Source organism: Tsukamurella ocularis (genome assembly GCF_965138335.1).
Lineage (GTDB): Bacteria > Actinomycetota > Actinomycetes > Mycobacteriales > Mycobacteriaceae > Tsukamurella > Tsukamurella ocularis_A.
Genome location: NZ_CBCSDV010000018.1, coordinates 1 through 53,797, shown reverse-complemented (window position 1 = coordinate 53,797; position 53,797 = coordinate 1). Strand labels below are relative to the sequence as shown.

Sequence of the window (53,797 nt, the reverse complement as noted above, 5' to 3'; positions counted from 1 at the left end):
ACCCGAGCCCCGTCCCGCACGCCGACGTGGTGTCGAGCACCGTGCACAAGACCCTCGGCGGCCCCCGCTCCGGCATCATCCTGGCGAAGCAGGAGTGGGCCAAGAAGCTCAACTCCGCGGTCTTCCCCGGCCAGCAGGGCGGCCCGCTCATGCACGTGATCGCGGCCAAGGCCGTCGCGCTCAAGGTCGCGGGCACGGAGGAGTTCCGTGAGAAGCAGCAGCGCACGCTCGACGGTGCCAAGATCCTCGCCGAGCGCCTGAACGGCAAGGACGTGGCCGACGCCGGCGTCACCGTGCTCACCGGCGGCACCGACGTGCACCTCGTGCTCGTCGACCTGCGCAACAGCGACCTCGACGGCCAGCAGGCCGAGGACCTCCTCCACGAGGTCGGCATCACCGTCAACCGCAACGCCGTGCCCTTCGACCCGCGCCCGCCGATGGTCACCTCGGGCCTGCGGATCGGCACCGCCGCCCTGGCCAGCCGCGGCTTCGGCGAGAAGGAGTTCACCGAGGTCGCCGACATCATCGGCACCGCCCTCGCGCAGGGCAAGGCCGCCGACACCGCCGCGCTGCGCGCCCGCGTCTCCGCGCTGGCGCTCGAGGTCCCGCTGTACGAGGGCCTCGAGGACTGGGGCCTGCTCTCGCGCTGACCGACCGCGACGTCGGACTGACGGCGATCGCGCCCGGCGTGGTCGAGGTCGCCAGGGGTCGTCGTGACCGTGGTTTGAAGGCCGGGTGGGCGCTGCCTTACAGTGTCCGGGTGACTTCCAGCACTTCAGAGGACGACCTGACGCTCGCCATCGACAAGGCGCTGCCGGACATCCGCGCGGCTTACGTCGAGGCCGGCGACGCCTGGCAGCCGCACGACTACATCCCGTGGGACGACGGCCGCAACTACGCCTTCCTCGGCGGCGAGGACTTCGTTCCGGCCGACGTCAAGGTCGACGCCGTGGTCAGCAACGGCCTGGTCCTCGGCCTGCTGACCAAGGACCACCTGCCGTCCTTCCACCGCCTGCTGGCGCAGCACCACCTCATCGAGTCGGACTGGGGCAAGTTCGTCGGCCACTGGACCGCCGAGGAGAACCGCCACGGCATCGCGCTGCGCGACCACGTCGTGGTCAGCCGCACCTGCGACGTCCAGCAGCTGGAGATGTGGCGCCTGGAGGCCGTGACCCGCGGCTACCGCCAGTACGAGGGCACCCGGGACGAGATCCACATCGCCGAGCAGATCGCCATGGTGATCGTCCACGAGGCGCTCTCCGCCGACTACTTCGACCGCCTCGCCGACTACGCCGAGAACGCCGAGGGCACGCCGGCCGGCCTGGTCACCACCCTTCGCAAGGTCGCGAACGACGACCGCGTGCAGCAGCAGTACTGGACCGAGCTGCTCACCGTCGCGCTCGACGTCAACGAGGGCCATGTCAAGGAGGCCCTGCTCGGCCAGGCGCGGCTCGCGTCGCCGATCGGCGCCGAGACCGCCGACGGCCTCGACGAGGCCCGCCGCGTCGTCACCGAGGCCGGCATCAGCTCGCCCGAGCGGGACCGCGAGATCCTCAACGGGCTCCTCGCGACGTGGGGCCTCGCGCTCTAACTCGTCACGAACTGTTAACGAACGCGCCGCCCCGGGTCCCGTCCGGGCGGCGCGTTCGGCGTTAGTTTGGCGGTGACGGATTGCGGGGAAGCAGTTCGTCCCGGGAGGTTCCAACCGTGACTCGACTCATCGTCGCGAGAGGGCCGGCCCCGGTCCTCGTCGTCGGGGCGTAGACCGCGCACCGAGACGTTTGGACCGGCCGGCCGCAGCTACACGCTTGCGTGGGCGCCGCGCAGGCTAGGAGCGTCACCGTGTCTTTCCGTGAGACCCCCCGCACGTACGTGCTCGACACCTCCGTCCTGCTGTCCGATCCCTGGGCCATCACCCGCTTCGCCGAGCACGACGTCGTGCTCCCGCTCGTGGTGATCAGCGAACTCGAGGGCAAGCGTCACCACGCCGAGCTCGGCTGGTTCGCCCGCGAGTCCCTGCGCATGCTCGACGACATGCGGCTCGAGCACGGCCGCCTCGACCAGCCGATTCCCACGCCGGGCGGAGGCACGGTGCAGGTGGAGCTCAACCACATCGATCCGACGGTGCTGCCGGTCGGCTTCCGCACGGAGACCAACGACTCCCGCATCCTCGCGTGCGCGCTGAACCTGCGCGCTGAGGGCCGCGACGTGGTGCTGGTCTCGAAGGACATCCCGCTGCGGGTCAAGGCCGGCGCCGTGGGCCTGCCCGCCGACGAGTACCGGGCGCAGGACGTGGTGACGTCCGGCTGGACCGGCATGGAGGAGCTGGAGGTCTCCCGCGAGGTGATCGATGCGCTGTTCGCGGGCGGCGTCGTCGATCACGACGCGGCGCGGGAGCTGCCGTGCAACACCGGCGTTCGGCTGCTGGGCGGCACGTCGAGCGCGCTGGGCCGGGTGACCGCGGAGAAGCAGCTGCAGCTGGTGCGCGGCGACCGCGAGGCGTTCGGGCTGCACGGCCGCAGCGCCGAGCAGCGCGTCGCGCTGGATCTGCTTCTCGACGAGTCGGTGGGCATCGTCTCCCTCGGCGGCAAGGCCGGCACCGGAAAGTCGGCGCTGGCCCTGTGCGCGGGCCTCGAGGCGGTGCTGGAGAAGCGCACGCAGCGCAAGGTCGTCGTCTTCCGACCGCTGTACGCCGTGGGCGGCCAGGACCTGGGCTACCTGCCCGGTTCCGAGAACGAGAAGATGGGGCCGTGGGCGCAGGCGGTCTACGACACCCTCGACGGGCTCGCCTCGCCCGAGGTGATGGACGAGGTGATGTCGCGCGGGATGCTCGAAGTGCTGCCGCTCACGCACATCCGCGGCCGCTCGCTGCACGACTCGTTCGTCATCGTCGACGAGGCGCAATCCCTGGAGCGCAACGTGCTGCTCACGGTCCTCTCGCGCCTCGGCTCAGGCTCGCGGGTGGTGCTCACACACGACGTCGCGCAGCGCGACAACCTGCGCGTCGGCCGCCACGACGGTGTCGCCGCCGTGATCGAGAAGCTCAAGGGGCACCCGCTGTTCGCGCACGTCACGCTCACCCGGTCCGAGCGCTCGCCCATCGCCGCGCTGGTCACCGAGATGCTGGAGGAGTTCGCCCCCGGCGCGTGAGCCGGTTCCGAAACCGGCCTCCTGCGCGACCACGATGGACATGCTTCGCCGTGCGCTCCCGGGAGGTCGGTTTCGAAACGGACCCCGTTGCCATACCTAGGACCGCAAGGTATATCTATACCTAATGGTTCTAGGTATGGAGGCCGGATGCACATCGACAAGGACCTGGTCGCCGCGTCGGCGACCCCGCTGGTGCTGAGCATCCTCAGCCGCGGCGACAGCTACGGGTACGCGATCCTCACGCGCATCCGCGAGCTCTCGGGCGGGCGTCTCGACTGGTCGGACGGGATGCTCTATCCGCTCCTGCACCGGCTCGAACGCTTCGGGCAGGTGGAATCGCGGTGGGAGGTCGCCGATACGGGGCGTAAGCGCAAGCACTACGCCATCACGCCGGCGGGGCGGGAGGCGCTCGCCGACCGTCGGGACCAGTGGCGCGTCGTCAGCGCCGCCCTCGACGGCCTGTGGGCCGACGGCGCACCGCAGCCGGGACTCGCATGACCGGCCCGGTCGACACGCAGATCCGGCAGTGGCGCGGCTACCTGGAGGGCCGGCGTCGGATGCGCGCCGAGGAGGTCGACGAGCTGGAGTCGCACCTGCGCGAGTCGATCGCCGATCTCGAGGCGCGCGGCCTCGACGGCGACGAGTCCTTCCTCGTGGCGGTCAAGCGGATGGGCGCGGCCGACGCGGTGGCCCACGAGTTCGCCCGCGAACACTCCGATCGGCTGTGGAAGCAGCTCGTGCTCGGCGGCGGCCAGAACGAGACCGGGCGGCGCGGTGAGTTGCCCGTGGTGCTCGCGTTGGGCGCCGGAGCGGGACTGGCGCTGCTGGCGGTGCTGCACCTGCTGGGCGACGCGTCGCCGCGGTTCGTCGGCTTCGCGGTCGCGCCGTTCCTCGTCGCCTACTTCGCGTGGAAGCGGGCGATGCCGGTGCGGGCCGCGGCTGCGGTGCTCGGTGGGTTCGCGGTGATGGCGGGGGTGCTCGCGGCGTACCCGTTCGCGTCGGGCGGCTCCACCGAGGTGCTGGCCGTGGTCGCGGCGCCGGTGGTGCTGTGGTTCGGCGTCGGCGTCGCCTACACGGGCGGCGCGTGGCGCTCGGCGCCCCGGCGCATGGACTTCGTCCGATTCACGGGCGAGTTCGTCATCTACTTCCTGCTCATCGCCCTCGGCGGCGGCGCGATCACGGGGCTGACCATCGCCGCACTCGGCGCCGTCGGGCTGGACGCGGAGTCGCCGGTCACCGAGTGGGCGCTGCCGGTGTGCGTCGGCGGCGCCGTGCTGGTCGCCGCGTGGCTGGTGGAGGCCAAGCAGGAGGTGATCGAGAACATCGCGCCGGTCCTGACCAGGATCTTCACTCCCATCACGCTGGTCATGCTCGTCGTGGTGCTGGGCGCCTTCGCCTCCCGGCCCGGCCTGATCGGCGCCGACCGTGACCTGCTGGTGCTCATGACGGTGGTGCTCGTGCTCGTCGTCGGACTGCTGTTGTACGCGGTCTCCGCCCGCGATCCGCGCCGCCGCCCCGACGTCTTCGACCGGCTGCAGGTGGCGCTCGTGGTCGCGGCGATCGCCGTGGACCTCGTGGTGCTCGTCGCGATGATCACCCGGACCGCGGAGTTCGGCACGTCGCCGAACAAGGCCGCCGTGCTGGGGCTGAATCTGATCCTGCTGGTGATCCTCGCGGGCGCGGCGTGGCGCGGGCTCGGATTCGTCCGGGGGAGCAGGGACTTCGCCGCGATCGAGCGTTGGCAGACGAGCACGCTGCCCGCCTACGCGGCGTGGGCCGCGGTCGTCGCCCTCGCCCTCCCGCCGCTCTTCGGCTTCCGCTGACGGATTCGGCCGCCCCGCTCCCGACTTAACAGCGTTAGCCCGGAGATCCACCTGCGGATTCTTCTGGGCTAACGCTGCTAAGTCACGGAGTGGGGGTCTGACGGTGCCGCGGGCGGGAATGCTGGGGGCATGACGATCCCCGCGCTCCTCGGCGCCGCCGCCCTGCTCAACGCGATCCTGGCAGGCTTCTACTTCGCCTACGCCACGGTGATCACCGGGCAGCGCGCCGCCGCCGGCGCCGAGGCGATGATCCGGATGAACGCGGCGGTGGAGCGGCCGCCGTTCATCGCGCTGTTCCTCCTGGCGCCCGTGGTGGCGGTGGTCTCCGCCGGCTGGCTGCTGGTGGCCGACGGTGCGCGTGCGGCCGGGGTCGCCGCGCTGGTGGCGGCGGTCTGTGCCGTCGCCGCGTGCGTCTCGACGATGGCGGTGAACGTGCCGCTCAACCAGCGGCTCGGGGCCGGCGCCGTCGACTGGGCGGAGTACGCGCGCACCTGGGGCGCTTGGAATGTGGGCCGCGCGTGGCTGTGCGCGGCCGCCGCGGCGGGGCTGGGCGCGGCGGCGCTGGCGTGAGGCGCACCGTCGGGCATGGTTCCCGCAGGTAGGGCAACCTAACCCGGACCGGCCGAACCGGGAGGAATACCCTCGATACGTGACTTCGAACAGCCCCGAATTCATCTATTCCGACCTGCTGCCCATCGGTCCCGACTCGACGCCGTACCGGCTCGTGACGGCCGAGGGCGTCGAGACCTTGGAGGTCGACGGGCAGAAGTTCCTCAAGGTCGCGCCCGAGGCGCTGCAGCAGCTGACCGCGGAGGCGATGCACGACATCAGCCACTACCTGCGGCCCGCGCACCTGCAGCAGCTGCGGAAGATCATCGACGATCCCGAGGCGTCGGGCAACGACCGCTTCGTGGCGCTCGACCTGCTCAAGAACGTCAACATCTCCGCCGGCGGCGTGCTGCCGATGTGCCAGGACACCGGCACCGCCATCGTCATGGGCAAGAAGTCCGAGGGCGTGCTCACGGGCGTCGACGACGGCGAGTGGGTCTCCCGCGGCGTCTACGACGCGTACACCAAGCTCAACCTGCGGTACTCGCAGAACGCGCCGATCACCATGTACGAGGAGAAGAACACCGGCACCAACCTGCCGGCGCAGGTGGAGATCTACGCCACCGAGCAGGGGCCGAAGGGGCCGGAGTACAAGTTCCTGTTCATGGCCAAGGGCGGCGGCTCGGCCAACAAGTCCTTCCTGTTCCAGGAGACGAAGGCGATCCTCAACCCGGACCGCATCCTGACGTTCCTCGACGAGAAGATCCGCTCGCTCGGCACCGCGGCCTGCCCGCCGTACCACCTCGCGATCGTCATCGGCGGCACGTCGGCCGAGTTCGCGCTCAAGACTGCCAAGTACGCCTCGGCGCACTACCTCGACGAGCTGCCCGAGACCGGTTCCATCGCGGCACACGGGTTCCGGGACAAGGAACTGGAGGAGAAGGTCTTCGAGCTGACCCAGTCCTTCGGCATCGGCGCGCAGTTCGGCGGCAAGTACTTCTGCCACGACGTGCGCGTGGTGCGCCTGCCGCGGCACGGCGCCTCGCTGCCCGTCGCGATCGCCGTCTCCTGCTCCGCGGATCGCCAGGCGCTCGGCAAGATCACGGCCGACGGTGTCTTCCTGGAGCAGTTGGAGACCGACCCCGCGCAGTACATGCCGGATGCCGGTGTCGCCGAGGACATCGAGGGCGGCGCCGTCGTGGAGATCGACCTGAACCGGCCGATGCCCGAGGTCCTCGCCGAGCTGTCGAAGTATCCGGTCAAGACCCGGCTGTCGCTGACCGGCCCGCTGGTGGTGGCCCGCGACATCGCGCACGCCAAGATCAAGGAGCTGCTGGACTCGGGGCAGCCCATGCCGCAGTACCTCAAGGATCACCCGGTCTACTACGCCGGCCCGGCGAAGACGCCGGAGGGCATGGCGTCCGGCTCCTTCGGCCCCACGACGGCGGGCCGCATGGACAGCTACGTCGACCAGTTCCAGGCGGCCGGCGGCTCGATGATCATGTTGGCCAAGGGCAATCGGTCCAAGCAGGTCACCCAGGCCTGCAACGAGCACGGCGGCTTCTACCTGGGCTCCATCGGCGGCCCCGCCGCGCGCCTCGCCCTCGACTGCATCAAGTCGCAGGAGGTCATCGAGTACCCCGAGCTCGGCATGGAGGCGGTGTGGAAGATCGACGTCGAGAACTTCCCCGCCTTCATCGTGGTCGACGACAAGGGCAACGACTTCTTCACCGACCCGTCGGGTGAGGTGGCCCTGCCGCTCAGCGGGATCCGGGTGCGCTCGAAGGAGCGGTAGCCCTTCCCACTGTTGCCTGTGGACAACGCACTTGGGTGAGCGGTCCGCGCGGCCTACACTCGCGACATGACTGCCGCAGCTCGTCGTCGCGATCTCATGTCGCTCGACGATTGGCGTGCCTTGGGGGAGGACGCGTCGCAGCGGTACGAGGTTCAGGAGGGGGTCCTGATCGTGTCACCGCGACCGCGCCAGCGGCACCAGAACGTGATGCTCGCACTCGGTAGCCGATTGCTGCAGCAACGGCCCGCGGGCGTGCGCGTGACGCCTGAACCCGACGTGATCATCGACGCGCGCACTCCGGTCACCGTGCGTGTCCCTGACCTCGTGATCTGTCGCGGCGACGAGGAGGAGATCCTCACTGCTCAGGACGTTCTCGTCGCCATCGAGATCCTGTCGCCCGGTACGCGCCGTGTCGATCTCGTGATGAAGCGCAGCGAGTACGCGGACGCGGGGATCGAGCACTACTGGATCCTCGACGTCGATGAGAAGCGCATGGAGGTACTGACGCTCGTCGACGGTGCCTACTCCGGCGAATGGGTCGGGGGCGTGTTCTCGACCTCGACGCCGTTCGACGTCACGATCGATCTGGACACTCTCAGCTGAGGGGGTGCCCGCTGGTCCCGGCTCAGGCGGGGCGGAGAACGGTGACGGCGAAGTCGGCGCCGTCGTGCCAGGGCTTGACGTCCCACGTCGCCAGGCGCAGATCGGTGCGCAGGCCGGCCTCGGCGGCGTGGGCGTCCAACCGGTCGGGGCTCAGGCCGCGGTTGGTGTGGAAGCCGACGATCGCGAAGCCGTCGTCCTTGAGGTGCCGACGGAAGTTCCGCAGCACCGTCGTCTCCGTGCCCTCGGCCACGAAGACCAGCACGTTCCCCGCGCACACGATGGCGTCGAAGGTGCCGTCGAGGTCCAGCTGAGCGAGGTCCTGCACCAGCCACCGCGGCCCGGGGTGATCCTGTTCCGCGGCCGCGATCAGGACCGGGTCGACGTCCACACCGGTCACGTCGTGGCCGACCGAGTGCAGGTAGCCGCCGAGCCTGCCCGGCCCGCAGCCCGCGTCGAGGATCCGGGAGTTCCGCCCCACCATCGCGTCCACGAGTCGCGCCTCACCGGCGAGGTCCGCACCCTCGCGCGCCATCGTGCGGAACCGCTCGACGTACCACTCGCTGTGGCCTTCCTTGGTGTCCGTGAACCAGCGCGGCGTACTCATGGTGTCCAAGTTACCCGCAGGGATTCGTGCTGATCGCGACGCCGTTGCGGAGGGTGCGCACGTAGGTCTGGTTCCTGTGTTGCACCGCGTAACAGGCCGCGCTCACATTCGTTCCGTAGTCGATGTACGGCGTGTAGAACCGCTCGCCGTTCACGTCGACCGAATTGATCGAGTTGCAATTGAGAGTGCCGCTGTAGAAGTACTGCGCGGTGGGCTCAGCGGTGAGTCGTTCGCCGATGAGTGCGCGCAACGACGGGTTCGACTCCTCGATGGAGACGAGCACGAGGATGTACCGGCCGTCGCACGCGGGCGTGCTCACCGGCTTGGCGAGCCCGAGGTCCGACGAAGGTCGCACGGGCGAGGCGGTCACCGTCGCAGTCGGCTGGACTGTCACCGTCGGTGGTGCGGCGGCGGTCGTGGCGACTCCTGCCGCCGGGGACACCGCAGTGCCCGTTGGGGAATCGGTTGCTGCAGCGGGAGTTCCGGACCGATCGGGGCGGGTGAGGACGACCGTTCCGGCGACAGAGGCGCCCACGAGTACCGCCGCCGCGGTGACGGCCGGGAGAACCCAACGTCGGCGTGGTCCACCCGGCGTCGTCGATTCTGCGGCGCTCTGAGCCGGAGGTGTCGGCAGCGGCGTGGGGGAGGGCGCGATCATGGTGGTGTCGTACCGACGATCCGGGGAGGCCGGTCTGATCATCGTGGGGTCACCCGAGCCGGCGGCCGATGCCGACAGTTCGGCGGCGAACTGTCCCGCCGTCGCGGGGCGGTCATGCGGGGCGCGCGCCATCCCCCGTGCGAGGACCGCGTCGATGGTCGGAGGCAGATCGGGACGGGCCGAGAGCGCCGACGGGACCTGGGCCTCGAGTGCGGCGGCGACCACGGCCGCGGGGCTACTGCGGTCGAACGGCCGGAGTCCCGTGAGCAGCGCGTACGTGGTGGCGGCCAGGGAGTAGATGTCGGCCGCGGGGCCGACCGGCTCGCCTCGGAGTTGCTCCGGTGCCGCATAGGCGACGGAGCCGATGGTCGTCCCCGTCGCCGTGAGGTCCGACGTGTCGCCGGCGGCGCGGGCTATCCCGAAATCCGATAGGAGCGCTCGGGACCCGTCGAGAAGTACATTGGCGGGCTTCACGTCGCGGTGGAGCACGCCTCGGCGATGGGCGTAGTCCAGCGCGGACGCCGTATCGCTGATGATGGCCGCGACGTCGGCGAGTGGCAGACCATGTGGACTCGAACGCAGGCGTTCCGCCGCATCGACCCCGTCGATGTACGGCATCGACAGCCACAGCCGCCCGTCGTCGTCGCCGCGGTCGAGTACGCCGACGATGTTCGGGTGATTCAGCCCCGCGGCGAGGTCGGCTTCGCGGAGGAACCTGAGCCGGAATGCCTCGTCGGAAGCGAGATGCGGAGGCAACACCTTGATCGCGTCCTGCCGGGGCAGTCGCGGGTGCTGCGCGAGATAGACCTCGCCCATGCCGCCCGCTCCGAGCCGACGCACGACCGTGTAGCCGGCGAAGACCTCACCCTGTTCCAGTGCCATGCTGACCTCCCCGCGAAGAACCTACCGCGAGCCGACCGCCGTCGGCACGAGGAATCACCTCGAGAACCGTCGGCCTCGGTTGCCAGTGGATTCGGCGGTGCCGACCTGCGATTCGTGCACCGAAACCGCTGGCAATCGCACCGTGCGACGCGAGACACAGGTCTACTACGCGACGTAGTGGGTAGGGTCGGGGCATGACGAACATCATCGACCGGATCGGCACCGCGCCGATCGCTGCGGCGGGACTCGTGGGCGGCTACTACGTGGCGCGCGAGACGGGGATCCGGCCGCTCGGCGGCGTCGTGCTCGCCGCGGCGGGCGCCGCGGCTGCGCAGGGCTGGAACGCGAAGGCGGGCCCGGGCACGGCCGCCGCGCTCGGGGCGGTCTACCTCGGCGGATTCGGCGCCTCGCACCCGCTGGCGAAGAAGATCGGGGCGTGGCCGTCGGTGCTGGGCGTCGCGGCGGTGGCCGCGGGCGCCTCGTACTTCCTCGCCGACCGTCGCTGACTGCGGCCGCCGACGGCCGCCAGGGGCTACCCTTCTCCTGTGAGATGGAGAACAAGTTTCACTTCGGCGATCTGCGCGGTCGCGGGCGCGGTGGCGGTCGCCGGCTGCGGCGGACCGGCGGCATCGTCGAGCGACGACCGCAGCGGTGGGCACAGCGCCGAGGCGAAGCGGGCGTCGGTGGTCGAGGCGACGCCGGTGAGCGCCACGCCGACGGGGACGCCGCTCTACGCGCGCCTGGCCGCCTCCAGCGCCGTCGGCGATACCGGCCAGCCCCTCACCGCGACGCTGGCGGGCGCCACCTACCGCAGTGCGACCGGCGTGTGGATCGGGTGCGAGGGCACCGCCTCGACGGCCGTCTACCGGCTCGGCGGCGAGTTCGCCAAGCTCACCGGCGTGCTGGGCCTCCAGCCCCACACACCGGCGGACCTGCGGGTCCGCGTCTCGGTCATCGTCGACGGGCGGACCGAGCTGGCCGCCACCCTCTCGCGCGACGGCCGGCCGCAGAACCTCGCCATCCCGCTCGACGGGGCCCGGTCGGTGACGGTCTCGGCCCTCGCGACCGACGGTGAGTGCGCGCCCGCCGCGGCGCCCTACGGCGCCATCGGCGCCGCCAGCCTCACCTGATCGGCCGCCCGGCCCGGTCGCCGGCCCGCCCGGCCCGGCCGCCGGCCCGCGTGACGCGAGCGCGCGGCCGCGCGAGCAGGCCTCACCGTTCCCGGTCGACGTTGGCCATGGCCAGCACGTCCAGCCGGCGATCCAGCTCCTCCAGGGTCAGCGACTCGCCGATCAGCCCGCGGTCGATGACCGTCTGCCGGATGGTCTTGCCCTCCCGCAGCGCCTGCTTCGCGACGGCGGCGGCCTCCTCGTAGCCGATCAGCGAGTTGAGCGGCGTCACGATGGACGGCGACGATGCGGCCAGCGTCTGCAGCCGGTCCTCGTGGGCCAGCAGGCCGCGGATGCAGCGGTCCGCGAACAGCCGCGAGACGTTGGACAGCAACATGATCGACTCGAGCACGTTGCGCGCCATCATCGGGATGTAGACGTTGAGTTCGAAGGCGCCGTTGCCGCCGCCCCAGGCCACCGCGGCGTCGTTGCCGATCACCTGCGCGGCCACCTGCGTCACCGCCTCGGGCAGCACCGGGTTCACCTTGCCGGGCATGATGGAGCTGCCGGGCTGCAGGTCCGGCAGGGCGATCTCGCCGAGGCCGGTGAGTGGGCCGGAGCCCATCCAGCGCACGTCGTTGGCGATCTTGGTGAGCGAGATCGCGATCGTGCGCAGCGCGCCCGAGAGCTCGACCAGTCCGTCGCGCGCCGCCTGCGCCTCGAAGTTGTCCTTCGCCAGGCGGATGTCCTCGACCCCGGTGAGCCGCACCAGCTCGGCCACGACGAGCGAGCCGAACCGCTCCGGCGCGTTGAGACCCGTGCCCACGGCGGTGCCGCCGATGGGGACCTCGCCGACGCGGGGGAGCGTCGCCCGGACCCGCTCGACGCCGGCCTCCACCTGGCGCGCGTACCCGCCGAACTCCTGGCCCAGCGTCACGGGCACCGCGTCCATGAGGTGCGTGCGGCCGGACTTCACCACCGAGCGCCACTCCGCGGATTTGCCGGCGAGGGCCGCCTGCAGGTGCTCCAGCGCGGGGATCAGCGTGGTCACGGCCGCCTCGGTGGCCGCGACGTGCGTCGCCGTGGGGAACGTGTCGTTCGACGACTGCGACATGTTCACGTCGTCGTTGGGGTGCACTTGCACACCGGCACGCGCGGCGAGGGAGGCGATCACCTCGTTGGCGTTCATGTTGGAACTGGTGCCCGAACCGGTCTGGAAGACGTCGATGGGGAACTGGTCGTCGTGCCGCCCGTCGGCGATCTCCTGCGCGGCGGCGATGATCGCCGCCGCCTTCTCCGGCGCCAGCAGCCCGAGGTCCTGGTTCACCTGCGCCGCGGCCGCCTTCAGCAGCCCCATGGCGCGGATCTGGGCGCGCTCGAGCGGGCGGAAGCTGATCGGGAAGTTCTCGACGGCGCGCTGGGTCTGCGCCCGCCACAGGGCGTCCACCGGCACCCGGACCTCGCCCATGGTGTCGTGCTCGATGCGGTACTCGGTCTCCGGGGTGTCAGCGTTGTTAGCCATACCTCAGAAACGTACTCGGGCCCCGGAAAACTTCCCAGGGCCCGAGGAGAAGATCACTCTCAGTCGAAGATCTGCGCGTAGGTCTTCAGCTTGGTCAGGCGGTGCGTCGCGTCCACGGTGCGGACGGTGCCCGACTTGCTGCGCATCACGATCGACTGCGTGGTGGCACCGTCGGCGCGGTACTTCACACCGCGCAGCAGGTCGCCGTCGGTCACGCCGGTCGCGGCGAAGTAGACGTGCTCGCCGCGCACCAGGTCGGTGGTGCCGAGGACCTCGGTCGGGTCGATGCCCAGGTCGGCGAGCCGCTGCTTCTCCTCGTCGTTCGACGGTGCCAGGGTGCCCTGGATCTCGCCGCCCATGCAGCGCAGCGCGGCCGCGGCGATGATGCCCTCGGGCGTGCCGCCGATGCCGACCAGGATGTCGGTCTTGGCCTCGGGGCGGGCGGCGGCGATCGCACCGGCCACGTCACCGTCGGAGATCAGGCGCACGATCGCGCCGGTCGCCCGGATGTCGGCGATGAGCTGCTCGTGCCGGGGACGGTCGAGCACCGTCAGCGTGACGTCGGTGACCTTGATGCCCTTGGCCTTGGCGACCTTGGCGATGTTGTCGGCGATGGGGGCCTGGATGTCGATGACGCCGGCGGCCTCGGGGCCCACGGCGATCTTGTTCATGTAGAACACGGCCGAGGGGTCGTACATCGCGCCGCGCTCGGCGACCGCGAGCACCGCGATCGAGCCGGGCATGCCCTTGGCCATCAGGGTCGTGCCGTCGACGGGGTCCACGGCGACGTCGGTCGACGGGCCGAAGCCGTTGCCCACCTCTTCGCCGTTGTAGAGCATGGGCGCCTCGTCCTTCTCGCCCTCGCCGATCACGACCACGCCGCTCATCGAGACCGTCGAGACCAGCTGGCGCATCGCGTCCACGGCCGCACCGTCGCCCGACTCCTTCTGGCCGCGCCCCACCCAGCGGCCCGCGGCGAGCGCGCCGGCCTCGGTCACGCGGACCAGCTCCATCGCCAGATTCCGGTCCGGCGCGATCGGGTTCTTCTCAGCGTGGGTATCGGACATGGATTCCTCCGGATCTCGATGCGCGCGGGTGGGCGCGGCGGGCCTCGCCCGATTCTTCCATGCCCTATCGGTCGGCGACGGGGCCGGTCGGGCCACGGCCCCCGAGCCGCGCGGCCGGACCATGCCCGCCTCCACCGCCGGACGTCGCGCCCGGGATACTGGACGGCGTGGCTGAGAAACCCCGGATCCTGCAGAACCGCCGTGACATGGTGCTCACGATGGTCCCGCTGCTCGCCCTGTGCCTGATCGTCCTGTTCGCGTCGGGCAACTTCAAGCTCGGCTTCGGCGCCGACCCGAAGGACGAGACCGTCGAGGCGATCAACCCGAAGGGCGTGTACCAGGTGTCGGCGGAGACGCTCGGGTTCCCGGTCCGGATGCCCGGCGGCGCGGGCGTGGTCGACGGGGTGCCCGCGGACTGGAAGGCCACCGCCACCCGCGACGACGACGTGGTCGGCGGCAAGGTCTTCTCCGTCAACTACGTGACGCCCGAGAAGAACTCGCTGCAGCTCTCGCAGTCGGGATCCCCACTCGACGTGGTGGTCGAGTCCGTCTACGGCGCGAAGGCCGAGCCCTCCGGCACCGTCCCCGTCGAGGGACGCACCTGGCAGGTCTACGGGCCGAACGACAAGAACCGCAGCGCCTGGGTCCTCCAGGTCGACGGTGCCGTGATCGTCGTCTTCGGCGGTGGCACGGTCCCGCGCTTCACCGAACTGGCGGCCGCGGTGCAGTCGCAGGAGCCGCTGCCGCGGTCCGCCGCGCCCGCGCCCCGGTAACGCCGACCGCAGAGGTCACTCCTCCGCGGCGATCGCCTTCTCGATCCGCTCCCGCGCCCCGGCGAGGTGCTCCTCGCAGCGCTTGGCGAGCGCCTCGCCGCGCTCCCACAGGTTCAGCGACTCGTCCAGGTCGATGCCGCCCTGTTCCAGCAGCTTCACCACCACGGCGAGCTCGTCGCGGGCCTGCTCGTAGCCCAGCTCGGCCACCGGTGTCTCGTCGGTCATCGTTCATCCTCGGTTCGTACGGAGATCCTCGTCACGCCCATCACGGCCGCGGCCGCGGCACCGTCGGGCAGCCGGACCCGCAGTTGCGAGCCGGGCGCGAGCTCGTCGATGCCGCGGACCACGGGGTTCTCGCCGTCCGGCGTCACCTTCTGCACCACGGCGTAGCCGCGGGCCATCGTCGCGGCGGGGCCGAGCGCGGTCAGGCGCGCGGCCAGGTGCGTCGTCCGGTCCGACTCCCGTTCGACGGTGCGCCGCACGTCCCGCCGGGCGTCGCGCAGCAGTCGCTCGACCTCGGCGGCGCGGTCGTCGACGAGGCGCAGCGGGTGCGCGAACACCGGCCGCGAGCGCAGCGACGCCAGCGTGTGGGCCTCGCGCTCGACCCAGCCGCGCAGGGCAGCAGCGGCGCGCCCGCGCAGGTCGGCGATCCGCTCCAGCTCGGCGACCACGTCGGGCACCACGCGCTTGGCGGCGTCCGTCGGCGTCGCGGCGCGCACGTCGGCGGCGAAGTCGCAGAGCGGGTTGTCGGGCTCGTGGCCGATCGCGGAGACGATCGGCGTGCGGGCGGCGTGCACTGCGCGGCACAGCGTCTCGTCGGAGAAGGGCAGCAGGTCCTCCACGCTGCCGCCGCCGCGGGCCATGATGATCACGTCGACCTCGGGGTCGGCGTCCAGCGCGCGCAGGGCGGCCACGAGCTGCGGCACGGCCGTCGGGCCCTGCACCGTGGCGTACTCGGCGCGGATCCGCACGTCGGGCCAGCGGCCCTCTGCGATCGACCGCACGTCGCGCTCGGCGGCGCTGGCCCGCGCGGTCACCAGCCCGACGGTCCGCGGCAGGAAGGGCAGCGGCCGCTTGAGCCGCGGGTCGAACAGGCCCTCGGCGTGCAGGAGCTGCCGCAGTCGTTCGATGCGGGCGAGCAGCTCGCCCACGCCGACCGCGCGGATCTCGGTGATCCGCAGCGAGAGGCTGCCGCGGCCGGTCCAGTAGGTGAACTTGCCGCGGACGATCACCTGGGTGCCCTCGTTGAGCGGCACTTCGGAGCGGTCGAGGACGGCCGGTAGGCAGGTGACCTGCACCGAGACGTTCGCCGACGGGTCGCGCAGCGTGAGGAAGGCGGTGCCCCCGCCGCGGCGGTTGAGCTGGGTGATCTGCCCCTCGACCCACACCTCGCCGAGGCGGTCGATCCACTGCGCGATCTTCATCGAGACCACGCGCACCGGCCAGGGGTGCTCGGCGCTCGACGGGCCGCCCGCGCCGCCCGGCGCGCTGGTCGAAGCCGGTCCGGTCACCGCGTGATGCGGTTCTCGAGCATCGTGAGGAAGGGCGGCCGGGCCCTGTGATCGCGCTCGTAATCGGCGAGCGACTCCACCTCGGGCGTGGTCAGGCCCGGCAGCCGGCCCCGCAGTTGCGCCAGCGTGAGCTCGGGGTAGTCGATGCGGCGCGCCGCGGCGGGCAGGTCGTCGGGCGTCTCCGCCGCGGTCGCCGTACCCGACGACGCCGGGGCGGGCGAGCTGTACAGGGCGTACCGCCCGGCGCCCGACGGGGCCTGCTCGGCGGTCCGCTCCTCGCCCTGCGCGGGCGCGGCGGTGGCGCCCGAGGCCGGCGCGGCACCGTCGGCCCGCGCATCGTCGGCCTGGGCGCCGTCGGCCTGCGCACCGTCGGCCGGGTCGGCCTCGGGGGAGCGCGCCGGCTCGGTGGCGGGGCGCACCTCGCCGTACGCGGGCCTGGGCGCGGGCAGGTCGACGTCGACGTCCTCGTCGTCGTCGAACGTCGCCCACGCGGCCTGCTCCTCCTCCTTGGCGGGGAAGACGGTCTCGAGCGCGCGGTCGCCGCGCACGGCGAGGTCGGCCAGGTCCTGCTGGACGTGGATGAAGGCCTGCGCGGACTTGCTGCCCAGGGTGAGCGGGGCGCTCACGGCGCCCCCGACGATCTCCTGGCCCTTCTCGGCGGCGAGGGCGACGGCCCCGACGGCGACCCGGACCACGAACGGTAAACGGCTCATGTGTCCAGGGTGCCTCATCGCGCCCACCGGCACACCGTCAGGTGCCGTAGCCTGGAGGCATGAGTTCAGGCAAGCGTGTCCTGCTGGCCGAGCCGCGTGGCTACTGCGCGGGCGTCGACCGTGCAGTGGAAACGGTCGAGAAGGCCCTCGAGAAGCACGGCGCCCCGGTGTACGTGCGCAAGGAGATCGTGCACAACCGGCACGTCGTGGAGACGCTGCAGGACAAGGGTGTGGTCTTCGTCGACGAGACCGACGAGGTGCCCGAGGGCTCGCTCCTGGTCTTCTCCGCGCACGGCGTCTCGCCCGCGGTCCACGAGGGCGCGGCGCAGCGCAGCCTCCGCACGATCGACGCGACGTGTCCGCTGGTCACCAAGGTGCACCAGGAGGCCAAGCGCTTCGCCCGCGATGATTTCGACATCCTGCTCATCGGCCACGAGGGCCACGAGGAGGTCGAGGGCACCGCCGGCGAGGCTCCGCAGCACGTGCAGCTGGTCGACGGGCCCGACGCGGTCGACAACGTCACCGTCCGCGACGAGGACAAGCTGGTGTGGCTCTCGCAGACCACGCTCTCGGTCGACGAGACGATGGAGACGGTCCGCCGCCTGCGGGAGAAGTTCCCCAAGCTGCAGGATCCGCCCAGCGACGACATCTGCTACGCCACCCAGAACCGGCAGGTCGCGGTGAAGGCCATGGCTCCCGAGTGCGACCTGGTGATCGTCGTGGGCTCGCGGAACTCGTCGAACTCGGTGCGGCTGGTCGAGGTGGCGCTGCAGGCCGGTGCCCGCGCCGCGCATCTCATCGACTTCGCCCGCGAGATCGATCCCACGTGGCTCGACGGCGTGGAGACGGTCGGCATCACCTCCGGCGCCTCGGTGCCGGAGATCCTGGTCAAGGGCGTCGTCGAGTACCTGGACGGCGAGGGCTTCCACGACGTCAAGCCTGTCACCACCGCGAACGAGACGCTGGTCTTCGCCCTGCCGCGCGAGCTGCGGCCCCGCGCCAAGGCCTGACCGCACCCCGCACGAACGAAGGGCGCTCCTCCGGATCCGGAGGAGCGCCCTTCGTCGTTGGTGGCGGAGTTCAGTCCTTGTAGCGGTGCCGGCGGATCTGCCGGGGCTCGTCCGCGGGCTCCGCGAAGTCGTCGCGGAAGTTGGTCTCCACTGCCGTGTCCTCGCTCTGCGGCCGGTAGCGCGGGGGCCGGTAGTGCTCGTAGCGGCCCGGGTTCGACGGTGCCTCGCCCCGCCGCGCGGGCCGCTCGTCGCCGGTGAGGCTGGGCAGGTCCGGCTGCGGGGCGCGGCTGCCCGAGATGCGCGGGAGCGAGGCGAAGTCGTCGCGCGGGATCCGGGTCCGCTCCCGCTCGGGGCGGGGCGCCGACGGGTCGACGCCGCGCGCGCGATCGATGTCGCCCGCCTCGCGCCGGTAGTCGCGGGAGTCGGCGGGTGCCGCCGCCCGCGCCGCGGGGCCGCCGGGCCGGACCTCGGGATCGCGCGGGGTGCGCCACCGCGGCTGCGGATCGCCGATCCGGCGCCGATCCTCGTCGTGCCGCAGCTCCCGCGAATCGTGGATGGGCGGCCGGGGCCGGTCGCCCTGCGCCACGGCGGGACGCGGCCGGGCGCCGCGCGGGATCGCGCGGCGGTCGTCGTCGGCGGGGCGCCGCGGCACGGGCGGCCGCGGGATCTTGCCGGAATCGGGGCGGACCACGCGATTGACCTGGGTGGCGGGTGCGCCGGCGTCGCGCGCGGCGATCTCCTCGCGGGTGCGCGCGAGGCGCGCCGCGGAGTTGCGGCGCTGCTCGTCGCGCTGGGCCTCGTCGCGGCGGAGATCCCTGCGGGGATCCTCGCGGCGCGCGGCCGAGCTGCGGCCCCGGCCGGCGTCGGTCGCGGGGCGCGCCGGCTCGAGGCGGTCGGCGCGGTCGCGCGCGGCGCGGCTGGAGCGGTGCTGGGTGGCGCGGCTCTGATGCCGCTCGGCCCGGCCGGCACCCTCGCCGACCAAGGCCGCTGCACCGACCGCGCCGGCGGCCGGCGTCGGCCGCAGCCGCGCGAGCACCGAGCGGATCCGCTCGCCGATCTGCTGCCCCGCCGACTCGGCCGGCTTCGTCGCGGCGGTCGCGGTGGCGGTGGAGCCCGCAGTGGCCGTGGCGACTGCCGACGCAGCGGCGGGCGTCGCTCCGGGCTTCGCAGCGGCCTTTGTGGCGCCGGCCTTGGCGGGCGACTTCGTCGCGGATGCCTTCGCCCCCGACGAGCTGCGCTGCGCGCTGCGGACGTTCGCGGTGAGCGCGCGGTACTGCAGCAGGCGTGCGCCGCCGATGACGAGCACGATCACCGTGGTCCAGAACATCCACGGGAACAGCGAGATCATCGGGAAGAGCACGTCGGTCAGGATCTGGCTGGTCTTGCGCGGGCTGGGCAGGGAGAACCAGCGGTACAGCGGGATCGCGGTGGCGATGATGAGCGGGGGCTGCACCATCGCGGTGAACAGCGCGCGGTTGCGCACCGCGAGCACGGCGACCACGGCGCCCACCGACATGGCGAGCACCCCGGCGTTCGCGCCCGTGAACTCGCCCGAGGCGAGGGCGCCCGCTGCGGTGAAGAGCAGCATGGTCAGGACAGCGCCCCACCACGGCAGACCGGGGACCGTCGCGAGCACGGAGCGCTCGTCGACCGGTACCTGGGAGCGGGACGGTTGGAACTTCGACACAGGTGAACCGTACCGGTTAACGCTGTGAGAACCGAGAATCTGCCGCCGTGGGGACGGCCCGCGGCGCGCGATCGAGCTCCAGCGGATCCTCGCGGGAACCGTCGGGCATGGAATCGAGATCGGACAGACGGCGGGCGGTGACGCCCACCCGCGAGTTGTACGAACCCACGGTCGCGTTGAAGGCCTCGACGGTCCGGCTCAACGCCGTACCCAGTGAGGAGAAGTGGCTGTTCAGCACATCGAATCGCTCGTTCAGTTCGCGGCCGAGGGCCTGGATCCGGGCGGCGTCCTCCCCGAGGGCGTGCTGCCGCCAGCTCAGCGCGACGGCCCGCAGCATCGCGACCAGGGTGGTCGGTGTGGCGAGCACCACATTCCGGTCGAGGGCGAACTCGAGCAGCTCGGGGTCGGCCTGCAGGGCGGCGTCGAGGAAGGCCTCGGCCGGCACGAACATCACCACCAGCTCCGGCGAGCCGACGGCCTCCCAGTACCGCTTGCCCGCCAGCTGCACGACGTGGGAGCGGAACCGGCGCGCGTGGTCCGAGAGCAGGGCGGCGTGTTCCGCGGGCGGCGCCTCCAGCAACTGCAGGTACGCGTCGAGCGGCACCTTCGCGTCGACTGCCAGATCGCGCCCGCCCGCGAGGTGCACCACGACGTCCGGACGGACCCGCGCGTCCCCGACCGCGCCGCCCACCTGCGTCGAGAAGTCGCAGTGCCGGCTCAGCCCGGCCAGCTCCACGACCCGCTCGAGCTGCAGCTCGCCCCACCGCCCCCGCACCGTCGAGGACTTCATCGCCGAGCGCAGGGTGGCGGTCTCGGCGCGCAGCGCCTCACTCGTGCGCGCGACGGTGCCGATCTGCTCCCGGAGCCCGGCGAACGCGGCGACCCGGCTGCGCTCGGCGACGGCGAACTCGTGGCCCAGCGAATCCAGCGTCTGGCGCAACGGGGTGAGCAGTGCGTTGACCGGCCCGGCCACCGCATCGGGGGTGGGCGCGGCACCGTCGGACCGGTGCGGCGGTGCGGGCAGCGACCGGGCCAGGATGATCCCCACGGCGCCGCCGACCAGCAGCGCGAGCAGCGCGACGATCAGATGCGAGAGGTCCATGCCGTCAGCATGGCCGCCCCCACTGACAAGTTTCAGGCAGGCTCGGCCGGGGCGTCCTTCGCGGGCTCCGCCGCCGGCGTCGGCGCGGGCTTGCGCCGGAACTTGTCCCAGAAACTCGGCTTCGGCTCCTCCTCTGGCGGCGGCGTCTCGCCGGTCTGCTCGTCGACCAGCTCGCCGAGGTACCGGAACAGCACCGCGATCGCGGCGGCCACGGGCACGGCGAGGAAGGCGCCGATGATGCCGAACTGGGTGCCGCCGAAGGCGATGGCGAGCAGCACGATCGCGGGGTGCAGCTGCATCGAACGCGACTGCAGGATCGGCGAGAGCACATTGCCCTCGAGCTGCTGCACCGCGATGACCACCACGAGCACCGCCAGGGCGGTGCCGGGGCCGTTCGTGACCAGCGCGACGATCACGGCGAGCGCGCCCGCCACGAAGGCGCCGACGATCGGGATGAAGCCGCCGAGGAAGGTGATGACCGCGAGCGCGCCCGCGAGCGGGACCTGCAGGATCACCAGGCCGAGGCCGATGAACAGGGCGTCGATGAAGCTGACCACCGCCTGGGTGCGGATGAAGCCGCCCAGGGTGGCCCAGATGCGGCTGAGCAGCTCGGCGAAGTGGTCCGAGACCGGCGTGCCGGAGTGCCGCTTGAGCCACGGCATGAACTTGTCGCCGTCCTTGAGGAAGAAGAACGTGAGCATGGCGACCATGACGATCGCCACCACGAACGAGCCCGCGGCGCTGACGCCGGTGAAGACGCCCGTCGCGATCGACTCGGCACTCTCCTGCAGCTTCTTGGTGATCGACGTGACGAACTTGCTGATCTGCTCGTCCTGCAGGTTCAGCGGCGGACCCTGCGCCCACTTCTGCACCTTGCCCACACCCTCGATGGCGCGGTCGGCGATCTCCTTGGACTGCCCGCCGACCGACGGCGCGATGGCGCCGATGATGCCGCCGAGCACGCCCAGGGACAGCAGCAGCACGAGCGCCGTCGCGATCGCGGGCGGCAGGCCCTTGGACCGCAGCCAACGGACCGGCGGCCACAGCACGGTGCACAGCAGGATGGCCAGCAGGACGGGCAGCAGGATCGACCAGAACTCGCCGATCAGCCAGGCGACCACGAACAGCATCGCTGCGACCGCGACGGTCCGCCAGCTCCAGGTGGCGAGCCACTTGCCGGCCTCGCCGTAGACCTCGCTGCGGGTCTTCTTGCCCGGCGGCGGGTTCGTCATCTCATCGCTCACGACGCGATCGTATGTGCCTCGTGGGTCAACAGCCACTTCTTCACGGCGAGTCCCCACCGGAACCCGCCGAGCGAGCCGTCCAGCCGCAGCACGCGGTGGCAGGGGACGAACAACGCGGCCGCGTTGCGGGCGCACGCCATCGCGGCGGCGCGCACCGCCGCGGGCCGGCCGGACAGGTCGGCGTACTCGGTGTAGGTCACGGGCTTTCCGGGTTCGACGGTGCGCAGCACGTCCCAGGCGTGCTCGACGAAGGCGCCGGACCGCTGCCGCACGACGATGCCGTCGATCGCGGTGACCTCGCCCGCGTGGAAGTCCGCGACGGCGCGGGTGACGGCGCCGAGTTCGGCGCGCTCCTCGGCCGCGGTCGGCCGCAGTGTGCTGTGGATGACGGGGATCAGATCGCCGGGGTCCGCGGTCCAGCCCGAGGCGAGCACGGCGCCGTCGGTGTCGACGACGGCGGTGAACGGGCCGGCGGGCGTGGGGAGCGTGGCGTACTGGGCGGTCATGGGGCGATCCTCCGGTCGGTGGTGAGGGCGTGGTTCCACAGGTGCAGCGAGACGTAACTGCCCCAGGGGCTCCAGCGGTCGGTCGTGATGTCGAGTCCGAGCCGCTCGGCGCCCTTCGCCACCACGAGGTCGGAGGCGAGGAGCGTATCGGGGTCGGCGAGTAGGCGCATCGCCACGTAGTCGGCGGTCCACGGGCCGACGCCCCTGAGGCGCAGCAGCTCCGCGCGGGCCTCCGCCCGGGTCATGCCGCCGTGCAGCACGAGCCGCCCCTCGGCGAGCTCGGCCGCGACGCCGAGGATCGCGGCGATCCGGTTCTTCGGCCCGGTGAGCACCTCGCCGCCCCGCTCGGCGACGGCGGCCGGCGTGGGAAAGGCCCGCGTGAGCCGGCCCGACGGGTCGTCGACCTCGGCACCGAGCGCGGCGACGAGCCGGGCCTGGTGCGTGGCCGCCGCCGCGATGGAGATCTGCTGCCCGATCATGGTGCGCAGCAGCAGCTCCGCCGGGTCGACGGTGCCGAACAGGCGGATCCCGGGCGTCGCCGCGACCAGCGGGGCGAGCTGCGGATCGGTGGCGAGCGCCTCGTCCACCGCGGCCGGATCGGCGTCCAGGTCGAGCAGGTGCCGCAGCCGGGTCACCGCGGTCGACAGGTCGCTCATCGCGGCGAGCGAGAGGGTGGCACGGACGTACCCGTCCGCCGCGGATCCCAGGTCGACGGTGGCGATCCCGTTCCCGCCCGGCAGGCTCAGGACCCGGGCGTAGCGGTCGCCGTCGGCGTGCTCGAGGCCGGCCACGGCGTGCGCGGCGAGGAACCACCGCACCCAGCCGGTGGCGTAGGGGCCGCGCAGCGCCAGCCGCAGGCTCAGCTCCCCGGTGGACGGGGCGGACGGGGCCGGGCCGCGTCGCGCCCGCAGCTCCGACGGGGTCCGCCCGAAGACCTCGCGGACCGTGTCGTTGAACTGGCGGATGGAGCTGAAGCCGGCGGCGAAGGCGATGTCGGAGAAGGGCATCGCCGTGCCCATGATGAGGATCCGCGCGGTGCTGGCCCGGTGCGCCCGCGCGAGGGCGAGCGGACCCGCGCCCAGCTCGGCGGTGAGCACGCGAGTGAGCTGGCGCGGGCTGTATCCCAGCCGTTCGGCGAGGCCGGTCACGCCGGACCGGTCCACCTCGCCGTCGGCGATGAGGCGCATTGCCCGCGCGGCGAGGTCGGACTCGAGATTCCACCGGGGCGATCCGGGTACGGCGTCCGGCAGGCACCGCCGGCACGCCCGGTACCCGGCGGCCTGAGCCGCGGCGGCGGTGAGGTGGAAGCTCACGTTCGCCGCCTTGGGCGTGGTGGCGGGGCACGACGGGCGGCAGTAGATGCCCGTGGTGGCGACGGCCGTGTAGAACTGGCCGTCGAACCGGGGATCGCGGCCGGCGATGGCCCGATAGCACCGGTCGAAGTCGAGGTGGGGCGAGCTGGTGGTCACGCCTTCGACTCTGGCACCGCTCGGGTATCGGCGCTAGCGGCTTTCGGACAGTACCGTGCGAGCCCGCTCAGCAGCAGCGGGCCTGGACCGTCGCGCCGTCGTGCCGGGCCTTCCAATACTCCCGCTCGGTCATCACGGGCTCGCCGGGATGCGTCGCGCGACGGTGCTCGACGTACCGCTGGTAGTGGTTGTCGCCCATCACCGAGCCCACGTACCAGCGGATCGCCTTCAGTGCCCGGATGATCGGGTCACGCCCAGGGCGTCCCATTGCTCCTGCACCTTCCTCTCGGCGGGGGTGGGGATGAGGCCGCTCGGCGCGAACAGCGTGCTGGGCACCGGTTCCTCCTCGGTCAGCGGGCGGCCGTTGCCGGTCACCGTGCGGTAGATCGTCCACGCGCCCATGACCACCACGATGAGCACCATGATCGCGAAGACGATCGACAGGGTGCCCTGGATGAAGGTGTTGCGGACCACGGCGTCGATCGCCTCGGGCGTCTTCGCCGAGCCGAAGGACGACTTCCCGGCCTCGGCGGCCGCCTTGAAGTTGCTGTGCTGCTTCCAGTAGCCCACCGCCGGATCCGAGCTGAAGATCTTCTGCCACGACGCGGTCATGGTCACGATGAGGTCCCAGACCAGCGGTATCGCGGGGATCCACACCCACTTGTAGTAGCCCTTCTTGACCACGACCACCACCACCACGGTGAGCGCCATTGCGGCGAGCAGCTGATTGGCGATGCCGAAGAGGGGGAAGAGGGTGTTGATGCCGCCGAGCGGGTCGGTGACGCCCATGAGCAGGATGCTGCCCCAGGCCGCGACCACGAGGAGCGAGGCCACCCAGGCGCCGACGCGCCAGCTGGGGTCCTTGAGCCGCTGGAACGGCCCGCCGAGGTTGCTCAGCGCGTCCGAGACGAGGAACCGGGCGACGCGGGTGCCGGCGTCGACCGTGGTGAGGATGAACAGCGCCTCGAACATGATCGCGAAGTGGTACCAGAAGGACTTCATCGACGATCCGCCGAACACCTGGTGCAGCACCTCGGACATGCCGAAGGCGAGCGTCGGGGCGCCGCCCGTGCGGGAGACGATCGACTCCTCGCCGACGTCCTTCGCGGCCTGGGACAGCTGCTGCCCGGTGACCGGATCGCCGCTGAGGCCCAGCGAGTTGACGTACGTGGCCGCGGTCTCGGCCGTGCCGCCCGTCTTCGCGATCGGTGCGTTCATGGCGAAGTAGAAGTGCTGGTTGATGATCGACGCGGTGATGAGCGCCATGATCGCCACGAACGACTCGGTGAGCATGCCGCCGTAGCCGATCAGCCGCATCTGACCCTCCTTCTCCAGCAGCTTCGGCGTGGTGCCGGAACTGACCAGGGAGTGGAAGCCGGAGAGGGCGCCGCACGCGATGGTGATGAAGAGGAACGGGAACAGCGAGCCGGCGAAGACGGGGCCGTCGCCGCGGGTGGCGAAGTCGGAGACCGCGGGGGCCTCCATGAGCGGGCGCGCGATGAGGATGCCCACGGCCAGCAGCACGATGGTGCCGACCTTCATGAAGGTCGAGAGGTAGTCGCGCGGCGCGAGCAGCAGCCACACGGGCAGCACGGAGGCGGCGAAGCCGTAGATGATGATCGCCCAGCTCAGCTGGACCGGCGTGAGGGTGAACAGGTCCTTGCCCCAGCTGCTCTCGCCCACGTAGCGGCCGCCGATGACGGCGGCGAGCAGGAGGACGCAGCCGATCAGCGAGACCTCGGAGACCCGGCCGGGCCGGAGGAAACGCAGGTAGACGCCCATGAACAGGGCGATCGGGATGGTCGCGGCGATGGAGAAGACGCCCCACGGGCTGTGTCCCAGCGCCTGCACCACGACCAGCGCCAGCACCGCGATGAGGATCGTCATGATCGCCGCGATGCCGATGATCGCGGCGGCACCGCCGACCGGACCCAGCTCGTCGCGGATCATCTGGCCCAGCGAGCGGCCGCGGCGGCGCGTGGCGACCCACAGCACCAGGTAGTCCTGGACGCAGCCCGCGACGAGGGCGCCGACGATGATCCAGATCGTGCCGGGCAGGTACCCCATCTGCGCCGCGAGGACGGGGCCGACCAGCGGGCCGGCGCCCGCGATGGCGGCGAAGTGGTGGCCGAACAGGACGCGCCGGTCCGTCGGCAGGTAGTCGGTGCCGTTCTCCAGCACCTCCGCCGGGGTGGCGTGATCGTCGCGGGGCCGCACCACCTTGAGCTCGATGAGGCGGGCGTAGAAGCGGTAGCCGACGACGTAGGTGCACACCGCGGCGAGCACGAACCACACCGCGTTCACCGTTTCCCCGCGGGCGAGGGCGATCATCGCCCAGGCGACGGCGCCGACGAGCGCGATCACCCCGAAGATCACCTTGTGCTTGGTGGTGATCGGGCTGCGGTCGATGACCGCGACGGGCGGCAGGTCCGGGTCCGTTCGGACGTAAGTGATGTCGCCGTCGGTCTCCGTGGTCGACGGAGCGGTGGGAGCTGACACGAGGCCTCCTGGGATGTCTACGCCACGGTGGTGGTTCGCACGGATCATCGTTTCATCCCGGGTGCCGCGAGCGCGGCGGAATCGGCAGCGCCGGTCCCGCGAGGCGGACGACGGTTCGCCCCACGGATCCGACGGCGATGCTCGCCCGAACATCTGATGTGTGCGCCCCTCCGCCCGGGTTTTCCGCGCGTTTTACCGACGATCCGCAGCTATTGACATGCAAACATCCGATGTCTAATGTGACTCAGCACACAGGTGGTCGTTTTGTCCACCCTCACCGCAGGACGATGGTCGCCGCCGCGACGGCGCCGGATGGGGAGATCAGCGTGGATGTGACATCGCAGGACGCGGACGCCCCGGCGGCCGACCGCGTCCCGCTGATCCGCATGAGCGGTGTCACCAAGCGCTTCCCCGGTGTCGTCGCGCTCGACCGCGTCGACCTCGAGGTGCGCCCGGGGGAGCGCGTCGCGCTCGTCGGTGAGAACGGCGCCGGCAAGTCCACCCTCATGAAGCTGCTCAGCGGCATCGAATCCCCGGACGAGGGCACCATCGAGATCGACGGTGCGCCCGTGCACCTCACCTCGCCCGCGCAGGCGCAATCGCTCGGCGTGAGCATCATCCACCAGGAGCTGGGGCTCGTCCCCGATCTCACCGTCGCCCAGAACATCACCCTGGGGCGCGAGCGCACCCGGTTCGGCGTCGTCGACGGGCGCGGCGCCGTCCGCAGCACGACGGCCCTGCTCGAACGTCTCGGCATGGTCATCGATCCCACCGCCCGCGTGCGGGACCTCACCGTCGGCAAGCAGCAGATGGTGGAGATCGCCCGCGCACTCTCGGAGGACGCGCGCCTGCTGATCCTCGACGAGCCGACCGCGGCCCTCAACGGCGCCGAGGTGCAGACCCTGTTCGAGTTGATCGACCGCTTCGTCACGGACGAGACGGGCGTCGTCTACATCTCCCACCGCATGGACGAGCTGCCGCGCGTCTCCGACCGGATCGTGGTCCTGCGCGACGGCACGTGCGTGGGCGAACGCCCCACCGCGACGACGCCGATGCGCGAGATCATCGAGATGATGGTCGGTCGCGAGGTCGCCGACGAACAGCGTCCGACGGTGCCGGAGACCCCCGGCGAGGTCGTGCTCAAGGTGGACGGGCTCAGCAGTAGGCATCCGCTGCACGACATCTCGTTCGAGCTGCACCGCGGGGAGATCCTGGGATTCGCCGGTCTCATGGGCGCCGGACGCACCGAGCTGGCCCGCGCGATCATCGGGGCCGATCCGATCACCGCGGGCCGGATCGAGGTGCACGGCGCCGCGCGCACGATCGACTCCCCGGCGACCGCGGCGACGCTCGGCATCGGCTACCTCTCCGAGGACCGCAAGCGGTTCGGCGCCGTCGTCGACCAGACGGTCCGCGACAACATCGCGCTGTCGTCCCTCGACGCGCATTCGTCGTTCGGCGTGATCCGCGACGGCGAGCTGAGTGCTCTCGCCACCGACCTGGTCTCCCGGCTGCGGATCAAGACGCCGTCGATCCGGCAGGCCGTGCGGAACCTGTCGGGCGGCAATCAACAGAAGGTCATCATCGGCAAGTGGCTGGCCCGTGATTGCGACATCCTCATCGTGGACGAGCCCACCCGCGGCATCGACGTCGGCGCCAAGGACGAGATCTACCGGCTCCTCGAACGACTGGCGGCGTCCGGCAAGGCGATCATGGTCATCTCCAGTGACTTGCCCGAAGTGCTGCGCCTGTCCCACCGCATCGCCGTGATGGGGGAGGGGCGCCTCGCCACCGTTCTCGACAACGCCGAAGCGACACAGGAGACGATCATGGAGAACGCCACGCGCTTCCACGAGACGGCGGTGACGGGATGACCGCGACGACCGCGCCGCCCACGCCCGACCAGGACCGCAGCGGCGGGTTCGCGCTGACGTCCTGGATCCGTGGCCAGATGCAGCAGTTCCTGGCGTTCGTCAGCCTGATCGTGATCGTGGTGTTCTTCTCGTTCGCGAGCCCGAACTTCCTGACCGCCGGCAACCTCACGGGCATCCTGGTGGCGTCGGTGACCATCGGCCTGCTCGCTCTGGGCACCACCATCGTGATCATCACCGGAGGCATCGACCTCTCGATCGGCACCGCGATGATCCTGTCCGGCATCATGACCGGCGTCTTCCTCGTGCACTGGAACCTGCCCCTGTGGGTCGGCGTGATCGGCGGCGTCCTCTTCGGCGCGTTCGTGGGACTCGTCAACGGGCTCGTCGTGGCCTATCTCGGGATACCGCCGTTCATCGCGACCCTCGCGATGATGTTGGTGACGATCGGTGCCTCGCTGGTGATCTCGGGGACCGAGCCCATCCGGTTCACGTCGGTCGAGGGGTTCAGCGCCCTGGCCAACAAGTCCCTGATCCCGGGAGCGCGCATCCCCTTGAGCGTCCTGCTCCTCGCGCTCATGGCGGTGATCGCCGGCCTCGTGCTCGCGAAGACCAAGCTGGGCCGCTACGCCTACGCCATCGGGAGCAACGAGGAGGCGACCAGGCTCTCCGGCGTGAACGTCAAGAACTGGAAGGTCGTCGTCTACACCTTCTCCGGCGTCTTCGTCGGTCTGGCGGGCGTCCTCGCCGCCGCGCGCCTGAACTCCGCGCAGCCCACCGGCGGTCAGGGCCTCGAGCTCGAAGCGATCGCGGCCGTCGTCATCGGCGGCACGTCCCTCGCGGGCGGTCGCGGCACCATCACCGGCACGGTGATCGGCATCCTCATCATGAGCGTGCTCACCAATGGCCTGCGGATCATGTCGATCCCGCAGGAATGGCAGTCCATCGCGGTCGGCGTGGTCATCCTCGTGGCCGTCTACATCGACATCGTGCGCAAACGTCCCTGATCGGCCGGCAACGGCCGCTGCCCGCTCGTCCCCCTCATCCAAGGAGAATCCCGTGTTCACAAAGGCTTCGACACCCGTACGGCGATTGATCCGCGCAGCGACGGTGACCGTCGCCGCCGTCGCGATGGTCACCACCGCGACCGCGTGCTCCAGCGGCGACTCGTCGGGGGGTGACGGACAGATCGCCCTCATCTCCAAGGGCTACCAGCATCAGTTCTGGAAGGCGGTGAACAAGGGTGCCGAGGAGTCCGCCAAGGAACTCGGCAAGACGATCACCTTCGAGGGGCCGGACAACGAGACGCAGGTCGAGAAGCAGGTGCAGCTGCTGCAGACCGCGCTCGACCGCAACCCGTCGGCCATCGCGATCGCCGCCCTCGATTCGGCCGCCGTCGCGCCGATCCTGCAGCAGGCGAAGGACAAGGGCATCCCGGTGATCGCCTTCGACTCCGGCGTCGACAGCGACATCCCCGTGACCACCGCGTCGACCGACAACAAGGCGGCGGCCGCCGAGGCCGCGAAGCGCATGGTCGATCTGATCGGCGGCAAGGGCGAGATCGGCGTCATCGCGCACGATCAGACGTCGCGGACCGGCGTGGACCGGCGGGACGGTTTCACGGAGTGGATCAAGGCCAACGCGCCCGGCGTGCGCATCGTCGACGTGCAGTACGGCGGCGACCCGGCTAAGGCTGCCGACCTGGCCGCCACGATGATGCAGGCGTACCCGAATCTCGCGGGCCTGTACGGCACCAACGAGGGGGCCGCCACCGGCATCGTCAACGCGGCGCAGCGCGCGAACAAGCCGGGGATCAAGATCATCGGCTTCGACTCCGGCGCCGCGCAGATCGACGCGATCCGCTCGGGCCTGATGGCGGGCGCCATCACCCAGAACCCGGTCGGCATCGGCCGGGAGACCGTCGCCGCGGCCGTGAAGGCCATCAAGGGCGAGTCGCTGCCCAAGACCATCGACACCGGCTTCTACTGGTACGACAAGACCAATGTCGACGACCCCAAGATCGCGGGCAGCCTCTACCGCTGACCCCGGGAACTTTCCGACGGTGCGGGCCGGACCGGGTGAGGGCGGCCCGCGCCGTCGGGAAGTGCACGTCCCGCACCGTCGGGAAGCACACGTGCGACCCCGTAGAATGAGCACCCGTGAGCCTTACCCTCGGAATCGTCGGACTGCCCAACGTCGGCAAGTCCACCCTGTTCAACGCCCTCACCAACAGCGAGGTGGAGGCGGCGAACTACCCGTTCGCCACCATCGAGCCGAACGTCGGCGTGGTGAACCTGCCGGACCCGCGGCTGAACCGCCTGGCCGAGATCTTCGGCTCGGAGCGCATCCTGCCCGCCACGGTGTCCTTCGTCGACATCGCCGGCATCGTCAAGGGCGCGTCCGAGGGCGAGGGCATGGGCAACCAGTTCCTCTCCAACATCCGCGAGGCCGACGCGATCTGCCAGGTGGTGCGCGTCTTCTCCGACGAGGACGTCGTGCACGTGGCCGGCAAGGTCGACCCGCTCGCCGACATCGAGACCGTCGCCACCGAGCTGATCCTCGCCGACCTGCAGACCATCGAGAAGGCGCTGCCCCGGCTCGAGAAGGACGCGCGCAAGAACAAGGAGCTGGTCGAGACGCTCGAGGCGGTGAAGGCCGCGGAGGCGATCCTGACCGACGGCAAGACCCTGTTCGGCGCCGGCTTCGACACCACGCCGATCCGCGAGCTGCACCTCATGACCGCGAAGCCCTTCCTCTACGTCTTCAACGCCGACGAGGGCGTGCTCACCGACGCTGCGCGCCGGGCGGAACTGGCCGCCGCGGTCGCTCCCGCCGACTCGGTGTTCCTCGACGCCAAGATCGAGTCCGAGCTGCTGGAGCTCGACCCCGAGGACCAGGCCGAGATGCTGGAGTCGATCGGCCAGGACGAGCCGGGCCTCGATTCGCTCGCCCGCGCCGGCTTCCACACCCTGGGCCTGCAGACCTACCTGACCGCGGGCCCCAAGGAGTCGCGCGCCTGGACGATCCGTAAGGGCGACACCGCCCCCAAGGCCGCCGGCGTGATCCACACCGACTTCGAGAAGGGCTTCATCAAGGCCGAGATCGTCTCCTTCGCCGACCTCGACGCCAACGGCACCATGGCCGCCGCCAAGGCCGCGGGCAAGGTCCGCATGGAGGGCAAGGACTACGTCATGTCCGACGGTGACGTGGTCGAGTTCCGCTTCAACGTCTAGCCGGGCGGCTAGGCTTGTGCGACCGCAACTCGCAGAGTTGCGGTCTGGTTGCGGGCTGAACCGAACGGGATGAGGCGGACATGAGCACCGATCGCGAGCGACGGATCGCGCCGGAGTTGCGCGTCGACGAGTGGATCGGTGCCGACGGGCAACCGCTCGAGCGACCGGTCCGACTGGCCGATCTCGGGCCGGGGTTCAAGATCGTCTTCTGCTTCCAGCACTGGTGCCCGGGATGTCACTCGCACGGCTTCCCTACGCTGCGTTACCTGTACGACCGGCTCGCGGGCTCGGACGTCGGTATCGCCGTGATCCAGACCGTCTTCGAGGGCGCCGATGAGAACACGTCGGACAAGCTGCGGATCGACCAGGAGAAGTACGGCCTGGCCGTTCCGTTCGGCCAGGACACGCCGCCGGCCGGCCGGGAACTGCCGACCTTCATGGAGGATTACCGGACCGGCGGCACCCCGTGGTTCACGCTCATCAACCCCGAGGGCGAAATCGTCTTCGCGGACTTCCAGATCGATCCGGACGCCCTGCTGCACGTGCTCGGGGTCGCCGAGCACGCGCAGCACGAGCGCTGAGATCGGGCTAGCGGAGCCGGAATCGTTCGTCCCGCCGATAGCCGACGGGGTCCCGGTCGGCGTCGGAGGCTGCGTCACCCAGCACCTCGAGCTGGCGGGGGCTCAGGTACGGCGACGGATCCCGCCCGTACGCCACCTCGAGATTGATCCGAGTACGCTGCGCCCTGGTCATCGGAACGGCCCGCCACTGGGTCTTGGCGAGGTAGAACTGCGGCTGCGTGTCCAGCCGGAACGGCCGCTTGTCCGTGCGTCGGAAGATCTCGTCGCGGGCGCGGCGATCGAGCTCGTCGATGCCGATCCGGCCGGGGTCGTAGTAGACCTCGACGACCTCCTCGCCCTCGATCCACCCGGCGTCGGTGGAGATGACGCCGGGAAACTGCGCCAGGCTGGTCTCGCCGGACCAGAAGCAGGGCGTCTCGAAACGCAGCCGCTCGGCGATCCCGGCCTCGATCAGCAGGTCGCCGCGGAACAGCCGGAACCACTCCGGAACCGTCGTCCCCGACGTCGCGATCGCGCCGGTGATCTTGTCGTGCAGTGAGATCAGGTCGTAGCGATCGGTCAGCTTGGGAACCAGGCTGTCGCCGTCGGGGGAGAGGAAGTAGACCACCGGGTTGTTCCAGGCGGGCTCGTGGAATCGGCGCAGCACCTCGGCGTCCGCGCCCGCGCGGTTGTTGAAGATCGCGAGCGGCACGAAGTGCGCGTCGATCATCTCGACCATCAGCGGGTGCGCCAGGACGTCCTGCCCGAAGTTCACGCACGTCGAGCACCCGGGAATCTCCTGGAACAGCAGCAGCACGGGCAGGTTCCGCTCCTTCGCCTCGGACATCGCCGCATCGAAGTCGCGCCGCCACCGCACGTCGCCCAGTTCAGGGTGTTCGCCGATGCTGTAGTCGCCGGCGTTCACATCGGTGCTGAATCGGGGAACGGGTCGCAATTGCCACCGCTTTCTGTCTGGGGTTTCTCACGGAGTGAAACAGCGGACTTCGCGGCGGTATTCCGGGAGCTGCCGCAGGCGACCTTGATTGTTAGGGTCGGCAATATGATCACGCCTCGGCCGATCCGGATGAGAACCTGGGCTCGACGGGAGACATTCGAGCACTATCGGCACCGTCGCCCCACCTACCTGTCGATCACGGTCGATGTCGACGTGACAGAGCTGCAGCGCAGGCTCGCGGGCTCGGGGTGGAAGACCTATCCGACCCAGATCTGGGCGTTGGCGACCGTGGTCAACCGGCACGAGGAGTTCCGGATGACGTTGGGGGAGGGCGGTCAACCCGCAGTGTGGGACGTCGTGGACCCGTCGTTCACGGTGTTCAATCCGGAACGAGAGACGTTCGCGAACGTGTGGGTGCCGTACAACGCGGACTACCCGGTGTTCCACGACGCCGTCGCTGGCGCGTTGAGGGAGTACCGCTCGGCGGAGTCGCTGTTCCCACAGGGCTTTCCGCCCCCGCTGAACCTCTTCGACATCTCGAGCATGCCGTGGACGTCGTTCTCGGGCGTCAATCTCAATGTGGAGAACGGGTGGAGTCACCTGTCGCCCGTGTTCACGCTCGGCAGGTTCACCGAGAACGATGGGCGGACGACGATGCCGGTGGCACTGCAGATCCACCACTCGTCGGCGGACGGTTTCCATGTGGGTCGACTGCTGGCCGAATTCGCCGACCTGGTGGGAGCTCCGGATTGGATGGAGCAGAGTTGACGACTTGTCGGAGCTGAGACCGACGGACAGGTCGGTCGTTTCGATCTCGCCGACCTCGTGGTGCTGCAGGCGCTTGGGGCCCGAACCCGTTGCCCTCGCCACGGGACGCGAGGATGATGGGGGCGTGCGCACCCTCGAGCGGCTCGTCGGATCGTGGTCCATCACGATGAGGCACACGGCGGTGCCGGAGCCGGTTACGGGGACGCAGGTGTATCGCTGGGTTCTCGACGGGGCGTTCCTGCAACAGGATTGGACGTACGACCATCCTGACTTCCCGGACGCCATCGCATTCCTCGAAGAGCGAAAGCTGCACCACTTCGACGTGCGCGGGGTCACGCGGGTCTTCGATCTGGACCTGACCGATTCCGGATGGTCGATGATCCGTCGGGACGAGGACTTCTGGCAGCGTTCGATCGCACGATTCGTCGACGACGACCACATCGAGGGGGCCGGGGAGCTCTCCTACGATCGAGGCGCTACGTGGCAACACGACTTCTCGATCGACTGCCGCCGCGTCCCGTAGATCGTCCGGTCCGGCGGTTCACCCTGTCGGCGAGGGGGCCCCGGTGGCGGCGAGCATGATCGCCGCCGCGCCGAGCGGGACGTCGAGCACGATGCAGAACTCGGCGAGGGACCGTGGAACGACGTCCCCGCGACGCAGGTGCCGCAAGTCCCAGAGCGCGTGGCACGCCAACGCCGATCCGGCGAGCGCCAGCCCTATCCGGGGTGAGACCAGGATCGCCACGACGGCGAGGCCGCCATACACGAGGAGCGCGAGGCCCTGCTCCGCGAGCGAGCGTCCGGGGCTGTGCAGCGCGACGCCGATCAGAAGGAGGACGAAGGCGTAGGCCGCGAGTCCACTCCACCAGGGGAGTCCGGCGGCCGCGCCGGCGACGACGACGGTCGATCCTGCGGGTATTCCCACCCAGGCCACCCACGGCCGCTCCAGGGCGGCTGCGGCCAGGTAGCAGGACGCCGCGACGGCGACGGTGATCGATATTGCGGCCACCTCGACGCCGGTGACGATCTGAAAGCCTGCGGCCGCCAGGCCGACGAGCGCCGGCCAGCAGTCCCGCCACCGGCGAGACGTGGTCACTACCCGACCTGCAGTCACTGTAAGGAGCGTAGTGGCGTTCTCGTTGACGGGATGATCATCGATCCAGCGTGACGGGGCCGGCATCGCGGAGTGCGTCCAGCGCGGCCTTCGGGCGCGACAGCGTGACCTCGCGGACCCAGTTCCGCACCGTTAGGTACACGCCGGCATCGGAGTCCGCCTCGGCCCCGACGGCGTCGATGCCCTGCGCGTGGCACAGCGCGACGGCGCGGCGCAGGTGGAAGTCCTGCGTCACGAGCACGGCCTGATCGATTCCGAAGACCGCTTTGGCTCGGGCACAGGTGTTATATGTCGTGACGCCGAAGCGATCGTCGGTGACCCGCGCAGGATCGACACCGCGCTCCACCAGATACTTCCGCATCGCGGCGACCTCGTCGCCCTTCGTGGACGCCGCGTGGCCGGATACGAGCACCTGCTGGGCGCGATTCTCGCGCAGGACGGTGAGCGCGGTGTCGAGCCGCTCGCGCAGGTACACCGACGGCTCGCCGTCGTGCACGCGATCGCCGAGCACGATCACCCACTGCCGCGCGGCATCCGGCGCGATGCGGGACCGGCTCTCCCACTGCACCCAGACGCTCGAGGCGACCATGACGAGGACGGCCGCGATCACGATGTACCGGATCAGCCGGCGCAGGACAGCGAACACCGGACCGAGAGTACCGATCCGCCGACCGCCGGCGCTGAGGCCGTCAGCGCGGGCTGAGGACGAAGACTCTCGCACCCCCTGCATAGGCCCGGTGCAGGTCGTCGCGGTCGGGGGTGCCGTCGGCAGTCAGGCCGATCTTGTTGAACGAGGCGAAGTTCTTGTTATCGGCCGCGATCACGCCGTACAGCTCGACCACCCCGGCCTCGTCGGAGACGACGCGCACGTCGGCGGTGCGGCGGCGCCCGGCGAGCTGGATGTCGATCGGTTCGCCGGTGCGGAGGTTCTTGCCCCACGCGAAGGGGGAGCCGACGAGGAGGTTCCCGTCGTGCCTGGTGTAGGCGACGGGGACCTCGAAGACCTTGCCCGACTTCCGCCCGACCACGTACAGCGTGAGCAGGCGCTCGCCGAGGAACCGCGAGACGCCGGGCGCCTTGAGCAGCGTTCGCATCACGGCGTTCATGACGCCCTGCAGCGGCATCGTGCTGGCGGTCCCGGCGCTTCGGCTCATACCTCGACGGTAGACCCGCGGACCGACCCGCGGCCAGGGCGCTCGCGCTTGTGAAAACAGGGGAATCCGGGCGTACGAGGCCATATCCCGTCTCGTGTGCCCGGAAAACGCCGGTTTCACGAACGTCGTCGACGGGTGATGTCGAAAAACCTGTCAGTGGTTCGTCGTATTCATGAAGGCGATCGACAGGTCGCGGCGAAAACGACTATGAGGAAGCCACCATGGCCACGCACACTGAACAGATGGACCATCCCCCTACCGACCTGACGAAGCCCGCCGGCGACTCGACCGAGCTCACCGCGCAGGCCGGAGCGACTGCACAGGCCGGGCGCACGCCGTTGGTGATCAAGCTGCTGGTCGCGGCCACCTTCGTGGTGATCCTCAACGAGACGATCATGATCAACGCGATCCCGCGGCTCATGGCCGACTTCCACGTCGACGCCCGCGCGGCCCAGTGGCTCTCCACGGTCTTCATGCTCACCATGGCCGCGGTGATCCCGGTGACGGGCTGGTTCCTGCAGCGCGTCAGCACCCGCACGGCGTACGCGGTGGCCATGGCGACGTTCAGCGCCGGCACCGCCCTCGCGGCGATCGCCCCGACGTTCGAGGTGCTGCTCGCGGCGCGCGTCGTCCAGGCGGGCGGCACCGCGGTGATGATGCCGCTGCTCATGACCACGCTGATGACCGTGGTCCCCGAGAGCGACCGCGGCCGCGTGATGGGGCAGGTCACCCTGGCCATGTCGTGCGCGCCCGCGCTCGGCCCGGCGGTCTCCGGGATGATCCTGCACCTCGGATCGTGGCGCCTGATCTTCGTCTTCGTGCTGCCCATCGCGGTGCTCGTCGGCGTCGCCGGGATGCGACAGCTGGAGAACGTGGGCGAGACCGAGAACACGCCCGTCAGCTGGCTCAGCGTAGCGCTCGCGGCAGGCGGCTTCGGCAGTCTGGTCTACGGGCTCAGCGAGATCGGCACGGGAGATGTCACCGGCCCGATCCTCATCGTCGTTGCCGGCGTTCTCCTGATCGCCGCGTTCGCCGCCTACCAGGTGCGGCTGCAGCAGCGCGAGATGCCGCTGCTGGACCTGCGCGCCCTGCGGCACCGCACCTTCACGGTCTCGCTGCTCCTCATGACCGCGGGCTTCATGGCCTTCCTCGGTTCGATGATCCTGCTGCCGCTGTACCTGCAGGACCTCCGCGGCCTCTCCGAGCTGCAGACCGGCCTGCTCGTGATGCCCGGCGGCCTCGCGATGGGCCTGCTCGGCCCGCAGGTCGGCAAGCTCTACGACCGCGTCGGCGCGCGCCCCCTGGTGATCCCCGGCGCGATCGGCATCGTCGTCGCCCTCGCGGCGCTGAGCCGCATCAGCGCGACCACGCCGTACCCGGTCCTCGTCGCCGTGCACATCGGGCTCATGGTGTCGCTGGCCGCCGTCTTCACCCCGGTGTTCACCGTCGGCCTCGGCGACCTGCCCGAGCACCTGTACTCGCACGGCTCGTCGCTACTGGGCACGCTCCAGCAGGTGGCCGGCGCGATCGGCACCGCGGCGCTCATCGTCGTCATGTCCAACCGCTCGACGCACCTCGCGGAGGCGGGCGCCTCCCAGCCCGAGGCCTTCGTCGGCGGACTGCAGTGGGCCTTCGCCGCCGCCGCGCTCATGGGTGTCGTGGTCGTCGTGGCCGCACTGCTCCTGCCCTCCAAGGTCGATGGTGCCGCCCCGTCCGGCCCGGCGCATCACTGACGGCCCGGCCCACGATCCGCGCATGCTGATCTCCACAGCCCCCCAGCGTCGCCTCGGCGTCCCACACGACGAGGCGACGCTGCGGATCGGCCCGATCGACCCCGATGAGCCGACCTCGTCCCGACACCTGTTCATCGAGGGAACTCCGTCGTTCGTGTTGTCCTTCTGGTGCGGCACGTGTCCGTTCCTATTCGAGCGCAAGACCATCGGTTACGACATCTCAGACGAGAGGCAGCCGTTCGACAAACTGGAGCGCGGCCTCGATGTCATCGACGAGGAGGTCGTCACCACTTTCGCCGGGCTGCTGCCCGCGGGCGAGTACCTCCCGCTCCTGGTCGAGGTCACGCCGGAGCTCGTCGCACCGTACGACGACCGTGACTACTTCACGAACGAGCAACTCGGGACGTGGGGTATCGACCCGCTATGGGGGTTGCCGCAGAACCCGTTGACTCCCTACTACCGCACGTTCGAGACCGAGGTCGCGCCCGACGAGCATCTCTTCGAGTTCGTCGTCCCCATGGTGCCGCCCAGCTGGAACGAAGAGAAGCGTGTTCAGCACTACGCCGATCTGTTCGCTGCGGGATCGACCCCGACGGCAGTGGCGTTGTCGATACTCGATCGTCGCGCGCCGGCCGTCATCGCTCGGGACTCGACCGACTTCTACGAGCACTGGGCGGTGACCCACTTCCTCCTCGACGGCCATCACAAGTTCGAGGCCGCAGCACGAGTCGGAGCGCCGCTGCGGCTGCTGGCGCTCGTCAACATCGACGAGAGTCTCGCCGACGCCGCGGCCGTCGCCGAACTCCCGGACCTGCTGCGCCGCGCACCGTCGAAACGACGCCCCAAGGAGTGATCATGGACCTCTTCGCACGGCTCGCCGTGACGGACCTGCCGCGCGCGATCGCGTGGGGCGAGAAGCTCTTCGGCGACGTGGAATCGTTCGCGCCCAACGACGTCGAGCACGTGTGGACGCTGGGGGAGCACGTGCACGTCTACGCGGAGCTGCTCCCGCAGCACGCGGGGCACTGCGCGGTCACCCTGTTCGTCGACGGCTTCGAGACCTTCCTCCAGGCCGCATCGGAACGCGGCCTGCACCCACACGAGGTGGAGACGTACGAGAACGGTGTCCGCAAGGCGATCTTCCTCGACCCCGACGGCAACGAAGTCGGGATCGGCGGCGGGCCCGCGTAACCCGACGAGTTCGGGGACGATGGGACGCATGGCACTGCACGTACGAACCACGCTGGAACCCGTCGGACCGGCCACGGCCATCGAGCTGACCGACGCCCAGGTCGAGGAGCTCGGCGGAGGGAAGCGCGCCGCCGTGCGCGTCACCATCGGCGATCGGACCGCCCGGCTGCGGCTCGCGGGCATGGGCGGGAGCAACCTGATCGGCCTGTCCAAGGCCGCACGCAAGGACCTCCAGGTCGAGATCGGCGACACCGTCGAGGCGCTCATCGAGCTCGACGAGGCCGAGCGCACCGTCGACCTGCCGGACGATCTCGCGGCCGCGCTGCAGGACGCCGGCCGGCGGGAGGCTTTCGACGCGCTGAGTCACACCCGCCGCAAGGAGGCGGCGCGGGGCGTCGCGGAGGCGAAGCGGGCCGAGACCCGCGAGCGGCGGATCGCCGCGGTGATCGACGGGCTGCGGTAGGGCGATCAGCGTCCCACGGTCGCGGGCGCGATCCGGCCCGGTCGCGGGATCCTGTGCCCGCGCGCGAGGATGGTGAGCTCGCGGGTCACGCTCATCGCGAGCGCAGCGCACAGGAAGAACGCCGCCACGCCGTCGGGGCTGCCGTGCAGGCGCGCCAGAAACGTGCCGAACCAGGTGGCGAACCCCGGGGAGTGCTCCAGCGCCGCGATGAAGACGCAGCGGCTGAGCAGGACGACCAACCAGATCGTGAGGTAGCGGGCGCCCGCTCGCGTCACCAGGCGCCCGCGGCGGCGCTGATCGCGCCACACGTCCATCGCGGTGTTCAGGGCGAGCCCGCACACGGCACCGACGGTGATCCCGGCGGCGACGAGCGCGCCGTCGCCCGGGGCGTACCGGTGCGCCCCGGTACCGAGCACGAGGTAGCCGATCACCGCACTGGTCACGAAGGGCATGACGGCGAGGAACGTGGTGTGACGGCGTGTGCCGATCTGGGTCGTGAGGACGAGCACGAGGAAGATCGCGGCCACGATCAGCGCGTCGGTCATGATGGTCCGCCTCCCGAGATTATTTAGCAGATACGTGCTAAATCAATGTAGCAGAGACGTGCTATAAAATGTGGTGCCCAAGATCGTCGACCCCGACCAGCGCCGTGACGAGATCGCGACGGCCGCGATCGCGCTGATCGCGCGCGGCGGTGCCGACCACGCGACCCTGGCCAATGTCGCGGCGGAGGCCGGCCTCGCCGTCGGCTCAGTGCGGCACTACTTCGCCGGGCAGGCGGCGATGGTCGAATTCGCGATGCGCCGGCTGGCCGATCGGATCGGCGAGCGGGTCCTGGCGATCGCGCGGCCCGTCCTCGACGGGGAGGTGTCCGACCCGCACGAGCGGCGTCGCGCCACCGTCGACCTGCTGTGTGAGCTGCTGCCTCTCGACGGTCTCCGTCGGCGCGAGGTGACGGCCTGGATCGCCCTGAGTGCCGCCGCGGTGTACCGCCCGGACCTGCACCCGATCGTCGACGAGTTGCACGCCGCCGTCCGCGCCGTCACCCGAGTGATCGTCGAACGCTCCCGTGCCGCAGGCCTTTCCGACGGTACCGAGGAGGATCTCGATCTCGACGCCGATGCGCTCGCGGCACTGGTGGACGGGCTCGCCGTCGACGCCGTGCTGTACCCCGATCGGTACCCGCCCGAACGCCTTCGCAGGGTGGTGGAGCGGCATCTGGACCGGGCTTCGGCGCCCGGTCCGCGACGCACGTAGCATCGCCGCAACGCATCCCGATCGTCAGGAGAAACGATGACCCAGTTCCGGGCACTGATCGCCGAACTCGCCGACGAGGCCGTGACCTCCCGTGTGGAGACCCGCGAACCGGCACCGCTCGAGCCCGGGCAGGTGAGGATCGCCGTCGAGTTCTCCGGCGTGAACTTCAAGGACGCGCTGGCCCTCACGCCCGGCGGCGGCGTCGTGCGCCAGTACCCGATCGTCCCCGGCATCGACGTCGCCGGGACCGTCCTCGAATCCACGTCGGACGAGTTCGCCGCCGGCGACCGCGTCATCGCCCACGGCTACGAGATCGGCACCGCCCGCGACGGCGGCTACGCCGAACAGGCCGTCGTCCCCGCCGAATGGGCGGTGAAGCTGACCGCGCTGAGCCCCCGCGAGGCGGCCGCCATCGGCACCGCGGGTTTCACCGCGGCGATGAGTGTCGCCGCGATCGTCGACGCGGGCATCACCCCCGAGGACGGCCCCGTCGTCGTCACGGGCGCGACCGGCGGCGTCGGCTCCACGACCATCGACCTGCTGGCGGGCCTCGGCTACGAGGTCGTGGCCTCGTCGGGCAAGCCCGCGGCCGCGGATCGCCTGCGGGAGCTCGGTGCCGCCGAGGTGATCGGCCGGCTCCCGCTCGACCCCGACGCCAAGCCCCGGCCCCTCGGCCGGAGCCGCTGGGCCGCCGCGGTCGACTGCGTGGGCGGCGCCGCCCTCGCCGACGTGATCAGCACGCTCAACTACGGCGGCGTCGTCGCCGCCAGCGGTCTGACCGGCGGCGCGGGCCTGAAGACGACGGTCATGCCGTTCATCCTGCGCGGCGTCACCCTCGCCGGCATCGATTCGGTGCTCATGCCGATCGCGCCCCGTCGGGCCCTGTGGCGGCGCATCGAGACGGACCTGCGCCCCCGGCATCTCGACCTCGTGGCGAACGACATCGGGATCGACGGTGTCGGCGCCGTCGTCGATGCCCTCCGGGCCGGCGAGTACACGGGTCGCGCCGTCGTGGACCTTGGCCGCGGCTGGTGAACGGGGACGACGCCGAGCCCGCACGACGCGCGGGCCGGACGTGCGGCGAAATCAGGTCGTGAACCGACCGCTGTGGTGACTACGGTTGCTGCATGACTGTCAGGCAGATCCAGGTCACCTTCGATTGTGCGGACCCGAAGCGCGTCGCGCTGTTCTGGTGCGAGGCGCTGGGCTACGTCGTGCCGCCGCCTCCGCCGGGCTTCGCCGATTGGGACGCCTTCGAGGCGTCGCTGCCGGCGGAGGCGCACGGCTCGGCGTTCGCCTGCGTCGACCCGAACGGCGTCGGCCCCCGCCTGTTCTTCCAGCGCGTCCCCGAGGGCAAGACGGTCAAGAACCGCGTGCACCTCGACGTCCGCGTGGGCACGGGGATGGTGGGCGCCGAGCGCCTCGCGGCGCTGGAGGCGGAGGGGGCGCGGCTGGAGAAGCTCGGCGCGACCCGCCTCTACCTCCAGGAGGCCGACGGCGAGAACGAGTCGTGCCTCACCATGGCCGACGTCGAGGGCAACGAGTTCTGCCTCGACTGAGGCCCGTCAGCACTTGACGGTGTTCCCGAAGCCGCGGTCGCTGACCTTGGTGCCGGTGGTCCACTCGCACTTGACCACGTTGTCGCGGCCGGTCACCACGAGGGTCTTGAGGGGGCTGGTCACGGTGATCACGTTGTCGTTGCCGGTGACCATGAGCAGATCGCAGTGGGCGACGATCGACAGGGTGTTGCGGTCGCCCTTGACGTTCACACCGTCAGGCATGCAGTGGACGGTCTGCGTCATGCCGCTGCCGAAGACGTCCCCCGGCCCGGCGGAGGCGGCACCGACCGGCGCGAGCACGGCGGCGAGGCCGACGGTGGCGGCGGTGGCGAGGATGCGGCGTGACGAGGCCATGTCTGCTCCTGGATCAGTGATGTGGTGACCGAAATGTACCCGATGCCCGGGAACGACGTGCTTTCGGGATTGTGGCCGAACCCTCGTTCGGCGTGGACACTGGAATTCAGTAGTCCCTTCGGCTCGAGGAGTCAGTCATGGCAGGTAACGACAACCCGTTCGGGTTCGGTCCGGGCGAGTTCGACGATCTCGCGCGCGAGGCACGGGACATGATCGGCAGGCTCGTCGGCGGTACCGCGGGCCGGGAGGCCTTCTCCGGGCTGTTCGACGATGCCGTGCGCCGCCCGAAGCGCGAGCCGGAGACGGCGGGCGAGACCGGCGACGGGGTGTGGGCGATCATCGCCACCGCCGAGGACGGGGGCGCCCGCGTCGAGCAGGTCTACGCGACGGAGATCGACGCGCTGCGATCGAACCAGCACAACACCGATGTCACCCGGAAGGTGCGCTTCCTGCCCTACGGGATCGCGGTCACCGCTCTGGACGACTGACCGCGCCGTCAGCTTCGGGCACGGGGACGGGCTCGGGGCGGAGCCACAGCCAGGTGCCCACGATCGCCATGATCGCGGTGCCGATCGCGGCGATCCACCACGTCGGCGTCACCAGGAACAGGATCGCGGCGCACACGGCCATGCTGCCGATCGCCATGTACTTGGCTTTGCGGCTCACTGCGCCGGTGGCCTGCCAGTCCCGGATCATCGGGCCGAAGACCCGGTGCTCGAGCAGCTTGCGGTGCAGCGTGTCGGACCCGCGGGCCGCGCAGTAGGCCGCGATCAGGATGAACACGGTGGTGGGCATGAGCGGGACGATGACGCCGACGATGCCCAGGCCGAGCGCGATGTAGGCGAAGGCCCACCACATCCACTTCAGTCGAGATCGCCCAGCCATGCTCCCAGTGTAGGGAGCGGGCGTGGGGTCAGGCGTCACCGTGCTCGACCAGCCAATCGAGCAGCGCGGAGGTCTGGCGCCAATGCTTGCGGATCTGCGGCACCAGCTTCGGGCTGTGGATGATCTCCTCGAAACCGTAGTCCCGCATCGCGGTGAGCGACTTGTGCCGCAGCAGTTCGATCCGCGGGTGGTCGGCGTCCCAGCCGCGCGGGGCGGTCTTGAGCGTCTCGCCGCCGATCTCCCAGCCCGTGCGCCGCAGCTTCGCGATGATCTGCTCCAGCGCCGGGCCGTACAGGTCGTTGTCGATGGCCTTCCGGAACGCGGCGAGCCGGGTGGGGCTCGCGTCGTAGAAGCCGGCGCCGACCCGCACGCCGGGCGCGCCGATCTGGAGGTAGTAGCCCGTCGCCGGCCCGACGCCGACGAACGCGCCCTGGTGGGTCTTGTAGGGCGTCTTGTCCTTGGAGAAGCGGACGTCGCGGTAGGGCCGGAAGATCTTCGCGGTGCCGAACTCGTCGGCCAGCTCCTCGGTGAGCGCTGCCATCGGCGCGGCGACGGCGGTCTTGTAGACCTCCTTGTGCGCCTCCCAGAAGACCTTCGAGTTGTCGGCCTCGAGGTCGTCATAGAAGTCCAGCGCGGCCTCGGGGAATCCGGTGAAGCTCATGGTGCCAGGCTAGCCTTGGAGCATGAAACCCAGTGATACCGCGCCCGACTTCGAACTGCCCGATCAGGACGGCACGCCGCGGAAGCTGAGCGACCTGCTCGCCGACGGCCCCGTCGCGCTGTTCTTCTACCCGGCGGCGTTCACGCCGGGCTGCACCAAGGAGGCGTGCCACTTCCGCGATCTCGCCGCCGAGTTCGCGGAGGCGGGCGTGCAGCGCGTCGGGATCAGCCGCGACGCCGTCGCCAAGCAGCAGGACTGGACCGCCAAGCACGGGCTCGACTACCCGCTGCTCGCCGATGTCGACGGCACCGTCGCGGCGGCCTACGGGGTGGGCCGGGGCGGCCTGCTCAAGCTGGCCGGCATGCCCACCAAGCGCACCACCTTCGCGATCCGCGCCGACGGCACCGTCGCCGACGTCATCGCCTCCGAGGTGAACATGCAGGTCCACGCGGACCGCGCTCTCGCCGCGCTGCGCGGCTGACCGGAGCGCGACCTCCGCTGCTCCGGCGAAAACCGGTGGACACGTCCGGAAGAATCACGGGAATGATCGCACTCCGCGCCGGCACCGTCGACGACCACGAGACCCTCGTACGGGTCTGGCGCAGCTCCGTCGACGCCACCCACGACTTCCTCGCCGACGACGACCGCGACGCCATCGAGGGTGCGCTCGCGAGCGACTACTTCCCGCAGGTGCGGCTCACCGTCGCGGAGGTCGACGGTGCCGTCGCCGGGTTCGCCGGCACGGCCGGCGAGGACCTGGCGATGCTGTTCGTCCACGCCGACGCCCGGGGCCGCGGCATCGGCCGCGCCCTGCTCGCCCATGCCGTGCGCGAGCTCGGCGTGCGCACGGTGGACGTGAACGAGCAGAACGAGCAGGCCGTCGGCTTCTACGCGCACAGCGGTTTCACGGTGACGGGCCGCAGCGAGACCGACGGCGAGGGCCGCCCCTATCCGCTGCTGCACCTCGCACGGGAATGACGCGCGATACCGACGCCGAGGGCTAACCCGCGCAGCCGTCGCGCGACGTCCGGGCCACGATCGCTACGGCGCGCCGCAGCGTCTCGGCGTCGCCGGGGGAGAGCGGCCCGAGCAGCTCGGCCTCGGCGGCGCTCACCTCCGTGCCCACCTCGCGCAGCATCGCCAGCCCGGCGTCGGTGGGGACGACCCGGCGGGCCCGCCGGTCGGTGGGCGAGGGCTCGCGGCGGACAAGGCCCGCGTCCACCAGATCGTCGACCACGTAGGGCATCACCGACTTGTCGATGAGCAGGTAGTCCGCGAGCGCGAGCTGCGTCGGCAGGTCGTACGTCGCGGCGGCGTACAGGGTCTGGTAGCCGCGCACCCCGCGCGGGATCCGCTCCAGGATCGGCGCCACCGCCTCCGCGTAGGCCTTGTTCAACACCCCCACGGACCAGCCGAAATCGCAGGTCTCCTCGTGTTCCGCCACCTGCTCAGCCTAGCAGGCTCTGCATATCAGTTGCAATATATATTATTTGTGGTACGGTTCAGTTGTCGCGCAAACCAACCATGAGGAGAACGTCATGAGCCGCATCCTGATCGTCGCCACCAGCGTCCCGTCCTACGCCGTGAGCGGCCGCCGCACCGGCCTCTGGCTCGGCGAGCTGACCCACTTCGTGGACGCCGTCGAGGTGGCCGGACACACCACCGTCATCGCCAGCATCGCGGGCGGGTTCGTTCCCATCGACCCCGAATCCCTGAGCCACGAGGTGCTCGCGCAGGGCGGCACGCGCGCCCGCTACGACGACCCCGCCTTCATGGACCGCCTCCGGAACACGCCCTCGCTGCAGGACGTCGACGCCGCCGACTTCGACGCGATCTACCTCACCGGCGGCCACGGCGTCATGTTCGACTTCCCGACCGACGAGCGCCTCGCGACCCTGCTGCGCGATTTCGACGGGGCCGGCAAGGTCGTCTCCGCGGTCTGCCACGGCACCGCCGGGCTGCTCGGCGCCACGAAGGCGGACGGCGCGCCGCTCATCGCCGGCCGTCGCATCGCGGGCTTCTCCTGGAACGAGGAGGTGCTGGCCGGGCTCGACGCCATCGTCCCGTTCAACCTGGAGGAGCGGATCGCCGAGCGCGGCGCCACCTACGTGCAGGCCGACGAGGCCTGGGCCCCGTTCGCCGTCACCGACGGCACGGTCGTGACCGGCCAGAACCCGGCCAGCGCGCACCCCGTCGCCGAGCGCGTCCTCGCCCTGCTCGCCGAGCGCTAGGAAAGTTCCTCGCGAGAGCTGTCGATTCCGCGTCGCCTCGATCGTCATCACTGTGCCCCGCCCCTGGGGCACAGTGGACATCAGGAGGAATCATGCATTACGCACTGCTGCTCAACAACGCCGAGCCCGGCGAGGGCGACGTCCCGATGGAGGCCATGCTGGAGATGCAGCGGGCCATGGCCGACTACACCGCCGCCCTGCAGGCCGCGGGCGTGCTGATCGGCGCCGAGATCCTGGAACCGCAGGCGCAGACGGTCACCGTCACCCGCCGCGACGGTGCCCTCCGGATCGAGGACGGCCCGTTCGCCGACACCCGGGAGGCGCTGGCCGGCGTCTTCCTCCTCGACGTGCCCGATCGCGACGCCGCCCTCGCCTGGGCCGAGAAGCATCCGGCCACGCAGTACGCGGTGATCGAGGTCCGTAAGGTCGCCGCTGCCTGCGACGAGGGCGTCTGGAACGCCGCGGCCTGCACGGACTGACGGGTCCGGACCCGTGGATACGGACCCGGAGGTGCGGGCGGAGCACGCCGCCCGCACCTCGTACGGCCGGCTCCTCGCGCTGCTCGCCGCCCGCACCCACGACCTCGCCGCCGCCGAGGACGCCCTCGCCGACGCCTTCGAGCGCGCCCTCACCCGCTGGCCGGTCGACGGGGTGCCCGACGACCCGGACGCCTGGCTGCTCACCGTCGCGCGGAACCGGCAACGCGACCGGTGGAAGTCCGCCGCCGAACGCACCGCAGTGCCCTTCGACGAAGCGGCGCACGACGTCCCGGCGCCCGGGGAGATCAGCGACCGGCGGCTCGAACTGCTCCTCGTGTGCGCGCACCCGGACCTCGCTGACGCGAGCGTGCCGCTCATGCTCAACACCGTCCTGGGCTTCACGGCCGCGCAGATCGGCGCGGCCCTGCTGGTCCCGACCGCGACCATGGCCGCCCGCCTCACCCGCGCGAAGAAGCGGATAGCGAAGGATCGGATCCCGTTCGAGGTCCCCGGCGCCGCGGACCTCTCCGGCCGGCTCGGCCCCGTCCTCGAGGCCGTGTACGGCTCCTACTCCATCGAATGGCCCACGCCGCCGCGGGAGCGGCACGCGCTGCTCCTCGGGCTCGCCGGGACGGTCGCCGAGGCGGCCCCGTCGGTCGCCGAGGCGCACGGCCTCGCCGCACTGCTGTACCTCTCCAGTGCCCGACTGCGTGCCCGCGTCGACGAGGACGGTCGCTACGTCCCACTCCCGTTGCAGGATCCGCGGCGCTGGGACCGCGACCTCATCGCCGCCGGGCACCGGCATCTGCGCGCTGCGCACGCGCTCGGCACCGTCGGACGGTTCCAGCTGGAGGCCGCCATCGGGGCCGTGCACTGCGCCCGGGGCGCCGGCGAGCCACCCGACTGGGCGCACCTGCGGCGCCTCTACGACGCGCTCCTCGGCCTCGCGCCCACCCGTGGTGCGGCCGTCGCCCGCGTCGCCGTCATCGCCGAGACCGACGGAGCGCGTGCGGGACTGGCTGCGCTCGACGCCCTCGACGGCGTGGAACGACTGCAGCCCGCGTGGGCCCTGCGCGCGTCGCTCCTCGGCCGCCTCGGCGATCCCGATGCCGGCGCGGCCTACGCCAAGGCGATCTCGCTCACCATCGATCCGGCCGAGCGTGCGTACTTGCAGCGCCGCGCCCGCGAGATCGGTCGATAGCGGTGGAATCCGGGCGGCATCCCCGTGCGGCTGCGGATCGCCGGCTCGATGGGCACGGCGATCCTCGACTTCCGTCGCGCCGACCTCCCGACGGCGGGGTGGAGATCGATCCGCAGGTCTCGGTCGAGGTACACCTGGCCCCGACGATGCGCGCCGACGTGTCGGGCGTCGCGCGTTCCGGTCTGAGCTCCGTCAAGGACGAGGCCGGCCCGCCCGAGGGGGCGGCGGGGCCTCTGGTGGTGGTCAGGGGCTCCGCATCGGCCGGGAGCACGATCACTCTTCGCCGGTGAGCGGAGGCGCTTCCGCGCTACGGTGAGTGGGACGAAGGAGTCCCATGTCCGATGTCTGGCCGCTGGTCCACGCGGAGCGCCGCGCCCTGATCGCCTTCCTGGAGGGTGTCGACGACGCCCGCTGGGACACGCCGTCGCTGTGCCCCGGGTGGCGCGTGCGCGATGTCGTCGCGCATCAGATCTCCACCGCGGACACCACCCGCCTCGGATTCATCAAAGGAATGATCCTGGCCCGCTTCGACTTCGACCGCGACAACCAGAACGGGGTCGATCGCGAGCTCGGCCCGGCGGCGCAGATGCTCGAGCGCTTCCGTGCTCTCGCCGACCGAACGTCGGGACCGCCCGCCCCGCTCGACACGCGGCTCGTCGAAGTCGTCGTGCACGGCGAGGACATCCGGCGCCCCCTCGGCGCCGTCGGCGAGTACCCGACGGAGGCCGTCGAGCGTGCGCTGCAGCTGCAGGCACGCACGGGGAAGGGCATGGGCGGCGCGAAGGAGCACGTCGCGGGTCTCCGGCTGCGCGCCACCGACGCGGACGTCACGCTGGGCGACGGCCCCGAGGTGACGGGCCCGCTGCTGGCGCTGCTCCTCGCCGTGAGCGGGCGCACCGTCGCCCTGGAGGAGCTGGGCGGGGAGGGCCTGGCGACCCTGGCCGAGCGGGTCGGCTGAGCCGTCAGCGCGGCGGCGTGATCGTGATCCGCGCGTCGATGCGCGTGATGAGGCAGGTGCTGCGCGGGATCCGGAAGTCCTCGTCTGTCGGTGCGTCCACGATGTGCTGCCCGGCGATGCGGACGGGCACGATGAAGCGGTAGTTGAGCAGGTCGCGGTCGCCGCCGGGCGCGACGGTGCGCGCGGTGACTCTGGGCGCGTCCATGATCGAGCACTGCAGGTGCCGGTCGAGATCGCCGCGCAGCTGCTCGCCGGAGAAGCCGGTCTGCAGGCCGTTCTCGAACCGGACGGCGTTGGGGGCGAAGGGCACTGCGCCGGCCTTCGTGCGATCGCCGAGCGCCGCGATGTAGGCGTCGGCGGCAGCGAGCTGGCGCGCCGGAGTGCAGGTCGCCGCCAGGGCGGGCGCGGCGATGCCGGCTGCCACGACTGCGGTGATCAGGACGGGCGCGACGCGGGCGAGGGCTGCCATGCGCTCACACTAGCGGCGGGCTCGCCTCACTCCGGGCTGTACGCCGAAAGCACCTCGCGCACCGCGGCTTCGATCGCCGCGTGATCCAGGCCGCGCTCGGTCAGGAACACCGCGCCGGGGCCGGTGCCCTCCGCCAGGATGCCGAGCAGGATGTGCTCGGTGCCGACGTAATTGTGGCCCAGGCGGAGCGCCTCGCGCAGCACCATCTCGACGGCCTTCTTCGCCGCGGGCGAGAACGGGATGCGCTCCGGGCGCTCGTCGGTGTCCGTCGTCGAGATCTGCCGGTGCAGGACGGCTTCGGTGACGGCCTCCTCCGTGACCCCCCGGCCGAGCAGGAGTCGTGCCGCGATGCCCTCGGGCTCGCGGAACAACCCGAGCAGCATGTGATCCGTGTCGATGACCGGGCTTCCCGCCTCGCGCGCCTCGTCCTGCGCCGCTACCACGACGCTCCGCGCCCGCGGCGTGAATCGCGAGTAGGGCGAGCCGGTCGCATCGATGAGCGTCGACGGGTCGATGCTCGGCGGCGCCGAGCGCTGCTGCGCGGCCTGTTTCGTCATCCCCATGGACTCGCCGATCGAGGTCCAGGTGGCGCCGCTGCGCCGCGCCTGGTCGACGAAGTGTCCGACGAGGTGGTCGGCGGTCTCGCCCAGGTGCGCCGCGACAGCGACGGCATCGCCGAGATGGGCGAGCGCGTCGCCGTCCGGGTGAAGCGCGTGGACGGTGCGGATGAGGGCGTCGAGGCTGACGGGATCACTCTGAGGCATGCGTCAAGCATGAGTTGACGCGGCGTCGTTGTCAACTGTTGATTGACGACGGTCAGGCGGCGGCACCGTCGACGATGCGCGCGGCGACCGCCGCAGCCGCGTCCTCCGCTGCTGCGTCGCGAACACGGTGCCGCTCGGGATCGTCCGATTCCCCGTCGCCCAGCAGGAAGAGCCCGGAATCCTCCGCACCCATGTAGTTCGCCAGACCGTCGACGAGCTGGGCGCGCATCCCGTCGAGGTACCCGTGCTTGCGATAGGTCGACTCGCCGACGGCGCCGATCGGGAAGAAGTACAGGCGCTTCGGCGCCGCGAGCTCCGCGCCGGAGTCCGTGTCGTCGTACGCCCAGTCGCGGGTGAAGACGCGGTCGACCCAGCCCTTGAGCGGGCCGGGCAGGCCCCACCAGTACACCGGGAAGACGATCGCGATCGCGTCGAACTCCTCCAGGCGGCGCTGCTCGGCCCGGACGTCCGCGGGGACGACGGTGCGGTCGCGGTACGCCGCGTGGTCGGCCGCGCCGAAGGTCGAGTCGAAGCCTTCGGCGAGGAGGTCGTGGCGCTCGACCTCGGCGTACCCGCCGCGGAGCAGGCCCCGGGCGACGGCGGCGGCGGTGCGGGCGGTGGCGGAGNCGGCGNNGGGGTGGGCGGTCACCACGACCGCGCGGAACTGCTGCTGATTGGTCATACTGGAGAGCATGAACTCTGACACCAGTGTCATGGTCAAGCGCGGGCTGCGGATGCGCGACCTGTGCGCCCGCACGGGCGCGACGCCGCGGATGATCCGGCACTACGAGGCGACGGGGATCCTCGCGCCGGGGCGGGAATCCAACGGCTATCGGGTGTTCACCGAGGAGGACGTGCGCACCGTCGCCGATGCGCGCTGTCTCATCGAGGCCGGGCTGTCCGCCACGGAGACGGCGGACCTGGTGGGAATCGTCTGCGGCGAGGGCGACGCTCCGCCCGAGGAGTTGGATGCGGCGCTGGTCCGCATCGGCGAGCGTCGCGCCGTGCTCGACGAGCGCATCGCGCAACTGGTCGCCGCGAAAGGCAAGCTCGACGAGCTCCGCGACTACGTGCACGACATCCGCGGCGTCACCAGATGACGGCGAGCCCCGCGGCGGTCAGCGACAGCAGGCCCGCGGTGTAGAACATCCCGCGCGGGACGGCCTCACCGGTGCGCTTCTGTCGTGCGCTGCCCATGCCGAGCAGGCCGCCGAGCACGAGCAGGATCACCAGCTTGATGCCGATCTTGGGGTAGTTCAGCTCGATCCCGGCGGGCCACGGCGCCGCCAGCGCGAGGCCCGTGAGGAGTGAGACCAGCAGCCCGTAGTCCATGACCCGCTCGAACCGGAACCGGCCGGCCGCCGCGGAGGCGACCCAGCCGCCGAACGTGACGGCGAAGCCCACGATGTGCACCAGAACTATTACGTTGCGTAGTACTTCCATGGACCGAGCGTAGCGAACCGGACGAATCGTGCACGCGATACCGCGATTCGAGGGGTTCCCCTCGTCGGCGGACGGGGCTACGGTCGAGGGCATGGGTGCGATCGTCATCGTCGGGGCAGGACTGGCAGCCGCGAAAGCGGCCGAGGCGCTACGGGATCTGGGCCACGACGGCCCGATCACGCTGATCGGCGCCGAACCCCATCCACCGTACGAGCGGCCCCCGCTGTCCAAGGACTACCTCCAGGGCAAGGCCGAGCGCGAGAGCGTCTTCACCTTCGACGCCGCCTGGTACGCCGACCACGACGTCACCGTGCGGACCGGCGTCCGCGCCACCTCCCTCGACCGGGAGGCGCGCACCGTCGGCCTCGACACGGGCGAGTCGCTGCCGTACGACGACCTGCTGCTGGCCACCGGATCCCGGGCGCGGCCGTTGCCCGGGGCCGACGGGGTGCACTACCTGCGCACCCTCGACGACAGCGACGCCCTGCGCGCCGTCTTCGACAAGGGCGGTCGGCTCGGCGTCGTCGGCGGCGGCTGGATCGGGCTCGAGGCCGCGGCCGCCGCCCGCGGTGCCGGGCTGGAGGTCACCGTCGTCGAGCCCGCGGAGCAGCCGCTGCTCGGCGCGCTCGGCCCCGAACTCGGCAAGGTCTTCGCGGACCTGCATCGCAGCCACGGCGTGGACCTGCGCACCGGCACCGGCGTGCGGGCCGTCGAGCCCGGTGGCCGGGGGCTGGTCCTCGATGACGGGACCACGATCGAGACCGACGCCGTGCTCGTGGGCATCGGCGCGATCCCGAACATCGAGTTCGCGAAGGACGCGGGCCTGGACACCGCCGAGGGCGGCATCGCCGTCGACGCCGGGCTGCGCACCTCCGACCCGCACGTCTTCGCCGTCGGCGACGTCGCCGCCGCCGAGAACCCGACGGTGGGCCGGCGCGTGCGCGTCGAGCACTGGGCCAACGCCCTCAACCAGCCGCGCGTCGCCGCGGCGAACATCCTCGGCGGAGCCGAGGTCTACGACCGCCTCCCGTACTTCTTCACCGACCAGTACCAGCTGGGCATGGAGTACCTGGGCCTCTCGACGGGGTACGACGACGTGGTGATCCGCGGCGACGTGGGCGCCCTCGAATTCGTCGCCTTCTGGCTGAAGGAGGGACGCGTTCTGGCCGGTATGAACGTGAACGTGTGGGACGTGGGCGATGATGTGCGTGCGCTGATCACGTCCCGCCGGGTGGTCGACGCCGCTCGTCTCGCCGATCCCGGCGTACCGCTCGCGGAGGTCTAGGACGCATGATGCCCCGACGGTCGGCGCGGGTCGCCGGCACGATGGCCGCTGCCCTCGTCACCGTCTCGCTGTTCGCCGCCCCGGCGAGCGCGGCACCGTCGGCCTACTGCGGCACCGCGCTGACGCCCGCGGAGAACAAGCGCATCGTCGCGCTCTCCGATCCGCGGGCCCTGCCCACCGCGCCGACCTTCGCCGGCCTCGACGACCTCACGGCGCGGCAGCGCGGTATCGCGGACATCCTCGCCGCGCACCGCGACCGGCGCGGCTTGTTCGGCGTCGGGATGGACGGCGTGATCCGCGACGCTGTGACCCCGACGCAGCGCGACGAGGCCGGGCTCGACGATCCGCGCTACACCAAGTCCCTCTCCATCGACCTGGTGAGCCGCTACCTGCGGGCCGTGCACGCGCAGTGGACCGGCGGCGCCGTGCCGCAGTGGTGGGGCAACTACTTCCGGCTGGCCGCGCGGTGCGAGCTGCCGCCCGGCCGGGTGGCGATGGCGGGCTACAACGCGCACATCACCGTCGATCTCGCGTACACCGTCGCGCACACCCGCAGCACCCCGGCGAACGCGCTCGACTTCTACCGGATCGTCGACTCGATCGCGAAGAACGGCAACGTGATCCCGGAGCGCAGCAAGCGGATCTACAACGCCGACCTGTGGGGCCTGTGGACCTTCTACTTCTTCGGGCAGGGGCTCGATCGGATCGTCGGCGCGGGCGTCGCCTCGAACCTGATGCTGCGCGCCGCCGACGACGGCTACAACACCCTCACCTTCGCCAACGGGCTCGCGCTGCAGAACCCCGCCGCCCGGCCCGCCACCGAGGGCGCGATCCTCGCGCTGTGGCAGACCGGGGAGATCGCCTCCGACGTGCTCTCCGGTCTCGGCGGCCTCGACACCCCCGTCGCTCCGGCGCCGAACCCGCGCCCCGGTG

63 protein-coding genes and 1 pseudogene (1 of these 64 cut by a window edge) are annotated in these 53,797 nt (G+C 71.0%); 36 read left to right on the top strand and 28 right to left on the bottom strand.

The window, feature by feature from the left end:
- From glyA to ACNAYW_RS16455, 8 genes are all read left to right on the top strand, one after another.
- Positions 1-650, top strand: the 3' portion of a protein-coding gene (gene glyA, locus ACNAYW_RS16490; RefSeq protein WP_415850745.1) for a serine hydroxymethyltransferase. It extends 649 nt beyond the left edge of the window; 650 of the gene's 1,299 nt are visible here — the last part of the coding sequence; its start codon lies beyond the left edge, outside the window; the stop codon is at positions 648-650.
- A gap of 110 nt (positions 651-760) precedes the next feature.
- Positions 761-1,591, top strand: a complete 831-nt coding sequence (locus tag ACNAYW_RS16485; RefSeq protein WP_415850744.1) for an acyl-ACP desaturase — start codon at positions 761-763, stop codon at positions 1,589-1,591.
- A gap of 281 nt (positions 1,592-1,872) precedes the next feature.
- Positions 1,873-3,150: a PhoH family protein gene (locus ACNAYW_RS16480; RefSeq protein WP_415850801.1), complete on the top strand. Its 1,278-nt coding sequence runs from the start codon at positions 1,873-1,875 to the stop codon at positions 3,148-3,150.
- 147 nt (positions 3,151-3,297) lie between these two features.
- Positions 3,298-3,648, top strand: coding sequence for a PadR family transcriptional regulator (locus ACNAYW_RS16475; protein ID WP_415850743.1), 351 nt, complete (start codon positions 3,298-3,300; stop codon positions 3,646-3,648).
- The gene (locus ACNAYW_RS16470; RefSeq protein ID WP_415850742.1) at positions 3,645-4,973 is read left to right on the top strand and encodes a permease prefix domain 1-containing protein; all 1,329 of its coding nucleotides are present in this window, start codon (positions 3,645-3,647) and stop codon (positions 4,971-4,973) included. The genes ACNAYW_RS16475 and ACNAYW_RS16470 overlap by 4 nt, the downstream gene beginning before the upstream one ends.
- 129 nt (positions 4,974-5,102) lie before the next feature.
- Complete coding sequence (locus ACNAYW_RS16465; RefSeq protein ID WP_415850741.1) at positions 5,103-5,543, top strand: anthrone oxygenase family protein; 441 nt, start codon at positions 5,103-5,105, stop codon at positions 5,541-5,543.
- A 79-nt stretch (positions 5,544-5,622) separates the two neighbouring features.
- Positions 5,623-7,317: a fumarate hydratase gene (locus ACNAYW_RS16460; RefSeq protein ID WP_415850740.1), complete on the top strand. Its 1,695-nt coding sequence runs from the start codon at positions 5,623-5,625 to the stop codon at positions 7,315-7,317.
- Between the two features lie 96 nt (positions 7,318-7,413).
- A complete protein-coding gene (locus ACNAYW_RS16455; protein ID WP_415850739.1) occupies positions 7,414-7,920 on the top strand; it encodes a Uma2 family endonuclease in 507 nt (168 codons plus the stop codon).
- Positions 7,921-7,942: 22 nt separating this feature from the next.
- On the opposite strand, the gene ACNAYW_RS16450 is transcribed toward ACNAYW_RS16455, so the two are convergent.
- Positions 7,943-8,524: a class I SAM-dependent DNA methyltransferase gene (locus ACNAYW_RS16450; RefSeq protein WP_415850738.1), complete on the bottom strand. Its 582-nt coding sequence runs from the start codon at positions 8,522-8,524 to the stop codon at positions 7,943-7,945.
- A gap of 10 nt (positions 8,525-8,534) precedes the next feature.
- The gene (locus ACNAYW_RS16445) at positions 8,535-10,064 is read right to left on the bottom strand and encodes a serine/threonine-protein kinase (protein WP_415850737.1); all 1,530 of its coding nucleotides are present in this window, start codon (positions 10,062-10,064) and stop codon (positions 8,535-8,537) included.
- 194 nt (positions 10,065-10,258) lie between these two features.
- On the opposite strand from ACNAYW_RS16445, the gene ACNAYW_RS16440 reads away from it, so the two are divergent.
- Both ACNAYW_RS16440 and ACNAYW_RS16435 read left to right on the top strand, forming a co-directional pair.
- The gene (locus tag ACNAYW_RS16440; protein ID WP_415850736.1) at positions 10,259-10,570 is read left to right on the top strand and encodes a hypothetical protein; all 312 of its coding nucleotides are present in this window, start codon (positions 10,259-10,261) and stop codon (positions 10,568-10,570) included.
- Positions 10,571-10,609: 39 nt separating this feature from the next.
- Positions 10,610-11,194: an NPCBM/NEW2 domain-containing protein gene (locus ACNAYW_RS16435; protein WP_415850735.1), complete on the top strand. Its 585-nt coding sequence runs from the start codon at positions 10,610-10,612 to the stop codon at positions 11,192-11,194.
- 82 nt (positions 11,195-11,276) lie between these two features.
- On the opposite strand, the gene ACNAYW_RS16430 is transcribed toward ACNAYW_RS16435, so the two are convergent.
- On the bottom strand, positions 11,277-12,695 hold the full coding sequence (locus ACNAYW_RS16430) for a class II fumarate hydratase (protein ID WP_415850734.1): 1,419 nt from the start codon (positions 12,693-12,695) through the stop codon (positions 11,277-11,279).
- A 59-nt stretch (positions 12,696-12,754) separates the two neighbouring features.
- Positions 12,755-13,762: a class II fructose-bisphosphatase gene (gene glpX, locus ACNAYW_RS16425; RefSeq protein ID WP_415850733.1), complete on the bottom strand. Its 1,008-nt coding sequence runs from the start codon at positions 13,760-13,762 to the stop codon at positions 12,755-12,757.
- Positions 13,763-13,929: 167 nt separating this feature from the next.
- Here glpX and ACNAYW_RS16420 point away from each other — a divergent pair, with 167 nt between their 5' ends.
- Positions 13,930-14,535 (top strand): DUF4245 domain-containing protein, encoded by a 606-nt coding sequence (locus tag ACNAYW_RS16420; RefSeq protein ID WP_415850732.1) that lies wholly within the window; start codon positions 13,930-13,932, stop codon positions 14,533-14,535.
- 15 nt (positions 14,536-14,550) lie between these two features.
- Here the strand turns inward: ACNAYW_RS16420 and ACNAYW_RS16415 are convergent, their stop codons facing one another.
- The 3 genes from ACNAYW_RS16415 to ACNAYW_RS16405 are packed head-to-tail and all read right to left on the bottom strand — an operon-like array spanning position 14,551 to position 16,759.
- On the bottom strand, positions 14,551-14,760 hold the full coding sequence (locus tag ACNAYW_RS16415) for an exodeoxyribonuclease VII small subunit (RefSeq protein ID WP_068524445.1): 210 nt from the start codon (positions 14,758-14,760) through the stop codon (positions 14,551-14,553).
- A complete protein-coding gene (gene xseA, locus ACNAYW_RS16410; RefSeq protein ID WP_415850731.1) occupies positions 14,757-16,046 on the bottom strand; it encodes an exodeoxyribonuclease VII large subunit in 1,290 nt (429 codons plus the stop codon). The genes ACNAYW_RS16415 and xseA overlap by 4 nt, the downstream gene beginning before the upstream one ends.
- Positions 16,043-16,759: a lipid droplet-associated protein gene (locus ACNAYW_RS16405; protein WP_415850730.1), complete on the bottom strand. Its 717-nt coding sequence runs from the start codon at positions 16,757-16,759 to the stop codon at positions 16,043-16,045. Before ACNAYW_RS16405 ends, xseA begins: the two co-directional genes overlap by 4 nt.
- 59 nt (positions 16,760-16,818) lie before the next feature.
- On the opposite strand from ACNAYW_RS16405, the gene ACNAYW_RS16400 reads away from it, so the two are divergent.
- Complete coding sequence (locus tag ACNAYW_RS16400; protein ID WP_415850729.1) at positions 16,819-17,769, top strand: 4-hydroxy-3-methylbut-2-enyl diphosphate reductase; 951 nt, start codon at positions 16,819-16,821, stop codon at positions 17,767-17,769.
- A gap of 70 nt (positions 17,770-17,839) precedes the next feature.
- On the opposite strand, the gene ACNAYW_RS16395 is transcribed toward ACNAYW_RS16400, so the two are convergent.
- From ACNAYW_RS16395 to ACNAYW_RS16365, 7 genes are all read right to left on the bottom strand, one after another.
- Complete coding sequence (locus tag ACNAYW_RS16395; RefSeq protein WP_415850728.1) at positions 17,840-19,456, bottom strand: DUF6542 domain-containing protein; 1,617 nt, start codon at positions 19,454-19,456, stop codon at positions 17,840-17,842.
- Between the two features lie 16 nt (positions 19,457-19,472).
- Positions 19,473-20,558 carry a DNA recombination protein RmuC gene (locus tag ACNAYW_RS16390; RefSeq protein WP_415850727.1) on the bottom strand — a complete coding sequence of 362 codons (1,086 nt, stop codon included), beginning with the start codon at positions 20,556-20,558 and terminating at the stop codon, positions 19,473-19,475.
- 32 nt (positions 20,559-20,590) lie between these two features.
- Positions 20,591-21,790, bottom strand: a complete 1,200-nt coding sequence (locus ACNAYW_RS16385; protein ID WP_415850800.1) for an AI-2E family transporter — start codon at positions 21,788-21,790, stop codon at positions 20,591-20,593.
- A gap of 8 nt (positions 21,791-21,798) precedes the next feature.
- Positions 21,799-22,308, bottom strand: a complete 510-nt coding sequence (locus ACNAYW_RS16380) for a methylated-DNA--[protein]-cysteine S-methyltransferase (protein WP_415850726.1) — start codon at positions 22,306-22,308, stop codon at positions 21,799-21,801.
- The gene (locus ACNAYW_RS16375; RefSeq protein ID WP_415850725.1) at positions 22,305-23,777 is read right to left on the bottom strand and encodes an AlkA N-terminal domain-containing protein; all 1,473 of its coding nucleotides are present in this window, start codon (positions 23,775-23,777) and stop codon (positions 22,305-22,307) included. The genes ACNAYW_RS16380 and ACNAYW_RS16375 overlap by 4 nt, the downstream gene beginning before the upstream one ends.
- Positions 23,778-23,844: 67 nt before the next feature.
- A complete protein-coding gene (locus ACNAYW_RS16370; RefSeq protein ID WP_415850724.1) occupies positions 23,845-24,045 on the bottom strand; it encodes a YbdD/YjiX family protein in 201 nt (66 codons plus the stop codon).
- Positions 24,006-26,276 (bottom strand): carbon starvation CstA family protein, encoded by a 2,271-nt coding sequence (locus ACNAYW_RS16365; RefSeq protein WP_415850723.1) that lies wholly within the window; start codon positions 26,274-26,276, stop codon positions 24,006-24,008. The genes ACNAYW_RS16370 and ACNAYW_RS16365 overlap by 40 nt, the downstream gene beginning before the upstream one ends.
- A 326-nt stretch (positions 26,277-26,602) precedes the next feature.
- Between ACNAYW_RS16365 and ACNAYW_RS16360 the strand changes: the two genes are divergently transcribed.
- The 5 genes from ACNAYW_RS16360 (at position 26,603) to ACNAYW_RS16340 (ending at position 31,961) form a co-directional block, all read left to right on the top strand.
- The gene (locus ACNAYW_RS16360; RefSeq protein ID WP_415850722.1) at positions 26,603-28,150 is read left to right on the top strand and encodes a sugar ABC transporter ATP-binding protein; all 1,548 of its coding nucleotides are present in this window, start codon (positions 26,603-26,605) and stop codon (positions 28,148-28,150) included.
- The gene (locus tag ACNAYW_RS16355; protein WP_415850721.1) at positions 28,147-29,154 is read left to right on the top strand and encodes an ABC transporter permease; all 1,008 of its coding nucleotides are present in this window, start codon (positions 28,147-28,149) and stop codon (positions 29,152-29,154) included. The genes ACNAYW_RS16360 and ACNAYW_RS16355 overlap by 4 nt, the downstream gene beginning before the upstream one ends.
- A gap of 52 nt (positions 29,155-29,206) precedes the next feature.
- Complete coding sequence (locus tag ACNAYW_RS16350) at positions 29,207-30,190, top strand: ABC transporter substrate-binding protein (RefSeq protein ID WP_415850720.1); 984 nt, start codon at positions 29,207-29,209, stop codon at positions 30,188-30,190.
- A 116-nt stretch (positions 30,191-30,306) separates the two neighbouring features.
- Positions 30,307-31,380 (top strand): redox-regulated ATPase YchF, encoded by a 1,074-nt coding sequence (gene ychF / locus ACNAYW_RS16345; RefSeq protein WP_415850719.1) that lies wholly within the window; start codon positions 30,307-30,309, stop codon positions 31,378-31,380.
- Between the two features lie 80 nt (positions 31,381-31,460).
- Positions 31,461-31,961, top strand: a complete 501-nt coding sequence (locus ACNAYW_RS16340) for a peroxiredoxin family protein (protein ID WP_415850718.1) — start codon at positions 31,461-31,463, stop codon at positions 31,959-31,961.
- A 7-nt stretch (positions 31,962-31,968) separates the two neighbouring features.
- Here the strand turns inward: ACNAYW_RS16340 and ACNAYW_RS16335 are convergent, their stop codons facing one another.
- Positions 31,969-32,817 (bottom strand): VPGUxxT family thioredoxin-like (seleno)protein, type 2, encoded by an 849-nt coding sequence (locus ACNAYW_RS16335; RefSeq protein ID WP_458629898.1) that lies wholly within the window; start codon positions 32,815-32,817, stop codon positions 31,969-31,971.
- 183 nt (positions 32,818-33,000) lie between these two features.
- Here ACNAYW_RS16335 and ACNAYW_RS16330 point away from each other — a divergent pair, with 183 nt between their 5' ends.
- Positions 33,001-33,663 carry a CatA-like O-acetyltransferase gene (locus ACNAYW_RS16330; protein WP_415850799.1) on the top strand — a complete coding sequence of 221 codons (663 nt, stop codon included), beginning with the start codon at positions 33,001-33,003 and terminating at the stop codon, positions 33,661-33,663.
- A gap of 124 nt (positions 33,664-33,787) precedes the next feature.
- A complete protein-coding gene (locus tag ACNAYW_RS16325; protein ID WP_415850716.1) occupies positions 33,788-34,186 on the top strand; it encodes a hypothetical protein in 399 nt (132 codons plus the stop codon).
- 18 nt (positions 34,187-34,204) lie between these two features.
- Here the strand turns inward: ACNAYW_RS16325 and ACNAYW_RS16320 are convergent, their stop codons facing one another.
- The 3 genes from ACNAYW_RS16320 to ACNAYW_RS16310 are packed head-to-tail and all read right to left on the bottom strand — an operon-like array spanning position 34,205 to position 35,931.
- Positions 34,205-34,777, bottom strand: coding sequence for a hypothetical protein (locus tag ACNAYW_RS16320; RefSeq protein ID WP_415850715.1), 573 nt, complete (start codon positions 34,775-34,777; stop codon positions 34,205-34,207).
- Positions 34,778-34,814: 37 nt separating this feature from the next.
- Positions 34,815-35,423, bottom strand: coding sequence for a SanA/YdcF family protein (locus ACNAYW_RS16315; protein ID WP_415850714.1), 609 nt, complete (start codon positions 35,421-35,423; stop codon positions 34,815-34,817).
- A 43-nt stretch (positions 35,424-35,466) separates the two neighbouring features.
- On the bottom strand, positions 35,467-35,931 hold the full coding sequence (locus ACNAYW_RS16310; protein ID WP_415850713.1) for a nitroreductase/quinone reductase family protein: 465 nt from the start codon (positions 35,929-35,931) through the stop codon (positions 35,467-35,469).
- 242 nt (positions 35,932-36,173) lie between these two features.
- On the opposite strand from ACNAYW_RS16310, the gene ACNAYW_RS16305 reads away from it, so the two are divergent.
- Genes ACNAYW_RS16305 through ACNAYW_RS16290 form a run of 4 tightly spaced genes read left to right on the top strand, consistent with a single transcriptional unit; the run spans position 36,174 to position 39,318 of the window.
- Positions 36,174-37,664 carry an MDR family MFS transporter gene (locus ACNAYW_RS16305; RefSeq protein WP_415850712.1) on the top strand — a complete coding sequence of 497 codons (1,491 nt, stop codon included), beginning with the start codon at positions 36,174-36,176 and terminating at the stop codon, positions 37,662-37,664.
- A gap of 22 nt (positions 37,665-37,686) precedes the next feature.
- Positions 37,687-38,517 (top strand): hypothetical protein, encoded by an 831-nt coding sequence (locus tag ACNAYW_RS16300; protein WP_415850711.1) that lies wholly within the window; start codon positions 37,687-37,689, stop codon positions 38,515-38,517.
- A gap of 2 nt (positions 38,518-38,519) precedes the next feature.
- Positions 38,520-38,855, top strand: a complete 336-nt coding sequence (locus ACNAYW_RS16295; protein ID WP_415850710.1) for a VOC family protein — start codon at positions 38,520-38,522, stop codon at positions 38,853-38,855.
- Positions 38,856-38,883: 28 nt separating this feature from the next.
- A complete protein-coding gene (locus ACNAYW_RS16290; RefSeq protein ID WP_415850709.1) occupies positions 38,884-39,318 on the top strand; it encodes a YdeI/OmpD-associated family protein in 435 nt (144 codons plus the stop codon).
- A 5-nt stretch (positions 39,319-39,323) separates the two neighbouring features.
- Here the strand turns inward: ACNAYW_RS16290 and ACNAYW_RS16285 are convergent, their stop codons facing one another.
- Positions 39,324-39,863 carry a hypothetical protein gene (locus ACNAYW_RS16285; protein WP_415850708.1) on the bottom strand — a complete coding sequence of 180 codons (540 nt, stop codon included), beginning with the start codon at positions 39,861-39,863 and terminating at the stop codon, positions 39,324-39,326.
- A gap of 73 nt (positions 39,864-39,936) precedes the next feature.
- Between ACNAYW_RS16285 and ACNAYW_RS16280 the strand changes: the two genes are divergently transcribed.
- The 3 genes from ACNAYW_RS16280 (at position 39,937) to ACNAYW_RS16270 (ending at position 42,134) form a co-directional block, all read left to right on the top strand.
- Positions 39,937-40,575 carry a TetR/AcrR family transcriptional regulator gene (locus ACNAYW_RS16280; RefSeq protein WP_415850707.1) on the top strand — a complete coding sequence of 213 codons (639 nt, stop codon included), beginning with the start codon at positions 39,937-39,939 and terminating at the stop codon, positions 40,573-40,575.
- A gap of 36 nt (positions 40,576-40,611) precedes the next feature.
- Complete coding sequence (locus ACNAYW_RS16275; RefSeq protein ID WP_415850706.1) at positions 40,612-41,610, top strand: acrylyl-CoA reductase family protein; 999 nt, start codon at positions 40,612-40,614, stop codon at positions 41,608-41,610.
- Between the two features lie 92 nt (positions 41,611-41,702).
- Complete coding sequence (locus ACNAYW_RS16270) at positions 41,703-42,134, top strand: VOC family protein (RefSeq protein ID WP_415850705.1); 432 nt, start codon at positions 41,703-41,705, stop codon at positions 42,132-42,134.
- 6 nt (positions 42,135-42,140) lie between these two features.
- Here the strand turns inward: ACNAYW_RS16270 and ACNAYW_RS16265 are convergent, their stop codons facing one another.
- Positions 42,141-42,488: a DUF3060 domain-containing protein gene (locus ACNAYW_RS16265; protein ID WP_415850704.1), complete on the bottom strand. Its 348-nt coding sequence runs from the start codon at positions 42,486-42,488 to the stop codon at positions 42,141-42,143.
- Positions 42,489-42,625: 137 nt separating this feature from the next.
- Between ACNAYW_RS16265 and ACNAYW_RS16260 the strand changes: the two genes are divergently transcribed.
- On the top strand, positions 42,626-42,976 hold the full coding sequence (locus ACNAYW_RS16260; RefSeq protein WP_415850703.1) for a hypothetical protein: 351 nt from the start codon (positions 42,626-42,628) through the stop codon (positions 42,974-42,976).
- Here ACNAYW_RS16260 and ACNAYW_RS16255 read toward each other — a convergent pair.
- Positions 42,957-43,373: a YbaN family protein gene (locus ACNAYW_RS16255; RefSeq protein ID WP_415850702.1), complete on the bottom strand. Its 417-nt coding sequence runs from the start codon at positions 43,371-43,373 to the stop codon at positions 42,957-42,959. The two genes, ACNAYW_RS16260 and ACNAYW_RS16255, sit on opposite strands and share 20 nt — an antisense overlap.
- A 28-nt stretch (positions 43,374-43,401) precedes the next feature.
- Positions 43,402-44,034, bottom strand: a complete 633-nt coding sequence (locus ACNAYW_RS16250) for a DUF2461 domain-containing protein (RefSeq protein ID WP_415850701.1) — start codon at positions 44,032-44,034, stop codon at positions 43,402-43,404.
- A 22-nt stretch (positions 44,035-44,056) separates the two neighbouring features.
- Between ACNAYW_RS16250 and ACNAYW_RS16245 the strand changes: the two genes are divergently transcribed.
- Positions 44,057-44,515, top strand: a complete 459-nt coding sequence (locus ACNAYW_RS16245; protein ID WP_415850700.1) for a peroxiredoxin — start codon at positions 44,057-44,059, stop codon at positions 44,513-44,515.
- A gap of 62 nt (positions 44,516-44,577) precedes the next feature.
- On the top strand, positions 44,578-45,012 hold the full coding sequence (locus ACNAYW_RS16240; protein ID WP_415850699.1) for an acetyltransferase: 435 nt from the start codon (positions 44,578-44,580) through the stop codon (positions 45,010-45,012).
- Between the two features lie 22 nt (positions 45,013-45,034).
- Here the strand turns inward: ACNAYW_RS16240 and ACNAYW_RS16235 are convergent, their stop codons facing one another.
- The gene (locus ACNAYW_RS16235; RefSeq protein WP_415850698.1) at positions 45,035-45,478 is read right to left on the bottom strand and encodes a MarR family winged helix-turn-helix transcriptional regulator; all 444 of its coding nucleotides are present in this window, start codon (positions 45,476-45,478) and stop codon (positions 45,035-45,037) included.
- A gap of 94 nt (positions 45,479-45,572) precedes the next feature.
- Here ACNAYW_RS16235 and ACNAYW_RS16230 point away from each other — a divergent pair, with 94 nt between their 5' ends.
- The 4 genes from ACNAYW_RS16230 (at position 45,573) to ACNAYW_RS16215 (ending at position 48,903) form a co-directional block, all read left to right on the top strand.
- The gene (locus ACNAYW_RS16230; protein ID WP_415850697.1) at positions 45,573-46,265 is read left to right on the top strand and encodes a type 1 glutamine amidotransferase domain-containing protein; all 693 of its coding nucleotides are present in this window, start codon (positions 45,573-45,575) and stop codon (positions 46,263-46,265) included.
- Between the two features lie 92 nt (positions 46,266-46,357).
- Positions 46,358-46,744 carry a YciI family protein gene (locus tag ACNAYW_RS16225; protein ID WP_415850696.1) on the top strand — a complete coding sequence of 129 codons (387 nt, stop codon included), beginning with the start codon at positions 46,358-46,360 and terminating at the stop codon, positions 46,742-46,744.
- A gap of 13 nt (positions 46,745-46,757) precedes the next feature.
- On the top strand, positions 46,758-47,945 hold the full coding sequence (locus tag ACNAYW_RS16220) for an RNA polymerase sigma factor (RefSeq protein ID WP_415850695.1): 1,188 nt from the start codon (positions 46,758-46,760) through the stop codon (positions 47,943-47,945).
- A 334-nt stretch (positions 47,946-48,279) separates the two neighbouring features.
- Positions 48,280-48,903, top strand: coding sequence for a maleylpyruvate isomerase family mycothiol-dependent enzyme (locus ACNAYW_RS16215; protein WP_415850694.1), 624 nt, complete (start codon positions 48,280-48,282; stop codon positions 48,901-48,903).
- Positions 48,904-48,907: 4 nt separating this feature from the next.
- Here the strand turns inward: ACNAYW_RS16215 and ACNAYW_RS16210 are convergent, their stop codons facing one another.
- The 4 genes and pseudogenes from ACNAYW_RS16210 to ACNAYW_RS24705 form a co-directional block, all read right to left on the bottom strand.
- Positions 48,908-49,372, bottom strand: a complete 465-nt coding sequence (locus ACNAYW_RS16210) for a hypothetical protein (protein WP_415850693.1) — start codon at positions 49,370-49,372, stop codon at positions 48,908-48,910.
- A gap of 26 nt (positions 49,373-49,398) precedes the next feature.
- On the bottom strand, positions 49,399-50,136 hold the full coding sequence (locus tag ACNAYW_RS16205; protein WP_415850692.1) for a Clp protease N-terminal domain-containing protein: 738 nt from the start codon (positions 50,134-50,136) through the stop codon (positions 49,399-49,401).
- A gap of 52 nt (positions 50,137-50,188) precedes the next feature.
- Positions 50,189-50,762, bottom strand: a pseudogene (locus tag ACNAYW_RS16200) (NAD(P)H-dependent oxidoreductase); the annotation flags it as partial.
- A gap of 8 nt (positions 50,763-50,770) precedes the next feature.
- Positions 50,771-50,818, bottom strand: a 48-nt coding sequence (locus ACNAYW_RS24705) for a hypothetical protein (protein WP_462972087.1), incomplete at its 3' end; no start/stop codon positions are given.
- Positions 50,819-50,828: 10 nt separating this feature from the next.
- Here ACNAYW_RS24705 and ACNAYW_RS16195 point away from each other — a divergent pair.
- Positions 50,829-51,236, top strand: coding sequence for a MerR family transcriptional regulator (locus ACNAYW_RS16195; RefSeq protein ID WP_415850691.1), 408 nt, complete (start codon positions 50,829-50,831; stop codon positions 51,234-51,236).
- On the opposite strand, the gene ACNAYW_RS16190 is transcribed toward ACNAYW_RS16195, so the two are convergent.
- Positions 51,226-51,579 carry a Fe-S protein gene (locus ACNAYW_RS16190; protein WP_415850690.1) on the bottom strand — a complete coding sequence of 118 codons (354 nt, stop codon included), beginning with the start codon at positions 51,577-51,579 and terminating at the stop codon, positions 51,226-51,228. The two genes, ACNAYW_RS16195 and ACNAYW_RS16190, sit on opposite strands and share 11 nt — an antisense overlap.
- Before the next feature lie 91 nt (positions 51,580-51,670).
- On the opposite strand from ACNAYW_RS16190, the gene ACNAYW_RS16185 reads away from it, so the two are divergent.
- Together ACNAYW_RS16185 and ACNAYW_RS16180 are read left to right on the top strand one after the other, a co-directional pair.
- The gene (locus tag ACNAYW_RS16185) at positions 51,671-52,864 is read left to right on the top strand and encodes an NAD(P)/FAD-dependent oxidoreductase (RefSeq protein WP_415850689.1); all 1,194 of its coding nucleotides are present in this window, start codon (positions 51,671-51,673) and stop codon (positions 52,862-52,864) included.
- 8 nt (positions 52,865-52,872) lie between these two features.
- Positions 52,873-53,797 (top strand): DUF5995 family protein (locus tag ACNAYW_RS16180; RefSeq protein WP_415850688.1); only part of this gene is annotated, 925 nt, incomplete at its 3' end.

Bases quoted from the DNA above. Each gene is read 5' to 3' on its own strand.
- ACNAYW_RS16475 (WP_415850743.1), top strand. From the start codon at position 3,298: ATGCACATCGACAAGGACCTGGTCGCCGCGTCGGCGACCCCGCTGGTG.
- ACNAYW_RS16470 (WP_415850742.1), top strand. From the start codon at position 3,645: ATGACCGGCCCGGTCGACACGCAGATCCGGCAGTGGCGCGGCTACCTG.
- ACNAYW_RS16465 (WP_415850741.1), top strand. From the start codon at position 5,103: ATGACGATCCCCGCGCTCCTCGGCGCCGCCGCCCTGCTCAACGCGATC.
- ACNAYW_RS16455 (WP_415850739.1), top strand. From the start codon at position 7,414: ATGTCGCTCGACGATTGGCGTGCCTTGGGGGAGGACGCGTCGCAGCGG.
- ACNAYW_RS16450 (WP_415850738.1), bottom strand. From the start codon at position 8,524: ATGAGTACGCCGCGCTGGTTCACGGACACCAAGGAAGGCCACAGCGAG.
- ACNAYW_RS16445 (WP_415850737.1), bottom strand. From the start codon at position 10,064: ATGGCACTGGAACAGGGTGAGGTCTTCGCCGGCTACACGGTCGTGCGT.
- ACNAYW_RS16440 (WP_415850736.1), top strand. From the start codon at position 10,259: ATGACGAACATCATCGACCGGATCGGCACCGCGCCGATCGCTGCGGCG.
- ACNAYW_RS16430 (WP_415850734.1), bottom strand. From the start codon at position 12,695: ATGGCTAACAACGCTGACACCCCGGAGACCGAGTACCGCATCGAGCAC.
- glpX (WP_415850733.1), bottom strand. From the start codon at position 13,762: ATGTCCGATACCCACGCTGAGAAGAACCCGATCGCGCCGGACCGGAAT.
- ACNAYW_RS16415 (WP_068524445.1), bottom strand. From the start codon at position 14,760: ATGACCGACGAGACACCGGTGGCCGAGCTGGGCTACGAGCAGGCCCGC.
- ACNAYW_RS16405 (WP_415850730.1), bottom strand. From the start codon at position 16,759: ATGAGCCGTTTACCGTTCGTGGTCCGGGTCGCCGTCGGGGCCGTCGCC.
- ACNAYW_RS16400 (WP_415850729.1), top strand. From the start codon at position 16,819: ATGAGTTCAGGCAAGCGTGTCCTGCTGGCCGAGCCGCGTGGCTACTGC.
- ACNAYW_RS16390 (WP_415850727.1), bottom strand. From the start codon at position 20,558: ATGGACCTCTCGCATCTGATCGTCGCGCTGCTCGCGCTGCTGGTCGGC.
- ACNAYW_RS16385 (WP_415850800.1), bottom strand. From the start codon at position 21,790: ATGACGAACCCGCCGCCGGGCAAGAAGACCCGCAGCGAGGTCTACGGC.
- ACNAYW_RS16380 (WP_415850726.1), bottom strand. From the start codon at position 22,308: ATGACCGCCCAGTACGCCACGCTCCCCACGCCCGCCGGCCCGTTCACC.
- ACNAYW_RS16370 (WP_415850724.1), bottom strand. From the start codon at position 24,045: ATGGGACGCCCTGGGCGTGACCCGATCATCCGGGCACTGAAGGCGATC.
- ACNAYW_RS16355 (WP_415850721.1), top strand. From the start codon at position 28,147: ATGACCGCGACGACCGCGCCGCCCACGCCCGACCAGGACCGCAGCGGC.
- ACNAYW_RS16340 (WP_415850718.1), top strand. From the start codon at position 31,461: ATGAGCACCGATCGCGAGCGACGGATCGCGCCGGAGTTGCGCGTCGAC.
- ACNAYW_RS16330 (WP_415850799.1), top strand. From the start codon at position 33,001: ATGATCACGCCTCGGCCGATCCGGATGAGAACCTGGGCTCGACGGGAG.
- ACNAYW_RS16310 (WP_415850713.1), bottom strand. From the start codon at position 35,931: ATGAGCCGAAGCGCCGGGACCGCCAGCACGATGCCGCTGCAGGGCGTC.
- ACNAYW_RS16305 (WP_415850712.1), top strand. From the start codon at position 36,174: ATGGACCATCCCCCTACCGACCTGACGAAGCCCGCCGGCGACTCGACC.
- ACNAYW_RS16300 (WP_415850711.1), top strand. From the start codon at position 37,687: ATGCTGATCTCCACAGCCCCCCAGCGTCGCCTCGGCGTCCCACACGAC.
- ACNAYW_RS16295 (WP_415850710.1), top strand. From the start codon at position 38,520: ATGGACCTCTTCGCACGGCTCGCCGTGACGGACCTGCCGCGCGCGATC.
- ACNAYW_RS16290 (WP_415850709.1), top strand. From the start codon at position 38,884: ATGGCACTGCACGTACGAACCACGCTGGAACCCGTCGGACCGGCCACG.
- ACNAYW_RS16285 (WP_415850708.1), bottom strand. From the start codon at position 39,863: ATGACCGACGCGCTGATCGTGGCCGCGATCTTCCTCGTGCTCGTCCTC.
- ACNAYW_RS16275 (WP_415850706.1), top strand. From the start codon at position 40,612: ATGACCCAGTTCCGGGCACTGATCGCCGAACTCGCCGACGAGGCCGTG.
- ACNAYW_RS16270 (WP_415850705.1), top strand. From the start codon at position 41,703: ATGACTGTCAGGCAGATCCAGGTCACCTTCGATTGTGCGGACCCGAAG.
- ACNAYW_RS16265 (WP_415850704.1), bottom strand. From the start codon at position 42,488: ATGGCCTCGTCACGCCGCATCCTCGCCACCGCCGCCACCGTCGGCCTC.
- ACNAYW_RS16260 (WP_415850703.1), top strand. From the start codon at position 42,626: ATGGCAGGTAACGACAACCCGTTCGGGTTCGGTCCGGGCGAGTTCGAC.
- ACNAYW_RS16255 (WP_415850702.1), bottom strand. From the start codon at position 43,373: ATGGCTGGGCGATCTCGACTGAAGTGGATGTGGTGGGCCTTCGCCTAC.
- ACNAYW_RS16250 (WP_415850701.1), bottom strand. From the start codon at position 44,034: ATGAGCTTCACCGGATTCCCCGAGGCCGCGCTGGACTTCTATGACGAC.
- ACNAYW_RS16245 (WP_415850700.1), top strand. From the start codon at position 44,057: ATGAAACCCAGTGATACCGCGCCCGACTTCGAACTGCCCGATCAGGAC.
- ACNAYW_RS16240 (WP_415850699.1), top strand. From the start codon at position 44,578: ATGATCGCACTCCGCGCCGGCACCGTCGACGACCACGAGACCCTCGTA.
- ACNAYW_RS16230 (WP_415850697.1), top strand. From the start codon at position 45,573: ATGAGCCGCATCCTGATCGTCGCCACCAGCGTCCCGTCCTACGCCGTG.
- ACNAYW_RS16225 (WP_415850696.1), top strand. From the start codon at position 46,358: ATGCATTACGCACTGCTGCTCAACAACGCCGAGCCCGGCGAGGGCGAC.
- ACNAYW_RS16215 (WP_415850694.1), top strand. From the start codon at position 48,280: ATGTCCGATGTCTGGCCGCTGGTCCACGCGGAGCGCCGCGCCCTGATC.
- ACNAYW_RS16210 (WP_415850693.1), bottom strand. From the start codon at position 49,372: ATGGCAGCCCTCGCCCGCGTCGCGCCCGTCCTGATCACCGCAGTCGTG.
- ACNAYW_RS16205 (WP_415850692.1), bottom strand. From the start codon at position 50,136: ATGCCTCAGAGTGATCCCGTCAGCCTCGACGCCCTCATCCGCACCGTC.
- ACNAYW_RS16195 (WP_415850691.1), top strand. From the start codon at position 50,829: ATGAACTCTGACACCAGTGTCATGGTCAAGCGCGGGCTGCGGATGCGC.
- ACNAYW_RS16190 (WP_415850690.1), bottom strand. From the start codon at position 51,579: ATGGAAGTACTACGCAACGTAATAGTTCTGGTGCACATCGTGGGCTTC.
- ACNAYW_RS16185 (WP_415850689.1), top strand. From the start codon at position 51,671: ATGGGTGCGATCGTCATCGTCGGGGCAGGACTGGCAGCCGCGAAAGCG.